This window comes from Serratia grimesii NBRC 13537 (assembly GCF_001590905.1).
GTDB lineage: Bacteria > Pseudomonadota > Gammaproteobacteria > Enterobacterales > Enterobacteriaceae > Serratia > Serratia grimesii.
Genome location: NZ_BCTT01000010.1, coordinates 228498 through 286168, shown reverse-complemented (window position 1 = coordinate 286168; position 57671 = coordinate 228498). Strand labels below are relative to the sequence as shown.

The following is a 57671-nucleotide window of genomic DNA, read 5'->3' as shown; positions in this document are numbered from 1 at the left end:
GGCTGGGGCGCGAACCGGCAAAGCTTGGTTTTGTGAATCATGATCAACTGAACAAGAAAACCCGTGAATTACTGGCCCGACTGAACATCAAACTCAAGCCGGAAATGCTGGTGGGTGAATTGAGCATTGCTAACCAGCAAATGGTCGAGATTGCCAAGGCAGTTTCCTACAACGCGGATGTGCTGATCATGGACGAACCTACGTCGGCACTGACCGAAGGCGAGGTAGTACATCTGTTTGCCATCATTCGTGAACTGCGTGAGCAGGGCAAAGGCATTATTTATATCAGCCACAAGATGGACGAGATTTTTGCTATCACCGATGAGGTGAGTATCTTCCGCGATGGTACGTTTATCGCCTGCGATAAAACCGAAAACCTGACTAAACAGTCGCTAATCACCATGATGGTTGGGCGCGAACTGACCCAGATGTTCCCCAAATTCAACAACAATATCGGTGAGGAAGTGCTTCGGGTCGAAGGGCTACGTCGTGCCGACTGGTTTCATGATGTCTCGTTCAGCGTTAAGCGCGGCGAAATCCTCGGTGTTGCCGGGTTGGTAGGCGCTGGTCGCAGCGAAGTAATGGAAAGCCTGTTTGGCATGCATCCGGCGGACGGCGGCAGCATTTTCATTGAGGGCAAGGCTACCAAGGTGGATTCCCCTTCACGGGCCATCGAGCTTGGGTTAGCGTTTCTCACCGAAGATCGCAAGAAGTCAGGGTTATTCCTGGTGCTGTCGGTGGTCGAGAACATGAGCATCGTCAATCTGTCGGAATATATTGGCAAAAATGGGTTTGTCAGCCATGTGCAGATGGCCAAAGACTGCATGGAGCAGATCAAAAAGCTCAATATCAAAACCCCGACCATGGACCAAATCATCAATAACCTGAGCGGCGGCAATCAGCAGAAAGTGTTAATTGCCCGTTGGCTGTTGGCTCAACCGAAAATACTGATCCTCGATGAACCTACGCGCGGCATAGATGTGGGCGCGAAGGCAGAAATCTATCGTCTGATCAGCGAGCTGGCGAACCGTGGCGTCGCCATTATTTTGGTGTCATCTGAATTACCGGAGATCCTCGGTATGAGCGATCGGGTGATGGTGATGCACGGCGGCCGTATTACCGGCATTTTGGATAAAGACGACGCGGATCAGGAAAAAATCCTGGCGCTGGCCTCTGAATAACGCAAAGGTGAACCACCATGAGTAATGTAAAAGTTGAGAAGCCGCTTGCGGGTAAAGCGCCACTGTTCTCTGGCCTGAGTGGCAAAATGCCGAAAGACACTGGCATCTTTATCGTGATGATCGGTATTGCGTTGGTGTTTGAAATTCTCGGTTGGTACATCCGTGACCAATCATTTCTGATGAACCCTAACCGCCTGCTGCTGATTGTGTTGCAGGTGGCAATTATCGGCATCATTGCCGTGGGGGTTACTCAGGTCATTATCACTACCGGTATCGATCTGTCCTCTGGCTCGTTGATTGCCTTGACCGCCGTGGTAGCCGCCAGTCTGGCGCAAACGTCCGACAGTATTTCACCGATGTACCCGGCACTGCTTGATCTGCCTGCGGCAATCCCGATTGGTGCGGGGATCGGCGTGGGCATTATTTGCGGCTTTATTAACGGATTCCTGATTACCCGCACCGGTATTCCGCCGTTCATCGCGACGTTAGGCATGATGGTGTCGGCACGCGGTTTGGCACAGTACTACACCCAGGGTAACCCGGTCAGCTTCCTGTCAGATGGGTTTACGTCCATTGGTCAGGGTGCGATGCCGGTGATTATCTTCCTGGTGATTGCGGTGATCTTCCATATCGCTCTGAAACATACCCGCTACGGTAAATACATCTACGCTATTGGCGGCAACATGACATCTGCCAGAGTGTCCGGTATTAACGTCAATAAATACCTGGTGATGGTCTATACCATTGCCGGGGGGTTAGCGGGCTTGGCGGGTGTGGTGTTGGCGGCACGCGTCAGCAGTGGCCAGTCGAGCATGGGGATGTCTTATGAACTGGACGCTATCGCCGCAGCGGTGATTGGCGGCAGTAGTCTCATGGGGGGCGTCGGACGTATTACCGGCACACTGATCGGTGCGGTAATCCTCGGGTTGATTAAAAGTGGTTTCACCTTTGTCGGTGTGGACTCCTATATCCAGGACATTATCAAAGGCGTGATTATCGTCGCTGCCGTCTCTATCGACATGCGGCGCAACCGTAAAAAACACTGATTGCCGTGAATTTCCGCCGGAGCATTTTGCCCGGCGGTTTTTTTTACCCTGGGGAATCATCATGAAATATTTAAAAAGAATCGTGTTGGTCGCTGCGCTCAGTTGTTCCACGTCTGTGTTGGCGGAAACTATTGGCGTATCGATGGCCTACTTTGACCAAAACTTTCTGACCATCATTCGCCATTCGATCGACAAAGAAGCCAAGGTACGCGGTATCAAGGTGCAATTTGAAGATGCACGCGGTGACGTTGGTCGCCAGGCCGATCAGGTACAGAACTTTATCAGCGCCGGGGTAGACGCCATTATTGTCGATCCGGTTAACTCGGCGGGCACGCCTGCGATTACCAAAATGGTGACGAAAGCCGGTATACCCCTGGTGTATGTGAATCGCACGCCGGGCGACAGCAAACTGCCTTCCGGCGTGGTGTTTGTTGGTTCCGACGAGAAGCAGTCCGGCACATTGCAGATGGAAGAACTGGCACGGCTGGCCAACTATCAGGGTAACGTAGCGGTGATGATCGGTAACCTGACCGACGCCGGTGCACTGCAACGTACCAAGGATGTGGAACAGGTGGTGGCGAAGTATCCAAAAATGAAGGTCGTGCAAAAGCAGAGTGCCAATTACTCGCGCAGCGAAGGGATGGATCTGATGCTGAATTGGATCACCAACGGTGAGTCTATCGATATTATCGCCGCCAATAACGATGAGATGGCGATTGGCGCGATCATGGCGTTGCAGCAAGCCGGTAAGCATGACAGCAAAGTGCTGATTGGCGGCATTGATGCGACACCCGATGGTCTGAAGGCACTATCTTCTGGCAAGATGCAGGTAACGGTCTTTCAGGATGCTGTCGGGCAAGGCAAGGCCTCGGTTGATGTAGCGCAACGTATGATTAAAGGTGAAAAGCTGGATCCTTACTATTGGATCCCGTTTGAGCTGGTGACCCCGGCCAATATGCAAAAGTACGCGGCGAAGTAACCAAGATTTCCCAAACGCAAAAAGGGCGCTGCATGCAGCGCCCTTTTTGCTGCGCCAATTAGATGTCCGCTTACAGCGAGCATCACATGACCTATTCCCCCACAATGTGGCTTCCTGATTTGATGAGGATGATAAATGAACACATTGGGCGGTAAGGTGGCGATTATTAGTGGCGCCAGTTCAGGCATCGGTAGAGCCGCAGCGTTGCTTTTCGCCCGAATGGGCGCCTCGGTGGTATTGGGGGCTCGGCGCGAGCAACAGCTTGAACAACTGGCGACAGAGATTCGACACGAGGGCGGCCGGGCGGAGTGGGTGGCAGGGGATGTAAAGGATGAAGCCTTTGCTAAAACGTTGGTCGATGCGGCGGTTGGCAATTTTGGTGGTTTAGACATTGCTTTTAACAATGCCGGTACGCTTGGCCCAATGCGACCATCGTTGACGTTGAATGCGGATGAATGGCGTGAGGTACTCGAGACCAATTTGTCCGGCTCTTACTATGGGGCCAAATATCAAATTCCCGCCATGCTGGTCCGTGGCGCGGGGTCGGTGATCTTCACCTCCACTTTTGTCGGTTATACTGCGGCTTTTCCCGGTACTGCGGCTTATGCCGCCAGCAAATCAGGTCTGATTGGTTTGACGCAGGCGCTGGCGGTTGAGTTCGGCGGTCAGGGGATCCGGGTTAACGCATTGCTGCCTGGCGGCACGGATACCGCAATGGGCAGACAAATGAGCAGCACACCTGAGGCATTGAAGCACGTCGTCAACTTGCATGCGTTGAAACGGTTGGCGACCCCCGAAGAGATCGCCAGGTCAGCGCTTTATCTGGCATCCGACGCGTCGTCGTTCGTCACGGGTACCGCCATGCTGGTCGACGGTGGCGTATCCATAAAGCGCGGTTAACATCACAGCGCAGACAGGTGTTGCCGCACGATCTCTCTCCCAATCTCCAGTGAGGCAGTTGCTGCTGGGGAGGGGGCATTGCAGACATGCAGTGAGCGGCGACCCTTTACAAAATGGAAGTCATCCACCAGTTTCCCGTCGGCGGTCAGTGCTTGGGCACGAACTCCTGCGGGGCCGGGTTGAATGTCTTCCGGTTGCAGTGCGGGAATCAACTGCCGTGCATTTTCGGTAAAGCGCCGTCGCGATAGGGAACGGCGGACTTCTGCCAAACCTTCCCCCAAATAGTTGCCGGCAATTTTCCAAAAACCACGATAGCTGAGTACTTCGCCCAGATCTCGCAGGTTGAAATCACATTTGCGGTAACCTTCGCGTTTGAATGCCAGTACAGCATTTGGGCCCACGTCGCGTTTACCGTTATACATGCGGGTAAAGTGTACGCCGAGGAACGGAAAGTCGGGATTAGGCACCGGATAGATCAGGTGATTCACCAGGTAGTTTTTTTCGTTGTTCAGCACGTAATATTCACCGCGGAAGGGTACGATTTTCATGCCTGTCTGGTAGCCCGCCAGGGCGGCGATGCGATCACTGAACAAACCGGCGCAGTTCACTAACCATTTGGCCTGATACTGCGTGTGCTGCGTGCGTATGCTTACGCCGTCGCTGTTTTCGCTGATGTCCTCGACCTGTTGTCCATAATGGATTACACCACCACGTTGCTGAATAATTTCTGCCAGTTTTGCCGCCACCTCGCTGTAATTGACGATACCGGCGTCTGGCACCAGCAGCGCCTCGATCCCATTGACGTGTGGTTCACGTTCCTTGAGCTGTGCCTGCGACAGGCGGCTGACTGCCAGACCGTTCTCCAGCCCACGTTGGTAGATGTTCTCCAGCAAATCCAGTTCCTTCAACTGGGTCGCCACGATCACCTTACCGCATTGGTCGTGATAGAGGTCGTGTTCCCGGCAGAAGGCAAACATGCTTTGGTTCCCCTGTTTTGCCAGTCGCGCTTTCAGGCTGCCGGGAGCATAGTAAATCCCCGAGTGCACCACGTTACTGTTATGGCCGCTTTGATGCGCTGCCGGGCCGCTCTCTTTTTCCAGTATCAGGATGCGTTGCGTGGGGTTAGCCTCTTGCAGTGCATTGGCGACACCAAGACCCACCAGGCCAGCACCGATAATGATCACGTCATACATGGTTACCCTAACTCCTCATTGTCCAGGCGGCGTAATTTGCCGCGTACGTTACTGAGATGGTTTTGCATGGCGGCTGTGGCCGCTGCCGGGTCACGGGCCTTGATCGCCAAAAACACCCGTTCATGTTCGTCGGTCACCCGTTGACGCTCGGCCTGTCGGCCCAAATTCTTGCTGAGTGAATACACCAACACACCCAAATACAGTTCGTGCATGTTATCGAGAATCTGCACGAAAAATGGGTTGTGCGAAGCCTGCATAATGGCACGATGGAACAAATAATCCTGCCGGTGCCCAATGAGACCGTCGTCGAGGGTGCAGCGTTTGAAGTCATTGAGTGCCCGTTCAATGGCCAGAAGATCTTCCGCGGTATGGCGTTCGGCAGCCATACAGGCTGCCTGTTGCTCAATCACTTCACGCATTTCCAACAGTGCTTCAACCTCATTGGGATCGGCAATTTCCATCACCAACGGTTGGTACTTGCTTAGTAACGAGTGTTGTTCAACCCGATGACCACCGCCCTGGCGTGAGGAGATAATGCCGCTGACCTCCAGTATGCCGAGTGCCTCGCGTACGGGTACCCGGCTGACGCCGAATGCTTCCGCCAGCGTGTTTTCTGACGGCAGTTTTTCCCCAACCGGGAAGGTGCCGTCGTTGATGCCGTCTTTTAACTGTGCCAGCACCTGATGAGACGCTTTCTGACGCGTGACTTTATTAACCATTCAGCGCCCCCTGCGCGTTGCTTCGCCTGAAACGTAACAGATGCGCGGAAGCTGCGGTGACAATCAACGCAGCACCGCCCAAATCGGTCAGCAGACCCGGTTTGATGAGCAGAATAGCGGCCAGAGTGAAGAGGACACGCTCCAGCCAGTGGGTTTTCATCATCCAGAAATTGGCGCTGGCAATCGACAGCGCATAAATCCCGACCAGTGCGCTGATGACCATATGGATCACCGACAGCGTGTTGAGATCGTCACCCTGCATCAGCAGCATCGGGTTGTAGACCAGAATAAACGGGATGATAAAGCCCGGTAGTGCCAACCGTACTGCGTCCCAGGACGTTTGCATCGGATCGGCCCGGGCGATACTGGCGGCGGTGTAGCTGGCCAGTGCAACCGGTGGGGTAATGTTGGATAAGGCACCAAACCAGAATACAAAGAAATGTGCTGCCAGTGGCATCACACCGGCCTTGATCAGTATCGGAGAGACCGTGACCGCAACCACGATATACAGTGCCGTGGACGGCAGACCCATGCTCAGTACGATACACACCAGCATCACCACCAGCAGGATCATCCACAGGGTATTGTTGGTCATGGCGACAATGTTGAAGGCCAGCGTCGAGCCAATACCGGTCATGGTCACCACACAGATGATTACCCCGATGGCGGCACAGGCAACCGTTACTTGAATCGACCCACGTGCTGCTTCGTTCAGGGCGGCGGCGATTTTCTTTGGGGTCATACGCACTGATGTATCAGGCGTAATCCAACTGGCGACGATGATTGAAATAATGCCGAGAAAACCTGCGTAAATCGGTGTTTTACCCCATAACAGGGTACCGATAACAATGATCAGCGGCAGTAACAGCAACCCGCGTGCTTTCAATACTGCCTTCACTTTGGGAATGTTTTCTTTGCTGATGCCTTTCAGACCCTGTTTTTTTGCCTCCAGATCGATGGCGATGATCAGCGCCGCGTAGTACAGCAATGCAGGGATAATGGCAGCAATCACAATAGTGGTGTACGAGATGCCGAGGAAGCCGGCCATGATAAAGGCTGCCGCGCCCATAATCGGTGGCATGATCATCCCGCCGGTGGAGGCGGTGGCTTCGACTGCGCCAGCGAAGCGGGCCGATAGCCCGATGCTTTTCATCAATGGAATGGTGAACGTGCCGGTGGTGGCGACGTTGGCGACGGCACTGCCGCTCAGAGAGCCTGTCAGCGCGGAAGAGATCACCGCGACCTGCGCCGGGCCGCCGCGACGACGACCAGCAATCGCCAGTGCCAAATCGTTAAACAGCGCCGTGGCACCGCTGACGCTGAGAAATGCGCCAAACAGAATAAACACGACGATCGCGGTGGAAGCGGTGGACAAGGTGATGCCGAATATCCCTTCGCTGGTCATAAACAGCCGATACAGCAAACGTTCAAGTGAAAAACCGCCATGGCCAAAGATGCCCATAAAGTATTGGCCGAACAGCGCATACACAATGGCGAAGGTTGCCAGACCGGGGATGAAATAGCCGGTGGTACGACGCGCAGCCTCAAACAACACACCGATACCGATCACCGCCATCACGTAGTCAGTGGTATTGGGGATGCTTTTGCGTACTACGTGCAAATCCAGATAGCTGGCATAGAAATAGCCGTAACTGACCAACGTCAGAATAATAAACAGGTAATCCCAACGGTTGAACTTGCTGGTGGCGTAGCGGCGAGAGACCGGGAACAAAATGAAACCCAGAATCAAAATGCCGCTGAGGAAGGTCGTATTGCGGTAAAACTCCTGGGTATTCGACAGCGCATTCGCATAGATAGCATACAGCGAAATCGCGATGGCCAGCACCGTGGCCAACTGCAAATAGATGCCGCTCAACGGTCGGCTACCGGCACCGGCTTCTTTATCCAGATCGACGGCATCTTGCGGCGTTAGATTATTCATGCTCATACGGCCTCCTTATCGATTGGCAGCCAGTGTTGCCGCTTCCGGTGGGATCAGATAGTCGGGCACAGTGACCCCGGCTTCCAGATAATATTTATAGGCACCAATGTGCAGCGGAACCGAGACGCCTTTCAGTGCGTTTTCCAGTGAAATGTACTTGGCGGCACTGTGTACCTGATGAACTTCCGGCAGGTTTTCAAACAGCGTTTTGGTCAGGTCATACACCAGCTTTTCGTCGAGGCTGTTCAGGGCCACCAGAATATTAGGCTGGGCGATAGTGGCTACCGCTTTACTCTGGCGCGGATAGGTATCGGCTTTGATATCAAAGCGGAACCAGGAATTGGCGATAGCATTAATATTGGCCAGTTGTTCATCGGTGACGTCGAGAATGCGTGAAGGTACACCGCTGGCATACATGTCGGTCACCGCTGCGGCTGGTACGCCAGCGGGTAATGCCCCCCCGTCGAGTCGGCCGTCGCGCATGGCTGACACGGTATCGCCATAGCCCAGGTATTCTGGCGTCAGCGATTTTTTGCTCAGGTTAACGCCTTGCAGAATGATCAGCGTCGACTGCTCGGTTCCACTGGCTTGTGGGCCCACGGAGAAACGGGTCCCGGCGATATCGTTAAGCGTGCCGTCCTTCACCTTGTTTTCCAGCATCACAAAATGCTCGACGTTTGGCCACAGCATGGAGATGGAACGCAAATGTCCGTAAGCGCGGCCTTCAAAATTACGCACACCCTCATAGGCTTCTACGGCGATCAGACTTTGCAGGATCGCCAGTTGAGCCTCGTTTTTCTGCAGCAGGTCGATATTTTCAATCGATCCAGCGGAGGACTGACCGCTGACCTGAATACCGTCTTGTTTCAGCCGGTTGCTCCAGACGTTAGCCAGCCCGACGCCCATCGGATAATAGGTACCGCCAGTGGAGGCCGTCGCAACCGAAAGAAAAGTCTTGTCGGCGTTTTCTACCTTCCCGGCAACGGCCAGTGCCACGACGCCAACCATTGCACCAGCTATCAGTAACAGTTTGATTTTTCTATTTTTCATTATTTTCACCAGAGATTTTTGAAACAAATAGAAAACATTTACACAAACTTGTATACAACATTGCAGCTTTTTTTACCTAGCAGGAATTGTTTGATTTGTGATCTTGATGGGTGAAAAGTGAACAAAAAACCGGGGGGAGACAGAAAGAACCCCATGACGATCGCCATGGGGTGATGTGTAAATTACCAGCCTTTAACCGCGTCGCCCTTATAGATTTCGACCGCGCTGGCGGCAACTTCATCGGTCTGATAGGCCTTGACCAGGTTTTTCACGTTTTCGTTATTTTGGTTATCCACCCGGCTGGCGAAGATATTGACGTAGGGTGAGTTCTTATCTTCGACAAACAACCCATCTTTGGCCGGTGACAGGCCGATTTGGCTGGAGTAGTTGGTGTTGATAATTGCCAGCGCAATCTTTTTGTCATCCAATGCTCGTGGCAACTGAGGTGCCTCGATCTCGACGATGTTCAGTTTCTTCGGATTGCTGACAATATCCAGCGCGGTAGGCAGTAGTCCAACACCCTCTTTCAGCACGATCAGCCCCTGTTTTTGCAACAGCAGCAGAGAACGCCCAAGGTTAGTTGGATCATTGGGTACGGCGACTTGTGCGCCGTCTGGCAATTGGTTGAGCGCGGTGATTTTTTTCGAGTAACCGGCAATGGGGAAAACAAAGGTATTGCCCACCGCTACCAGCTTATAGCCGCGCTCCTGGCTCTGCTTTTCCAGATAAGGTTTATGTTGGAAGGCGTTGATATCAAGATCGCCATTATTCAGCGCTTCGTTGGGCAACACGTAATCATTGAATGTCACCACCTCAACATCCAAATCGTACTTCTGCTTTGCGACTTTTTGCACCACTGCCCACAATGACTGATCGATGCCGGCACTGATGCCGACTTTGATATGGTGATCGTCTTGCGCCGTAGGCCCACAGGCAGTCAGCAGAAGGGTACTGGTTATAGCCAGCGCCGCAGTGAGTTTTTTCAGTGTAAATGTCATTTCCCAGAGTCCTTGTCAAAATAGCCTGCTGGTTATCGCAGGCTGAATAGTGGTAGTGACTCTAGATAATCGCCTGGTTAAAATAAAATACTGATTCACTATGATTAATAACGATTTGCTATGAATCGTACTAAGCTCCGCGGTTGCGCCAGAACAACGCAAACAGTTCGGACTGCGTGTTGATGCTCAGTTTTGAATACAGGTGCTTTTTATGCGCTCGCACGGTTTCGATTGAAATCTGTAAGCGGCGGGCAATCTCCTTTGTGGAACAGCCAGCCAGCATCAGTTGGCTTACCTGATTTTCTCGCTCCGTTAGCTGTACACCGACAGGTAACGATGACAGTGAGAAATTGCCGTCGCCGTCATCGTTAGTGTTTTCAAAGCGGATTCGCTGGCGCATTAACGGCAGCAACCAACTTTTGACCAGCTCCAGTACGCCGATGTGGTGATCGCTATAACGTTGTGATGCGCCCAGCGACAGGCACAGCATACGCTGCGGCTCGACCAACAGGTTGAACTGCACCTCATCACCGCCAACGTTATAGTTAAAGTAGCGTTGGTAGTATTCCGTTGCCGTAAAATTGGCCGGGGCAACGTCATCCAGACGCAACAACCCACTGCGCTGTCGTGCCCAGGCGTCGAGATAGAAAGGATCGAGCAGGTACAACCCTTTTTGATAATCATCGAACAGTGCTTCATCACAACCATCACTTTCGTCACTGGCGGCAAGGATCTGCGGCGGATGCTGTGGAGAAAACAGTAACGCCACCCAGTTTTCGAACGGCAGATGGCCGCGCAGCAGGCGTGTGCAGTTGAGCCAGAAGTCAGGCCCGTCGAGGTTATCGACCAGTTGGCCAAAAGCCCGGTGCCAGGCCAATGTCTCGGTTGAAATAGGGCTGCTGTTACCCACTGATGTTACCCCTGTTATGGAATAGCCAGAACGGCTGTTTCGGGCATACTAGCATTAAAATTACTGTGTTCCCGTGTGGAGGATGATATGGAAATAACCTTGGCTCAGCTACCCAGCCGGGAAGGATGTGTTGCTGACAATTTGGCTCAGGCCTTGGCATTTATTGAACGCTACGGTCAAATGAGCGGGGTGATCCTGTTTCCTGAAACTCACCTGACCGGCTTTGCCGCTGCGCAGGGTGACACTGATTATGCCTTGCAGAGGGACGGTGATGAGTTGGCACAACTGGTGCAGGCCAGCCGTCAATATGACGTTGCATTGGTGACAGGCTTTCTTGAGCGAACCCCCGAAGGGGTGTTTAACAGCACGGTGTTGATCACGCCCGAGCAGGGTATCTATCTGCATTACCGCAAAACACACTTGTGGCCAGATGAACGCACCAGTGTGCTCCCTGGCGATGCCTTGGTCTGTGGTGATTGGCGTGGTACACGTATTGGGTTACTGATTTGCTACGATCTGGAGTTCCCCGAAAACGCGCGAGCTTTAGCCATGATGGGCTGCCAGCTATTACTGATAACGAACGGCAATATGGATCCTTATGGTCCGGTGCATCGCCATGCGGCTATCGCCCGTGCGCAGGATAACCAGATATTTGTCGCGATGACCAATCGTTGTGGTGAAGGCGACGGACTGCAATTTGCCGGTGAAAGCCTGATTGTCGATCCGCTAGGGCGCGACGTTGCCGGACTGGGCCGAGACGCTGGGGCGCTGTCGGTTGAACTGGATTTCACCCTGTTGGAGCAGGCCCGTCGTCACTACCGTTATCTTGATGATCGGCGCTGGCGGTTAAGCGGTGAGGCGCTGTGGACTGAGGATAAAGCGGGACGTTGTCGGTGGCCGTTGAGTAAATAAGGGCATATTTACCTTGTTTGTGCTCTGGTATTCAGTTTGTTTTGACGGAGGTTCCACCGGCTCATTATGATGACGGAAAGCCCTCCAGGGGCGCGAATAGCCAAAGGAAAATAAAAATGCAATTTAACATGTGGCGTAAGGCGCTGCTGCCGTTGGTGGTTTTGACTTGCGTATCAGCGATTCAGGTACAGGCGGCGGAGACCGTGGCGGAACCCATCCCTAAAACGTTGTTGGGCAACTGGCATGTCAGCAAGATCTTGCCGACGCAAACGGTGGGGTGCTGGGATGAACAACAGGCGAAAAGCCTGATCGGCGGTAAAATCAGCTATAAGACCGATGGTTTCAATTGGAATGGTACCGCGCTGAAAAGTGATGGTGCCACCGTCAGCACGGTAGAGGCGCAGGAGTTTGTCGAGGACAACTCCGGCAGCAGCTCTTATATTGACTTCCCAATGCTGGGGATCAGTACACCTGCGGTAGAGCGAGTCGTTATCCAGCATGCGGATACTCAGATCAAAGGTATCACCGATCAGGGCACTGACGGCGTGCCGGGGGATAATGTGTTGGTCAAAGACGCCAACACACTGATCCTATCGGTATGCAATGTGTGGTTTGAAGCACAACGCGTACGTTGAACCTGCCTGGCCCCGGTAACGGGGCCATTCCACCGTAATATCCCCGTTCATCCCACACGATTCTGAACTAAAATTATCTATAACGGGACAACATAAATGTTGCCGCGCAAGTTGGGGTCTCTATGAATCAATGACAGGAGGCGCTATGTGTTACCAACATATTGTGATTGCCACCGACCTGAGTGATGACGGCAAACGGCTGGTGGAAAAAGGCGCGAGGTTGGCCGACGCGTTGCAGGCAAAACTTTCCCTGATCTACGTCGATGTTCATTACGATACCTACCACGCGGCAATTGGCTTTTCAGAGAGAAGCTATGATGGCGTGTCGTTTGAAGACAAGATCAAAAAAGAGCTGGAACCGTTGACCCAAAACGTGAACCACCCCATTAACGAGGTGATTATTGGGCGCGGCGATTTCATTGAAGAATTGAAAAATGCCATTGTGGATAAAAACATCGATCTGGTGATCTTCGGCCATCATCACGACCTATGGAATAAGCTGTTTTCCTCCACCCAGCATGCCATTAACCAGCTGAACGTCGATGTATTGGTGATTCCGATCAAATCATAGCCATACCCCTGCCAGTAGCCTATTCTGGCAGGGAAACGGTGAGTTTACTGAGTGAAAAAGTCGTTATACAGCATGTAGAGGTGCGCCGCGCTCCAGGAGAAATTTGGTGCCCCCTGTTGCATACCCGTCAACGGATTGTAGTTTTCGCGGATGGGGCCGTCAGTGACCAGTCCGTCGGCGTGGTTGAAAAAGGCCTGTGCCATGGCAACGGCATCTGCGCGATAGCCATAGCTTTCCATTCCTTTAAGCCCGAAATAGAGCTGATCTACCCACACTCGTCCACGCCAGTAAATATCCGCACCAAACGCCGGATTGGTCAATGCTGCTGTGCCGAGTGGAACGTAGGTGTTGAACTCAGCGGGATCCTTCATTACTTTCACTACAGCATCGGCGTGTTGCTGGCTGGCGGCACCATTAAACAGAGGGGACCAACCTTCCGGTCCTTTACCGCGTTCGACGATGGGCTTACCGGCACAGCCATTGGGTAGCGGATTATCTTCTATGCGAATGTCATAGAAGAAGCCGCTGGGCTTATCGAACATGCAGGTATTGATGTAGTCGGCCAGTTTGTCGGCTTTGCTGCGGAAGGTCGCTGCATCGGTGGTGTAGCCTAAAATATCAGCCATCTTGGCCAGATACTTATTGTCGCTGTACATGTAACTGGCTTGATCTACCGACTCTTGCAGCAATGAATAACCAAGCAGAGTTCCGTCTGCGGTGCGGTTTTCAGCAAACTTCACCTGCCAGTCCTGTCGTTTGCCACCCTTTGCCAGATAGCGGGCCAGTTGGTCTGGATCGATAAAACCAAAAGCGGCGGCGTCGTCGCGGCCCGATTCCCACGAGGCTGCAACCTGGGCGGGAATGTCGATACTGTCATAACGACCGGAACGCACGACCCGATCATAATTCTTCAGACCCGCCAGCGTTTCTTCATGTTGGCCGCGTTTTACAGTGAACAGCATTCGGCCATCCGGCGTATTGTGTGCCTTATCCCGTGTGGCGCCGTATTCCGGTACGCCATTACCGTTATGATCCCGGTTAAGCAACCACCAGTCGTGGTAAGCGACCAGCTTGGGATACATTTCGGCCAGCCATTGCTTATCGCCGGTGGTGTTGTATACCTCCATGACCGCCCATGCCGCCAGGCTGGGTTTAGTATTGCGTTCATTCCAGTTACTGCCGTCACCCCCGCGTTCCGGGCCAGGGTTGTAAGCGATCAGATCAGGGATAAAGCCGGCATCCCAGGGCCGCAGCGGATCGTCTGGCTGGATCTGGAAGGCAAATACAGCACGGATATTATCTTTTGCCACGTTGGGATTAAAATGCGCCATGGCGTAAGCCTGCTTCCAGGTATCCCAAGGCCAGGTCTGATTCCCTGAGAACCAGCGTCCGGTCACTGAGGGGGTCACCGAATCAAACTTCATTGCCCCGGCCGTGCCGCGCCAGTTACCGTTTAATGTTTCTATCGCTTTTACCGCTACGCGCTCTTGTGCCTGAGTGGCATGTGGGTTCGACAAACCTTTGTTTAGGTAGTTTTCCCAGCGCTGCTCGGAAGCTGCCATATAGTGCTGTGGATTGGCGAGAATAGCGGCAATCTTGCTTTGTTCCTGTTGCACTTCGGCGGCGGTGAGCAGGTGAGAGTAAGTGGTATACAGCGTGGTAGATCCTGCGATTTTAGCGCTAGACGTGAACTGATGCCCATTTACTGTCGTTTGCTGTGGCAGAGATTTGTGAATTTGGTACTCGGATTCGCCGGAGGTCATCAGTTGCGAAGCTGCTCGTACCTTACCGAAGGTGACTCGCAGACCGTCAGCCGTCGGTAGAATATGCCGCGTATAGCCCGGGAAGGCTTGCTCGATGGTTTGAGGAGACTGCGGTTTCTGCTCTTTGGCGTAGTATTTCTCCAGCAGTGCGCCGTCCCACACCAGTTCAAGTGGTGTATCGGTGGTGATTTGGGTTTCAAGCAGTGAGGTGCGTGCTGTCGCAAAACGCAGCGTCAGGGTCACCTTGATACCGGGCGCACTAAGCTGTTGAATAAGCGCGCCGGGAATGCTGTAGGCCGTCATGCTTAATGTGACTTTTTCACCGTTCTTATACAGGCTCAGACGATCGAAATTGTTGGCCATAAAATTGATATATTCTTCGGTGAGCAGAGCCGGGCCGGGGAAGCCGCCGGCCCCTTCGGGGCTATCCGGCAGTAGGTGGCCGTGCCAGGCACCAAGATCAAAGAAGGGATTAAAGCGTTGGTGTTCGTCAAAATCGTAGTCGAGCATGTAGTGAGGTGCACCGCTACGATTAATCACATTTTTGTAGTTGTCTGCTCGCAGAGCACTTTCGCCCTTAGGGTGAGAAGCGCAGCCCGAGATTGCCAGAGCGACAGAGAGTGCGACGGCCAGAGGCGGCAGTTTATTCATCATATTCATTATGTTTGCCTTATGCGTTACCAATAAAAATACTGCATCAAAAACACCGAATTGCTGGCATTGGTGCTGTCGTTGGTCATATAAAACTTACTGTCCAGTGCGGTGGCGAATTTGCCGCCGGCATACTCGTACCAAATACCGACTTGCGCGTAAGAGGTGGCGGTATCCGGTGCATTGTCCAGGCGATGGCGGGCATAACTGTAGGCCGTTGAGAAATACAACCCCTTGGTGGCCTCAACCATGGCACTTAGCATCAAGCCAGACTCTGTACCCGGGTGGCTGCCATCTCCTTTGCCGGTGTGATGCCAGATGCGGCCGGCCAGGTTGTTACCTTTCAACCCCAGCAGATACAGTTGCCCCATGCCATCAGTTATTTCCAGGCCGTTTAGCAAGGTCAGGCCTTCTTGTAGATCGTATTGCGTATAACCGTTGATCATTGCGCGGTAGGTGTATTTGTCCGAATAGCGGTCATATTTGCCAAAGTGCAGCAGTGCCTTGCTCTCATCTATGCGACTTTCCGGCGCTGCGGTTACGCTGTAGCGGAATTTTCCAGTTAGGTTTTGTAGTTTTGCCGCGTAGGCGAGATCCCGGGTATTAGGGATCACATAGCCATATTCCGGGGTAAAGTCTGCCCACCATTGCAAATCATCCAGTGAGGAGTCATTGCGTATGCTAAGCATCATTTCGGTGCCGTCGTCGGTGCGGTAGCCACCGTAGAAACGGTTGATGCCGCCTTCAAAACCACCCCAGCTGTGGCCCGGTGTCCAGGCATTGCCCTGGTGGTCTGCTTGCACAGTCCAACCTTCGCCGTAGATCAGACCGAACCACTGACCGTGTTTGATTTCCAGTCCACCTTCGATGTAGGTACCGTCACTGTATTTATGTTGGTGTTCACCGTTCAAATAGACGCTGCCGCCAATACCCAGTTCGCCGTAAAAACGCAGGGCGGTAGGGCCAGAGTGTGTTAGCTCGGGTGGGGGGAGGACGTTATGTTCCGCGGGCACTACGGTTTCCTGAGCCGATAATTTCAACGGAAGAATCATCAGTAAAGCGGGTAATATTTTATTATTGAGTATTATTTTCATGTGGACACGCATCTGGTTTGGTTATTGGAAGGTGCAGCAGGCAGGGCCTGCCAATGCAATCCGCTAACGCAATGTGGGTCGGCCCCATTTCCCTGGGAGAGATAAAATACCGCCTGAATCAGAACGGTAAACGGAGGGTATATTAGTAAAATATTTAGTAAAAAATATCGTTAAATCAGTAAATCGTTAACTTGATCACAAAGGGTGAAATCGGTATCTTCGCGAGTAGCATCACGACACACTGACCGCCAGGCAGGGTGCTATAAGGACGTTTATGGCGGGATATACCTGACGAATGGCTACGCAGGCTGTCTGGATGCAGCGTAAAATTCATTGGGTGAAAAGGGGGGAAGGATCATCTGGGCGTATACCTGGTTGCGCTGTCCCGGTAAGCTAGCGTTTTTGTCTATCCATTGAGACTTTATGGCCACACTGAAGGAAATCGCAGAAGCTGCGAACGTGTCCGTTGCAACCGTTTCGCGGGTGCTGAATGACGATCCCACTCTAAGCGTGAAGGCGCAAACCCGGCAAAAAATCCTGGAAGCCGCAGAGCGTCTTGAATACAAAGTTCAACCTTCAAAGCGTCACAATGGACATCGGCTGACGTTCGCTGCGTTGTTTACCTATAAACAGGGCATTGAGATTAACGATCCCTACTATCTGGCGATGCGTTATGGCATAGAAACTCAATGTGAAAAACTCGGCGTTTCGCTGGTGGCTTGCTATGACTTCAACGGTGAGAAATCGTTGCCCGTGGCGGATGGCCTGCTGGTAATTGGCCGACCACAGCCTGCGTTGTATGAGCAGTTAAGCCAACAAAAATTGCCGGTGGTATTCGTTGACGGCGTGGTTGAAGATCCGCAGTTCGATTGCGTCAACGTTGATTTGTTCAAGATCAGCCAAAAGGTGATCGACTACTTCATTGGACGGGGTTACTCGCGCATTGGGTTTATCGGTGGGCGTGACGATCCGGCCTTTGCCGATCAACGCGAGCAGGCGTTTGTGGAGTATGGTCGCCTGAAAAGTGTGGTACAGCCCAAGGATATTTACACCGGTGATTTTAGCAGCCAAGCGGGTTACCAGTGTGCCAAGAAGATGCTGGGCGGTAACGCCGATTATCCTCCGGCGCTGTTTGTAGCAACCGACTCTATCGCCATCGGCGTATTACGTGCTTTGCACGAACATTCGATTCAGGTACCTGGGCAGATTGCGCTGATCAGCGTGAACGATATCCCGACCGCGCGCTTTATTTTCCCTGCCTTATCAACGGTTCGCATTCCGTCAGAAACCATGGGTGCTCAGGCCGTCAATTTGTTGACGGAGCGCATTCGTGATGAGCGGACCGTCCCTTTATCTATCTTTGTTCCCAGTTCGCTTCAGCTACGCGACACCACCGTTGTGTAATCAACCCCTGTGTTACTGGCCGTTAGCCGTAGCGCAGGGGCGCCCGCCAGAGTAAAAATTAACATCATGATTAAAAAAGATATTTAAAATTTAGTGTGATCCCGTCGGCATTGGGTAAATATGATCTGTAATTTTTACTAAATATTTACTATCGTTCTCCCATTGAAAGATGTCGGGAGACGTGACGTGAATAATTGGGAAAACATAGAAAAGCAGTCAGAGAATCGCTTACCACCACGAGCGAGTTTCTTCAGCTATCAGGATGTCGAACAGGCATTGCGTTTTGACCGCAACGCAAGTTTGGGTTTCCAACTGCTGAGTGGGCGTTGGCAGTTCCGTTACTTCGAGCACCCAGATTTGGTACCGGCTGCGTTCTACAGCCAGCCAATGGCAGAATGGGGTGACATTGCCGTGCCGGGCATGTGGCAAATGGAAGGGCACGGTCAGCTGCAATATACCGACGAAGGGTATCCCTTCCCGATCGATGTACCTTATGTCCCAACGAATAACCCGACTGGCGCCTATCAACGTCATTTCACGCTGGATGCTGAGTGGGAAAATCAGCAGGTCATCATCAAGTTTGACGGTGTGGAAACCTATTTTGAGGTCTATCTCAATGGCCACTACATTGGGTTCAGCAAAGGTAGCCGGCTGTCCGCCGAGTTTGATCTCAGCGACCATGTGAAGCCAGGCGACAACCTGCTGTCTGTCCGTGTGATGCAGTGGGCCGACTCCACCTATATTGAAGATCAGGATATGTGGTGGATGGCCGGCATTTTTCGCGATGTTTACCTGATCGGCCAGAGGCAGACGCACATCCATGATCTCCGGATAATCACGACCTTCGATGAGCAGTATTGCGATGCGATTCTGGCGGTAGACGTTGGGCTGCACACGCTTGGGCAGAAAGTGGCGGCGGGTTACCGTCTGACCGCGCAGCTTTTTGATGGTGAAACGTGTATTGCCGAACAGGGTGTGAACAACCTCAATATTGAAGGGCACAGCGATTGCCGATTTGAGATCCCGGTCCGTCAGCCGAAGCAGTGGAATGCGGAAGAACCCTACCTGTACCAATTACTGCTTAGCCTGTATGACAACAGCGGAAATCTGTTGTCAGTAGTGCCGCAGCGGGTGGGATTCCGTGAGATCAGCGTGCGTGACGGATTATTCTACGTCAACGGACGTTATCTAAAACTACATGGTGTTAACCGCCATGATCACGATCACCGCAAGGGACGTGCCGTGGATATGGCAAGGGTTGAACGTGACATTGTGTTGATGAAACAGCACAACATTAACTCAGTGCGAACCGCGCATTACCCGAACGATCCCCGTTTTTACGAGTTGTGCGACATCTACGGCCTCTTTGTGATGGCCGAAACCGATCTGGAAAGCCACGGTTTCGCCAACGTGGGTGATATTAGCCGTATCACCGACGATCCACGTTGGGAAAATGCCTACGTCGAGCGTATTGAACGCCATGTGATGGCACAGAAAAACCACCCTTCAATCATCATCTGGTCATTGGGTAATGAATCGGGTTATGGCTGCAACATCCGCGCTATGGCCAAACGTTGTAAGGCACTCGATGCCACCCGATTGGTGCATTACGAAGAAGACCGGGATGCGGAAGTGGTCGACGTGATCAGCACCATGTATTCCCGCGTGGCGATGATGAATGCGTTTGGTGAATATCCTCATGCCAAACCACGCATTCTGTGTGAATACGCTCATGCGATGGGGAACGGACCGGGCGGCTTGTTCGAGTATCAGTCAGTGTTTAACCGCCATGCCAGTCTTCAGGGGCATTACATCTGGGAGTGGTGCGATCACGGATTACTGAGCCATGACGAACAAGGGCGTGAACGTTATCAGTACGGCGGTGATTACGGCGATTATCCGAATAACTACAACTTCTGCATGGATGGACTGATCTACCCAGACCAGCGTCCCGGCCCTGGCTTACGTGAATACAAGCAGGTTCTATGCCCGGTAGAGGTGAGTGGCGTGGGTGAAATGAAGCCGGTACTGCGGGTTAAAAACCGCTATTGGTTCAGTTCGCTTGCGGATATTACGCTGAAGGTCAGCATTAAGGCCGGTGGTCAACAACTGGCCAGTCACGAGATTAAACTGCCTCATTTACAACCAGGTGAATCCGAAGAGGTTCATCTTCCTGACGTGGTACTGGGCAGACAAGAAACCTTCATTGATATCGCCGTTTATAAAGACAGCGCAACCCGTTACAGCGAAAGTGGGGAATTGTTGGGGCAATATCAGCATTTGTTGCAACCTACCACTGCGTCACTCAACCTACCACCGGCGGGCGATCGTGCTTCTGCGTTGCAATGCAAAGATGAAAACCACCAAGTTGTTATCACTGGCGAAAACTTCAGTCTGACATTCTCGCGCTTGAACGGTGAACTCCAGTCGTGGCGTGTCGCCGGGGACGAAGTGGTGGGACGTGCACCGCACCTGTCTTTCTTCAAGCCGGTCATCGACAACCACAAACAGGAATACGAAGGCATCTGGTTGCCGAACCATTTGCAGATCATGCAGCACCATTTCCGAAGCCTGCATTGGGAACAGCAGGGCAATGACATTGTGATCGACGTTCAAACGTTGATTGCACCACCGGTATTTGATTTTGGCATGCGCTGCCGTTACCGCTGGCAGATCTCGCCACAAGGTCATGTCAGTCTGGATCTGTCAGGGACGCCTTATGGCGATTTCCAGCAGGTCATTCCAAAAATCGGCTTGGACTTTGGTCTTAGCCGCCGCTTTGAACAGGTGGTGTATTACGGTCGCGGTCCAGGTGAAAACTACGCGGATAGCTGTAAGGCCAATCTTATCGGCCATTACCAACAACAGGTTGGCGAGCTGTTTGAGCACTATCCATTCCCGCAGGATAACGGCAATCGTCAAGAGGTACGTTGGCTAAGCCTACAGGATGGCAACGGCAACGGGATCTTTATCCAGCCACGACGACCAATCAATTTCAGCCTGTGGCCCTACAGCGCCGAGATGCTGCATCAGGCTCAGCATATTAACGAACTGCAAGAAAGCGACTACCTGACGTTAAACCTCGACGATCAAATTTTGGGGCTGGGTTCCAATTCCTGGGGTTCAGAGGTGCTGGATTCGTATCGAGTTTACCTGTCGCCATTCAGCTACGGCTTTACGCTGGTGCCCTTTAACCAACAAGAAACCGATGGTGCAACGCTTGCCGAATATCATTTCGCGCCAGTCAGTAATAACGCTCAGTCAGAAAAGGTGAACTCATGATTATTATCGAATCATTAGCCGAGTTTCAGCTTATTTATCGTGCAGGGAAAAAATGGCAGCGCTGTATGGAGGCCATTAACAATATCGAACGTATCGAGCCGAATGTTTTTTATTCGGTTGGCGATTCACTGGTTTATCGGCTGGCGTCTGGCCCAGGCCAGCAGCATGGCTGGTTGGAGGGGAATCGTCGTTATTTTGATCTGCACTATTACCTTGCCGGACAGGAAACGATCGAAGTTGCTGATAAAAGCGTGCTGACTTCGGTGGTGGCCTATCAGGATGAAACCGATCGTGAGTTTTTCAGTGGGCAGGGTGAAACACATCGCGTAGGGCAAGGCAACGTCGTTATCTTTGATAACCATCAGGCTCACCGATTTAAAGAAAGTAACCAGGTAAAAAAAGTCATTTTAAAAGTGACTATAGAAGACAGCTATTTCGTTAACAAATAGTTGAATAAAAATAAACCCCATAGCTTTCAAGCTGCTGGCAATAATGCTGCAGCTTGAAAGACGACGGGTATAAGTACCCTACATATTTCGGAGAGTGTCTATGGCTGTGTCGAATAGAAATACTATCGGCAAGTTCGGGTTGCTGGCAATGACGTTCGCGGCAGTGTTCAGCTTCAATAACGTAATTAATAATAATATCCAGCTTGGTATTGCGTCGGCACCGGTATTCTTGGTGGCGACCATCATCTATTTTATTCCGTTTTGTTTGATCATTGCGGAGTTCGTTTCTCTGAATAAAAACTCTGAAGCTGGCGTGTATGCGTGGGTAAAAAGCGCCCTGGGCGGGCGTTGGGCGTTTATGACGGCCTATACCTATTGGTTTGTGAATCTGTTTTTCTTTACCGCGTTGCTGCCGAGGGTAATCGCTTATGCGTCTTACGCGTTCCTCGGCTATGACTATGTCTTTACGCCATTAACGACCTCGATCATCAGTATCTTCCTGTTTGCATTCTCGACCTATATCTCTAACAGCGGTGCCAAACTGTTAGGGCCGATGACGTCTGTGACATCTTCGTTGATGCTGTTGCTGACATTCTCCTACATCATCCTGGCCGGGGCGGCCGTGGTCGGCGGTATCGAGCCGGCGAACCCCATCACGGTTGAAGCCATTACACCAAACTTTAACTGGGCCTTCCTGGGGATTACCGCATGGATTTTCCAGGCGGCGGGTGGGGCAGAGTCCGTTGCGGTGTATGTGAATGACGTGAAGGGCGGCAGCCGCTCCTTTGTGAAAGTGATCATCATTTCCGGGCTGGTTATCGGCGTGCTGTATTCCGTATCATCCTTACTACTTAACGTGTTTGTAAGCCGTGCAGACTTGCACTTTACTGGCGGCACGGTGCAAGTATTTGAAGGGTTGTCGGCGCACTTTGGTCTGCCAGTCGTGCTGATGAACCGCTTTGTTGGCCTGGTTTCCTTTACCGCTATGTTCGGTTCATTGCTGATGTGGACCGCTGCGCCGGTGAAAATCTTCTTTACCGAGATCCCTAAAGGTATCTTCGGTGAGAAAACTATTCGGCTGAATAAGCATGGCGTCCCGACTCGCGCAGCTTGGTTGCAATTCTTTATCGTGATCCCGTTGATGCTGATCCCGACGCTGGGTTCTGACAGCGTGCAGGAATTAATGAATACGTTGATAAATATGACAGCTGCCGCATCGATGTTGCCGCCGCTGTTCATTATGTTGGCTTACCTGAACCTGCGCTTAAAGTACGACCGTGTGCAGCGTGACTTCAAAATGGGGTCACGATTGCAGGGGATTGCGATTGTCAGCACGCTGATCGTTATTTTTGCTGTGGGTTTTGTCGCCTCAACATTCCCTACCGGCGCCAGCATCATGACCATTGTGTTTTATAACGTGGGTGGGCTGGTGATATTCCTCGGTTACGCCTGGTGGAAATATAACCGCTATGCGAAGAGTCTGAGTGCTCAAGCTCGCTATGATGAGGATACGCCGTTAGCGAAGATTGCGCTTGAGTCGCAGGACGGTAAAAAGAACCTCAGTGGGGATCTGGGTTGCAGTACCTTGTCATTGTGATTATCCATGCCCTTCGGCGTTTGCTGAGGGGCAGTAAATAACGACTGAGATTTTAGGCTGCTGTTCTGGTTTCCGTACAAATGTGAAAGCCATCTCTTTTCTGCGGGATGGCTTTTGTTCATGCTGCACCACAAACCGACAAAACTCTTCCAACCAAACAAATGTTAGGTTTAAAAGCTCAAAGAGCTATCCATTTGTTTTTCTAAGATTATTATAAGAATAAAATGCTGTGTTATGGCCAGTGTTTATTTTCGGCTGTTTTTAATCACTGAAACCGCATTTATAATTTGATGTTTATCACAAAATTACTGCTGAAACACTATTCATGCGCCTTACGATCGCCTTCCCAAATCCTCGCTAAAGATATCAATCTCACTTTACTGATTTTCATGGTCGTTATAAAACAAACTCATGTTTAAAAACAAACAAGTGTCCAATATGACCAGCAGAGAAAAACAGATATTGCATCTTCTGAGACGTGATCCTTTGATCCCACAGCAGGAAATTGCCGATGTTTTAGGTATTAGCCGCTCTGGTGTTGCCGGGCACATTATGAATTTAATGAATAAAGGATATATAAAAGGTAAGGGTTATATCTTGTCGGAGCACAGTTATGTGGTGACCGTCGGTTCGACAAATATGGACGTCTGTGGCTATTCCTCATCTAAATTAGTTTATGAAGATTCTAATCCAGGGAAAATAAAATGTACGCCCGGCGGTGTGGGCAGAAATATTGCGCAGAATGTCGCGTTGTTAGGTCAAGAATGCCACCTTATTTCCGTTGTCGGTGACGATTTCTATGGCGAAACCTTATTTGAACAGGCAAAACTGGCGGGTGTACATGTTGACGGCTTCCACAAGTTGCACGGTGAAAATACGTCCACCTATGTCTCTTTGCTCGATAACCGTGGCGAAATGCTGGTAGCCATTAATGACATGCGGATCCTCGAAAAACTCACGCCGGCATTATTAGCCACCTCTAAAGATCTGATCCAGCATGCGGGTGTGTTAGTGGTTGATTGCAATCTTACGGAGGACGCACTGGCTTGGTTATTCGGTCATTCCGGCAGCGTACCGGTATTCGTTGACACCGTGTCGGCATTTAAAGCGCCCAAAATCCGCCGTTGGCTCTCGCATATTCATACGCTCAAACCTAACCGCCTCGAAGCCGAGATGCTCAGCGGCATGGCTATTCACGGTCCTCAGGATGCACCGCCAGTGGCCCAATGGTTCCATCAACAAGGGGTGCAGCGACTGGCACTCAGCATGGGACCCGCTGGCGTTTATTACAGCGAAATTGATGGGCAAAACGGCTGGTCGCAGCCATTGGCCGTCAACATCGTCAATGTGACCGGTGCCGGGGACGCCATGATGGCGGGGCTGGCCCACTGCTGGCTGGAAGATATGACGCTGGCAGACAGTATTCGTTTTGCACAGGGCTGCTCGGCATTAACACTTTCTTGCGAATTCACCAATAACCCTAATCTGTCGAATGGCAGCGTTCAAAAACTGTTGGAGCTACAATCATGAAAAACACCCTTATTTCCCATGACTATCTGGATATTTCACCGGAGGTTGCCGAGGCTTTGGCCCATAAGCGCCCGGTTGTGGCTCTGGAGTCGACCATCATTTCTCACGGTATGCCGTACCCGCAAAACGCGCAGACTGCTCTGGAAGTTGAACAAAAGATCCGTGATAACGGCGCGGTGCCTGCCACTATTGCCATTATCAATGGCCGCATGAAAGCGGGGTTAACCCGAGAGGAGATCGAACTGTTGGGCAAAGAAGGCCATAAGGTGGCGAAAGTGAGCCGTCGTGATCTGCCTTTTATCGTGGCTGCCGGTAAACACGGTGCGACCACGGTGGCCTCCACCATGATTATCGCTGAGATGGCAGGTATCCACGTTTTTGCTACCGGTGGTATTGGCGGGGTGCATCGTGGTGCAGAACATACCTTTGATATCTCAGCGGATCTTCAGGAGTTGGCACGAACCAACGTTGCGGTGATCTGCGCTGGCGCTAAGTCCATTTTAGATTTAGGACTGACGACCGAATACCTTGAAACGCATGGTGTACCGCTGATTGGTTACCAGACATCAACGTTGCCGGCGTTCTTTTGTCGCACCAGTCCTTTCAGCGTGAGTATTCAGTTGGATGCTCCGGCGGAGATTGCCCGGGCTATGGCAACCAAGTGGCAGACGGGCCTGGAGGGGGGCATGGTGATTGCCAACCCGATCCCAGCGCAGTATGCGGTGCCGGAAGATAAAATTAATGCCGCCATTGAGCGGGCCGTGCGTGAATCGGTTGAACAGGGCGTTCAGGGTAAGGACAGCACACCATTTTTACTGGCTCGGGTAGCGGAATTGACCGGTGGTGACAGCCTGACCGCCAATATCCAACTGGTGTTCAACAACGCCAAATTGGCAGCGCAGATCGCTTGCTGTTATCAGGAAGAAGCTGCCTAAAACGACGCGTTACTCCTTAAGTTTTACCCTATAAACAATATTAAATAAAAACGCCTGCCTGAAAGGTGGAGGGGAGTGCTTTTTCATTTTTCACCTTTCAGGTAGGTAAATTTACATACCCACAGGATTTTACGCCACGGCTTGAAATATGACGGGTATAAAGGGATGGATTTATGGACTTATTACGCAGCCTTTTAGGTATCTGTATTCTTCTCCTTATTGCTTTTGTTTTTTCCAACAACCGAAAAAGAATCAGTCTGAGAACCGTAGGCAGTGCATTAATCCTGCAAGTGTTACTCGGTGCGATAATGTTATACATCCCCGCCGGTAAGTGGGTGATTAATGCGATTGCCGGTGGGGTCAATAAAGTTATCTCGTACAGCGATGCGGGCAGCGCATTTATTTTTGGCGGCTTGGTTGGGCCGAAAATGAATGTCTTGTTTGATGGCGCCGGTTTTGTTTTTGCTTTCCATGTTCTACCAGCAATTATTTTTATTACTGCGCTGATCGCTATTCTTTATTACCTGGGTGTGATGGGGTGGGTGATTAACCTGCTGGGTTATGTTTTCCAGAAGATGCTACGGATTAGCAAAGTTGAAGCTTTTGCCGCGGTGACCACCATCTTTTTGGGGCAAAATGAGCTGCCCGCAGTACTAAAGCCTTTTATTAACAAGATGAGCCGCAATGAGCTGTTTACCGTGATTTGCAGTGGAATGGCGTCGATCGCCGGATCGATGTTGGTGGGTTACGCTGGCCTGGGCGTACCGATTGAATATTTACTGGCGGCCTCATTGATGGCGATCCCCGGTGGGATTTTGTTCGCGCGGATGCTGAGCCCGGCAACCGAAGTGTCGCAGGTCGAGTTCAGCCAGATGTCATTTAGTGAGAAACGTCCGGCAAGTATTATTGAAGCTGCCGCGAGCGGGGCAATGCTCGGGCTAAAAATTGCGGTGGGTGTTGCCACCGTGGTGATGGCGTTCGTTGCGTTAATTGCGCTGATTAATGGTCTGATCGGCGGTGTGGGGGATTTGCTGGGATGGGAACACATGAGCCTGGAAAGGCTGTTCGGTTATCTGTTCTCGCCGTTGGCTTACATCATGGGGGTTAACTGGGACAGCGCAGGATTGGTTGGCGGTCTGATTGGGCAGAAGCTGGCGATCAATGAATTCGTCGCTTACGTAAATTTTTCAACCTACCTTAAAGACACGGTTGCAGTGCTGGATCCCAAGACTATCGCTGTGATTTCCTTCGCGCTGTGCGGCTTTGCCAATTTTGGTTCGATCGCCGTGGTGGTTGGGGCATTCAGCGCGGTGGCGCCAGAACGAGCTTCGGATATTGCTAGCCTGGGCCTGCGCGCTTTATTGGCGGCGACGTTATCAAACCTGATGAGTGCCACTATCGCCGGGTTGTTTATCGGTCTTGGCGCCTTGACCGTGCCGTTATGAGTCCTCTCAGACTGGGGTTCTGCCTTGCGTTGAGCACCGGGGTGCTATCCGGCTGTTGGGCTTGGCTGGCGGAGACGCTGCAGTTGGCAAGCTGGATCGGCTTTTTGGGTTGCACGACCTATTTTGCCATTCCGCATAAAGGGCTGGGCGGATTGCTGCGTGGGATGGCGGCCAATATCAGCGGCGCATTATGGGCGGCCGGTGCCATTTTGTTAGCGGCACCGGCTGGCAGCATGTTGGGCGGCATTCTGACCGGTTTGATTTCATTTGCCATGTGTGTGCAAGCCCGCTTGCCGCTGTTGGGTTTTATCCCCGGCAGTTTTATGGGGGCCTGTGCAATGTTTGGTTCTTCCGACAATGGGGTGGCGGTGGTTGAGGCCTTGATCCTGGGAGGCATAATGGGCTTTTTGATGCAGACCAGTGGCCAGTGGCTGGCGACCAGTCAGTATCTTGCTTTGAAGCGTCAGTGATTATCTGCCCCTATAAACTTGCACGTTAGATAAGTGAGTACTAATGTGTAGTAATGAATGAAAATGACATCTTTAAGGCGCTGGCGGATCCAACCCGCCGTTCCATATTCGAAAAACTGGCTGCGGGCAGCATGAATGCCAGTGCCTTGCGCGAAGGTATGGTCATCAGCCAATCTGCGATGTCGCAGCACTTGGCGGTGCTGCGACAGGCTGGTTTGGTGGGGGAGGTGCGACAGGGGCGTTTCGTCAATTATCAGGTGGATCCACAGGGCCTGGCACTGATAGCCCAGTGGCTGGATAAATACCGTGCCTTCTGGCCAGCCCGCATCGAAAAGCTAAATATTTTGCTTAAGGATATGGATCAATGAATCCGACTGATACCAAGCTGCAGCCATTGGTGCTGGAATATCAACTCGATGCACCGGCAGAGAAAGTCTGGCGGGCTATTGGCATCCCTGCATTGCGCGAACAATGGTTACCAAGTGCGGTGCTGGCCGATGCTGTGCCTGTCGTGGTGAAGCTGGGCACAGAAATCAGTTACCGGATGCGTGATGACCAGGCACCGTTCTTCGAAAGCACCGTGACCCTACAAATACTTCCCACCGCTGGTGGTGGCAGTCTGTTACGCGTTATTCACCGGTTGGACGACGCCCGGCTAACGGCGGCGAACGATAGTGGGCGGCACCTGATGCGCGCCGCCTGACGCTCAACTCATCATTCCAATCTGAAAACAGGAGTTCACCTATGCGTGAATCGATGCTGCTCGTCCCTATGGTGATCGAACAGACCAGTCAAGGAGAACGCTCCTTCGATATTTATTCGCGGTTGTTGCGTGACCGTATTGTTTTCCTGAACGGCGAGGTTAACGATCAGGTGGCCGAAATGCTCTGCGCCCAGTTGCTGTTTCTGGAAGCCGAAAACCCGGAGAAGCCGATTCACCTTTACATCAATTCGCCTGGTGGGGTGATCACCAGCGGCTTTGCCATCTATGACACCATGAATTACATCAATGCGCCGGTACATACCCTGTGTATGGGCACCGCACGTTCGATGGGGTCCTTCCTGCTGATGGCCGGGGAGGCTGGGCATCGCATGGCGCTGCCCAATGCCAGCCTGCATGTGCATCAGCCGTTGGGTGGTTTCCAGGGGCAAGCGTCGGATATCCTCATTCATGCTGAAGAGATGAAACGCACCAAGCATACCGTGATCCGCCTGTACGCCGAACATTGCGGCCGCAGCTACGAAGAGGTCGAGCGTGCACTTGATCGCGACCGCTTCATGAGTGCCGATGAAGCGGCAGAGTGGGGGCTGGTGGATAAGGTGTTACGGGCGCGATGACAAGCTGGCCAGCAGACGATCAAGGGCCTGCAGATACTGTTCTTGCAGACTCTGCGCCTGTAGGGAGTCTCCCCGCACCGCGACAAGGGCCAAACCACTGCCATGGGCATGATCAATCAAAATATCGCGCCACTGTAGAGGCTCTGTCGTCATTTCAGCCAGCAAGGCCGTAAGGCGATCGGTAATCTGACGGGTGACCCCGGCAAAGGCCTCTGGCGTGGCAAAGATTGCCAGCGTGAGTTGGGGATGGTAGCCAACTGCGCGGTGATAGCGAGTGAGCAATGTTCGAATTTCTGTCCGTGGATCATCCGATTCGCTCAAACCCTCCAGGGCTTCGGCATAAACGCGATCGGACAAAGCTCGCAGCAGCCCGGCCAGATCACCAATATGGTGATACAGGCTCATCGGCGTGACGCCCAGCCGAGTGGCGAGGGCACGCATCGTCAACCCTTGTCCGCTACTTTCATCCAGCAGGCCAAGAGCGCAATCCAGAATATTCTCCCGTGTTACTCCTTTTCCGTTGGTCGGACGCCCGCGTGGACGGGTCATTGGGGCAATATCTGATAGTGGGATTGCACCAGGCCCGAAGGGAAGCTTCGGCTCGACAGTAATTTTAAATCAATGTCATGTTGCAGTGAGCCAAACAGAGGCCTGCCAGAACCAAGCAGTACGGGAACCTTGGTGATCATCATATCGCTAACCAGCCCCTCGCGCAGAAAGGACTGTATTAATTGCCCGCCATCAACATAGACGTGATGCACATTCTGCGTAGCCAACTGCTCAAGAGCATGCTTTGGCGTGAGGTTGGAAAACCGGACTTTTCCTTCCAATGCCAGAGGAACCGGTTCATTGGCCAGTTGTTTGGACAGTACGAGTACCGGGAGGTCATACGGCCAGCTATCGAAGGTGAGTACTTTTTCATACGTCCCTCTCCCCATCAGGATCATGTCTTTGTCAGCGATAAAGGCATTAAAGCCATGGTCTTCGGCAGATGTGTCGCGTTGCAATAACCAGTCGATGTCGCCATCCTGCCGCGCGATAAAACCATCCAGACTGGTGGCGATGAAAACGTGTGCAGTAACCATTGAATGCTCCATATTTATACGCTGTATATTATTGCGTTGACATGGCCCAAAATCAACAGCACCGCATAAAACAAAAAATCCACGCCGGGGCGTGGATTTTAGAGTCTGCTTCAGAAGACGAGGTTTAGACGTTAAACAAGAAGTTCATCACGTCGCCATCTTTAACGATGTAATCTTTACCTTCTGAACGCATCTTGCCGGCTTCTTTAGCACCTTGTTCACCTTTGTAGGTGATGAAGTCTTCAAACGCGATGGTTTGTGCGCGGATGAAGCCTTTCTCGAAGTCGGTGTGGATCTTACCGGCTGCCTGCGGTGCGGTAGCGCCAACAGGGATGGTCCAGGCGCGGACTTCTTTCACACCAGCGGTGAAGTAGGTTTGCAGGTTCAGCAGTTCATAACCAGCGCGGATAACACGGTTCAGACCCGGCTCTTCCAGGCCCAGTTCTGCCATGAATTCTGCACGGTCTTCGTCATCCAGCTCGGCGATATCTGATTCCACAGCAGCACACACGGCAACCACGACAGAACCTTCACCGGCGGCGATTTCACGCACTTTATCCAGGTATGGGTTGTTCTCGAAGCCATCTTCGTTGACGTTGGCGATATACATGGTTGGCTTGAGCGTCAGGAAGCTCAGGTAGCGGATTGCCGCTTTATCTTCTTCGGTCAGGTCCAGCGCACGCAGCATACCGGCGTTTTCCAGCTGTGGCAGGCATTTTTCCAGTGCGGCCAGTTCGGCTTTCGCGTCTTTGTCGCCGCCTTTAGCTTTTTTCTGCACACGGTGAATAGCACGTTCGCACGTGTCGAGATCCGACAGTGCCAGCTCGGTGTTGATGACGTCAATGTCGTCAGCCGGGTCAACTTTGTTGTTAACGTGAATGATGTTGTCATTTTCAAAGCAACGAACCACATGGCCGATCGCTTCTGTTTCGCGGATGTTGGTCAGGAATTGGTTGCCCAGGCCTTCACCTTTGGACGCGCCTTTAACCAGGCCAGCGATGTCAACGAATTCCATGGTGGTTGGCAGGATGCGCTGTGGCTTAACGATCTCGGCCAGTTGGTCCAGACGCGGATCGGGCATCGGTACCACACCGGTGTTAGGTTCAATGGTACAGAACGGGAAGTTGGCTGCTTCGATACCCGCTTTGGTCAACGCGTTGAACAGGGTGGATTTGCCTACGTTAGGCAGGCCGACGATACCGCATTTGAATCCCATGTTGTTATCACCTTAAATATCTTAACTATCAGCCGGTTAGGTTTAACCCACTGCATAAAGGACGAAATAATGGCGCCATTATACACGTAATGGCCGTTTTTCTCGATCTGGCTGTGTATCTAAGGGAAATGTGCTGGCGCAGCCGGTGAGTTATTGATGTTTGAACACGTCGAGCCGGTTTTTTCACCTGGAATCTGGCTGAACAGGGTGCTTGTCACCGGTTTTGTTGGCGGTACCAAGCTTGTTACGCATTGTTGATGGACCTTAATTTACATATATGGGGCTTGCAGAATGTGCTGTTTCCGGCGCATTGAACTATTACCGCGCGCTATTGTATTTATCTTTGGTTCGTTATTTTTAAATTTAATAATTCGACCAGTTGGTTAATAGAACCATTCATATATCATTTATAAAAATAGTTAAAACGTTGTTGTTATTCAATCAAGTAACGCACTGGTTTTTATTGATTATTTATTGTTGTCCGCGTTGTTATTTTGAGTTAGGGTTTTTAATTGTTCTTGATTGATTATTTATAGGTATTCACATAATGAATGGATTCTGTATTTTTATATTGCCACTGTTACTATTATTACTGTCATTCTTTTCTTTTTTTATTCACCGGAGGAATGTAAGGAGGCGAGCGCTATCACCGCGGTCCCGCTATTACATAACGAGAAGGACGCGGATGAAGAATTTGAGGGGATAAAATCCATGGGTTACTTCAACCTACAACGTTGATCCCTCCTGACATTATGAAACCCAGGCTGAAGGTAATCGCGCAGCTTGGGTCGAGAATTCAGTTGATCGTTTTCTGTCGGTACATGCAATTTAATCCACCGCAAAGCAGGAGATATCAGAGCCCATTTTTCTCGCGCTGACGGTGTGGTGGGGATAAATGCAGCAACCCAGCCGGTTTTTTATTGAGATTTGGATCACATTTACACATACTGACACTTCTGATTAACCTACAGGAAACGTGTCGGATGTACTTCTTGCCCAGTCCACCATGAGTTGCCCCCTCCTGAGGTTTGCCGCGCCATGCGGTTCTGCTTCCCGTGCTTCGGGAATGTGTTTTATTTGTCAGAAGTGATTATTCCATGTTTAACCTGAACAATTTCAGGCTGTCAGCCGTCAAGAACGAGATGCTGGCGGGCTTTGTAGTGGCAGTGTCAATGATCCCGGAAGCGGTCGGCTTTTCATTGGTCGCGGGACTTTCTCCCATCGTCGGATTGCACACCGCGTTTATTATCGGTCTGGTGACCGCACTGTTTGGTGGCAAGCCGGGCATGGTGTCGGGCGCGGCTGGTTCGATAGTGGTTGTATTGATGAGTCTGGCTGCACAACAGGGTATGGCATATGTGTTGTGGGCAACGATTTTCGCCGGGGTTATCCAAATTCTGATAGGGGTGTTCCGACTGGGTAAATTTATTCGCCTGGTGCCACTGCCTGCTATCCACGGTTTTGTGAATGGCTTGGCGATCGTCATTATGTTGGCACAATTGCATATGATTGCGGGGCAGGGGCTGCTGATGTACGGGCTGGTGGCCCTGGCGATCCTGGTGGTGGTGTTATTCCCGCGGTTAACGCGGGCTATCCCAGCGTCGTTAGCGGCGCTAATCGTGGTTTCGGCTCTGGCGATTGGGTTTAATCTGCATACTTTACGGGTTGGTGATCTGGCGGATATCTCCGGCGCGTTGCCACATTTCAGCCTGCCGATGGCACCTTTCAACCTGGAAATGCTGAAAGTAGTCTTGCCGTACGCTGTGGTTATCGCACTGGTGGGATTGATTGAGTCGCTGCTGACCATGACAGTGCTTGATGAAATGGGCGGTAAGAAGGGTAATGGCAACCGTGAGAGTATCGCCCAAGGTGCGGGTAATACCCTGTGCGGTTTGTTTGGCTGTTTTGCCGGCTGTGCGATGATTGGTCAGTCGATCATCAACTTCACCTCTGGCGGTCGTGGACGCATTTCTGGTGTCGTCGGTGCGGTACTGCTGATCCTTTTTGTCGTCAGTCTGTCTGGCTATATCGGCCTGCTGCCGGTCGCGGCACTGGCCGGAGTGATGCTGGTGGTGTGCTACAACACCTTTGAATGGAGTTCACTGCGTCGCTTACGCCGAATGCCGAAAGCGGATGCGTTAGTGATGCTATTGGTCACCTTGATTACTATCTTTACCGATCTGGCGATGGCGGTGATCAGTGGGGTAATTATCTCGGCGCTGGTGTTTGCCTGGCAGCAGGCGCGTATACGTGTGCGCCAACATCAGGTAGAAGGTGAGGTCGCCGTATATCAGTTGGACGGCCCACTGTTCTTTGGTTCCACCGCGGCCTTTGCCGACTTGTTCGATCCCAAAAATGATCCGCAAAATGTAGTACTGGATTTTGCCGGCACCCGGGTGATGGATTCCAGTGGGGTAGAAGCCATTGATAAGCTGACGGCACGTTATCTGGCTGCGGGAAAAACCATTCGGTTACGCCACTTGAGCAGTGACTGCGTGCGTTTGTTGAAACAAGCCGGCCCGTTTTGCAGTCATGAATTGGATGATCCGCAATATTATGTGGCGGAGGAGGGTTATCAAACCGACGACGAGAGTGTTGGTGAAGAAACCTTCAAATTGAGAACCTAACACAGTCAGCAGCGGGCGAAATGCCCGCTGCAATCACTTACTATCAGGCTTGTGCCTTGAAACTGTGCAGACGGCGAACGGTTTTCTCCAATCCGTCCGTCAGCAAGAGCTCTGTGCAACGCGCCGCTTCGTCGATTGCTTCATCAATCATTTTCTGCTCGCTGGCCGGTGGTTTGCCGAGTACGAAACCCACCACCTTGTTTTTATCACCCGGATGGCCAATACCGATACGCAGGCGATAGAAGTTCGGGTTATTACCAAACTTATTTTGAATATCTTTGAGCCCGTTGTGGCCGCCGTTGCCACCACCCAGTTTGATTTTTGCGACACCGGGAGGGATATCCAATTCATCATGGGCCACCAGGATTTCGTCCGGCTCAATGCGGTAGAAATTGGCCATGGCCAACACAGCTTTGCCACTGAGGTTCATAAAGGTGGTAGGCACCAGCAGGCGTACGTCATTGCCCGCCAGGTTCAGCCGGGCGGTGTAGCCGAAGAATTTGCTCTCTTCCTTCAACTGCTGGTTGTGGCGCTGGGCCAGTAAATCGACGTACCAGGCACCGGCATTGTGGCGCGTTTGGGCATATTCGGCGCCTGGATTCGCCAGGCCGACTATCAATTTAATACTGCTCACTGGGAAATTCGCTTTGATCGACATAGTGGAAAGGGCATTAGTCTACCTTTCCACGCACCGAATGACAAAATCCTGATGTACCTTCCGCACCGATGTGCCGTTATCGATAGAAGAAAGAATAATTCATTAGCGGAACCATTCAATTTGTTAGCTAATGACTCGAATAAGGTAAAGATTTGTCATGTTTTCTTTACCATTTGTGATCACTTCCTCAATCATCTTGTCGGGCCAGAGGCTATACTCAACTTATCAAAGTGGGTTAACCAGTTACTGAGTTATCCCAGTTGGCAAATGGCACTATGGAGGTGGCATATGAAACGCAGAAACGCGGACAGAATGGGCAACTTTTTTATGGGGCTGGGGCTGATCGTCATGGTCGGCGGCGTCGGATACACCATTGTTGCTGAAGTATCTCAGTTCAATTTACCGCAATTTTTCGCCCATGGCGCAATCATGAGTATTTTCGTGGGGGCGTTGTTATGGCTGGTCGGTGCCCGTATTGGCGGTCGTGAGCAGGTTGCAGATCGCTACTGGTGGGTAAAACACTTTGATAAACGTTGCCGTAACGATAATCATCGTCCGTCACATTGATTAAAAAGATAAAAGGGAGCTAGCACTACGGCAAAGGATATCTGCCGCGCATTAAGGTCTAAGGTCATGTTCGACTACCCGTAGAAAACCCGTTGTTGCTTATGCACCAACGGGTTTTTCTTTTTCTGCTATCGGGCAACTCATCAATACGATGCGGCAGGGCGCCGCACCGAAAAGAGAAGTGATTAATGCTCGAACATCGCAGAAATTGACTCTTCATTGCTGATACGGCGGATGGCTTCAGCCAACATGCCAGACAGCGTCAGAGTACGTACGTTTTTCAGTGCTTTGATTTCTGCTGACAACGGAATGGTGTCGCAGACAATCACTTCATCAATCACCGAGTTCCTGATGTTTTCCACCGCGTTACCGGAGAAGATCGGGTGCGTCGCGTAGGCAAATACGCGTTTGGCACCGCGTTCTTTCAACGCTTCAGCTGCTTTACATAAGGTACCACCGGTGTCGATCATGTCGTCAACCAGCACGCAGTCACGGCCTGCCACGTCACCAATAATGTGCATCACCTGAGAAACGTTCGCACGTGGGCGGCGTTTATCGATGATAGCCATGTCGGTATCGTTAAGCAGTTTGGCGATAGCGCGGGCGCGCACTACGCCGCCGATGTCTGGGGAAACCACGATTGGGTTCTCCAGGTTCTGTTGCAACATGTCTTCCAGCAGGATCGGGCTACCGAACACGTTATCTACCGGAACATCGAAGAAGCCTTGGATCTGTTCAGCGTGCAGATCCACCGTCAAAACGCGGTCAACCCCTACACTGGAGAGGAAATCGGCTACAACTTTGGCCGTGATTGGCACACGAGCAGAACGCACGCGGCGATCTTGGCGGGCATAACCGAAGTAAGGGATAACAGCAGTAATACGACCTGCGGAGGCGCGACGCAGGGCATCTACCATAACAACCAGTTCCATCAGGTTGTCGTTGGTAGGGGCACAGGTGGACTGGATGATGAAAATATCACCGCCGCGTACATTTTCGTTGATTTGCACGCTCACTTCGCCGTCGCTAAAACGACCTACAGCGGCGTCACCAAGGCTGGTGTACAAACGGTTGGCAATACGTTGTGCTAGTTCCGGGGTGGCGTTACCAGCAAAAAGCTTCATATCAGGCACGAGAAGAACCTCAGGCATGCGTCCAGAGAAGATATTATCATTCGGCCTCCGCTAAGGGGCAGTTAGCGACGCCGGCGCAATATCATACGGGTGTGTAAAAAAACAATTTGAACCGCAGCGGCGCAGGGATTACAGGGCCAGGTGTGAACGACTCTGCGCAGCGAAACGAGAACTACGGTTCAATCTGCCCGGAACGAATGCGATGTAGTGGAGAGACGTTAACGCCACGCGCTACAAAACCACGTATCCACTCCGGGGCTTGATTTAACACCTGACGGGCGGCGGTTTCTGTGTCGAATTCAGCAAACACACAAGCACCTGTGCCAGTCAGGCGTGACGGCGCGTATTCTAACAGCCAAGAAACAAGCTGTTCAACCTCGCGAAAACGTTTTCTTGCTATTGGTTCGCAATCATTTGCGTAAGTTGCCTGTAACAGCACATTTAACGGGCGAACCGGGGTATCTCTTTTTAAATCGACATCACCAAAAATGATCGGGGTGGGGATGCTGACGCCTGGATGAGCAACCAAATACCACTTTTCTTGTGGGTTCGCCGGTTGTAACTGCTCACCGATGCCTTCAGCAAAGGCGGCATGACCCCGAACGAAAACCGGTACATCGGCGCCGAGGGTTAGCCCCAGCTCCGCTAATTGGTCATCACTCAAGCCGCAGTGCCACAGTTCATTTAACGCCACCAAGACCGTAGCCGCATTGGAAGAACCCCCTCCGAGGCCGCCACCCATTGGCAGACGCTTATCGATACTGATGTCAGCACCGCGCGGAGCGGTGTTCAGTCCGTGACTGTCGCAATACTGCTGCAATAGCCGAGAAGCACGGACGATCAAGTTTTGCTCGTCCGGCACGCCTGCGACAGGGGTCAGCAGGCGGATATTGTCATCCTGCCGTACGTCGATAGTCAGCGTGTCGCCGTAATCCAAAAATTGGAACAGCGTCTGCAGTAGATGATAACCGTCGGCACGCTGCCCGGTGATGTATAAAAACAGATTGAGTTTAGCTGGCGCTGGCCACTGGCGGATCATTTGAGTGTCCAATTGTCCATTTTCAATTTGATGCGCTGGTCACCCTGTTTCAGCTCGAGGCGGCTTGGTAACTGTGGTGTGAGGCTGTTGTTGTAATCCTGGTAGTCCACGGTCCAGGTCTGGTTGCCTTGTTGGTAACTCAGTGAATTCAAGCGGTACTGGTCATCCAGCTTGAAGTCGCTGGCCTCACCTGGCAGGCCGAGCATCCATTGACGCAGGTTGTCCAGTGGAATGGCCATACCGGTCAGCTTGCGGATCATCTCTTCGGCGTTATCACTGACATAGCGCTTGCCCTGGTTATCGGTCAATTGCACCACGTTTTTCTGTACGTTGAGATCAAGCTCAGTGCTGCCAAGCGGGTTGGTCAGCAGCAGGCGATAACGTTCCGGGGAATACTGTTGCCAGAAGAAACGTGCATAGACTTTTTTCTGGTCTGACAGATAAGCAAAAGAGCCACGGGTCTGATACTGATCCAGCTGTTGCACCGCTTGTTCGTGGGCACGCCACTGTGGTGACGTCGGGCTGGTAGCTGGACCAGTCGGCTTGGTGGTAGTACAGGCAGCCAGCACCAGGCTGGCCAGCGGGATCAGGCGTAGCAAACTAACTTTGCGTATTGGCATAACTTTCTCTTGTCCTTTTGTCCTTACGGGCACGCACAGCGAAACCGTGGTATCACCATTTACGCTAGCGGGACTGCGCAGGCGCGTCAATTTTTTGCAGCATCACGTTGAATCTTCCCGGCTTTGTCACGGCTATGTGGCTCGGGATTATGCGCAGTGTTTGCTGTTAAGATTAACACAATCACTCAACCATGCCGCTGCACGCACAAGAATATCTCTGGGTAAGCCTATTGCTTGCCGTTGGCGTTTAGTTGATGTCGCGAACTGTATGATATGGGTGTTTATCGCCGGGAGGACACTCGAATATGAAGCTTTCAGTACGGATCATTATTTCGTTGTTATGCTTTGCGGGCTCTGCATTTTTCTACCTTCAGGCTAAACATGTTTTTTGCCAACAGGTCTCATTCCTTTTAGATCCTACCTTTCGTTGCGGTACTTTGGGCTGGTAAGCACCGGATGTTTGATAGCTACCGCCATACTCAGGGTGCATGTTTTACCCAATACTGTGCGGAATATCGCATACTGCACTAAAATTCAGTATGTAATGTCGCCAAATTATTATTCATCTCACTGTATTTATTACCGATTAATCAATTGATGCTGACTATTTCAGCGATTGAACGGAAGATGCGGTTGTGACTTTTATTGATCCCGCGCATCAAGTAGAATGCCGTTCAACGAGAACCCGTACCAAAAGAAGTATTACTCGAAGCAATGACCCTGCTGGCGTTAGGTATAAATCACAAAACCGCTCCGGTTTCTCTGCGTGAAAGGGTGACCTTCTCTCCAGAGTCAATCGAACAGGCGCTGACCAGCTTGCTCCAACAACCGTTGGTGCAGGGCGGTGTCGTGTTGTCTACCTGCAACCGTACCGAGCTTTATCTTAGCGTGGAGCAACAGGAACATATTCACGAACAGCTGGTTGCCTGGCTGTGTGAGTACCACCATCTGCGCCCGGAAGAAGTGAGTAAAAGCCTGTATTGGCACCACGGCAATGACGCGGTTAGCCATCTGATGCGTGTGGCCAGTGGGTTGGATTCATTGGTACTGGGCGAGCCGCAGATCCTCGGGCAGGTAAAAAAAGCCTTTGCCGAATCACAACGCGGTCAGTCACTGTCTGGTGAGCTTGAGCGTCTGTTCCAAAAATCCTTCTCTGTTGCCAAACGCGTGCGCACAGAAACCGAAATTGGTGCCAGTGCTGTATCTGTGGCTTTTGCCGCCTGTACTTTGGCTCGACAAATCTTCGAATCGCTTGCTGAACTGAATGTGCTGCTCGTCGGCGCAGGTGAGACGATAGAGCTGGTGGCGCGTCATCTGCGTGAGCACAAAGTACGGCACATGATTATCGCCAACCGTACCCGCGAGCGCGCCCAACTGTTGGCGGATGAAGTCGGGGCAGAAGTCATTACGCTGCCGGAAATCGACGAGCGTTTGGCTGACGCCGACATTATTATCAGCTCAACTGCCAGCCCGCTGCCGATCATCGGTAAAGGGATGGTGGAACGAGCACTGAAAGCGCGCCGTAACCAGCCAATGCTATTGGTGGATATCGCCGTACCTCGCGATATTGAACCTGAAGTGGGCAAGCTGGCTAACGCCTATTTGTACAGCGTGGACGATCTGCACGCCATCATTCAAAGCAATCTGGCGCAGCGCAAGGCCGCGGCAGTGCAGGCGGAGTCGATCGTTCAGCAAGAAAGCACCAACTTTATGGCCTGGCTGCGCTCACAGGGCGCGGTGGAAACTATCCGCGATTATCGTTCGCAGGCCGACCAGATCCGTGCAGAAATGGAAGCCAAAGCGTTGGCTGCCATTGCGCAAGGCGCCGATGTGGAACAGGTTATTCACGAACTGGCCCACCGGCTGACCAACCGCCTTATTCATGCCCCTACCAAATCCCTCCAACAGGCCGCCGGCGATGGCGACGTGGAGCGGTTGCAATTATTACGCGACAGCCTCGGGCTGGATCAGCATTAGTTTTCTCTTTTAACAGGGTTTAATACCACGCATGAAGCCTTCTATTGTTGCCAAACTGGAAGCGTTACAAGAGCGCCATGAAGAAGTGCAGGCGCTGCTCGGCGATGCCGGCGTTATTGCCGACCAAGATCGGTTCCGCGCGTTGTCGCGCGAATATGCACAGCTGACCGACGTTAGCCGCTGTTTCCTGGAATGGCGTCAGGTGCAGGACGACCTGGCAACGGCGGAAATGATGCTGGACGATCCTGAAATGCGCGAAATGGCGCAGGAAGAGCTGAAGCAGGCCAAGGCGGCGACGGAAGAGTTGGAGCAACAGTTGCAGCTGCTACTGTTGCCGAAAGATCCGGATGACGAGCGCGATTGTTTCCTGGAAGTCCGTGCTGGTACCGGCGGTGACGAAGCGGCAATCTTTGCCGGTGATTTGTTCCGTATGTACAGCCGTTATGCCGAAACGCGTCGCTGGCGCGTTGAGATCATGAGCGCCAACGAAGGCGAGCATGGCGGCTATAAAGAAGTGATTGCCAAGGTTTCTGGCGATGGTGTTTTCGGTCAATTGAAATTTGAATCCGGCGGCCACCGCGTACAGCGTGTACCGGAAACCGAGTCGCAGGGGCGTATTCATACCTCGGCCTGCACCGTGGCTGTAATGCCTGCCGTGCCGGAAGCTGAACTGCCGGAGATCAACGCAGGCGATCTGAAAATCGACACTTTCCGCTCTTCTGGTGCCGGTGGTCAGCACGTTAACACCACCGACTCGGCAATTCGTATTACTCACTTGCCGACCGGCATTGTGGTGGAATGCCAAGACGAGCGTTCACAGCACAAAAACAAAGCCAAGGCGATGTCAGTGCTGGGCGCACGTATTCGTGCAGCCGAGATGGCCAAACGCCAGCAGGCGGAGGCATCAACACGCCGCAACCTGTTGGGGAGCGGCGATCGTTCCGATCGCAACCGAACCTACAATTTCCCGCAGGGGCGAGTGACCGACCACCGTATCAACCTGACGCTGTACCGTCTGGATGAAGTAATGGAAGGCAAACTGGACATGTTGATCCAGCCGATTGTGCAGGAATACCAGGCCGACCAGCTTGCTGCGCTGTCCGCTGAGCCTGAGTAATGGATTATCAATCCTGGCTGAAGGCGGCGGTTGCCCGGCTGACGCAAAGTGAAAGTGCCCGGCGTGATGCCGAAATCCTCTTGGGTTTCGTGACTGGCCGGGCCAGAACTTTCCTGATGGCGTTTGGTGAAACATTACTGACGCAACAACAGCAGGAACAGTTGGAAAGGCTGCTGGTGCGCCGCGAACGTGGCGAGCCGGTGGCGTATCTGGTCGGCGAACGTGAGTTTTGGTCGCTGCCGCTGTCAGTCTCGCCGGCCACTTTGATCCCTCGTCCAGACACCGAATGTTTGGTAGAACTGGCGTTGGAGCGTCTACCGCCGTCCCCTTGCACCATCCTCGATCTCGGCACCGGCACTGGCGCCATTGCGCTGGCGCTGGCTAGCGAACGCCCGGACTGCAGCGTGACGGGCGTTGATTTACAGCCTGAAGCCGTGGCGCTGGCACAGCATAATGCGCAGAAGCTGGCGATCGCCAACGTGCAATTTCTTCAGGGTAGTTGGTTTGCGCCACTGACCGGGCAAACTTTCGCTTTGATCGTCAGCAATCCTCCGTACATTGACGCAGCCGATCCACACTTGGCGCAAGGTGACGTACGTTTTGAGCCTAGTAGTGCGCTGGTCGCGCAGCAGCATGGATTGGCGGATTTGTCCGCTATCGTGCAACAGGCACCACAGCATTTGCAGCCACAGGGGTGGCTTTTGCTTGAACACGGTTGGCAGCAAGGTGAGAGCGTACGTGCACTGCTGCAGGCCGCCGGTTTTATTTCGATCGCCACTCGCCGTGACTATGGTGACAACGATCGCGTGACGTTTGGCCAATGGCCGCAGCAGTAACTGAAAACCAACAAGACGCTAGCCTCGGGCTTTCAAGTTGTTACCCGGCAGCAAGTTTGCTCGCCTCCTGATGTTGGCTCAGGTAAGCCACTGGGATGCGTGAGCGTAGGTAATAACGCCGCAACTTGAAAGACGGCGGGTATAAGCACACAGCGAATAAATAAAAGGAAGCAATATGGCAGTCTACTCGGCGTTAAAACATCTGCATTTGTTGACGGTAACCATCAGTATTGTCTTGTTTGTATTGCGTTTCTTCTGGAAGTGGCGTAATTCGGCTATGATGAACAAGCGCTGGGTGAAGATAACACCGCACATAAATGATACGGTGTTGTTCGCCAGTGGCATTGCGTTGGTCGTGATGTTCAAGCTTTATCCGCTGTTGGGTATGGACTCATGGCTGACCGAGAAGCTGTTTGGCGTTATTATCTATATCCTGCTTGGCTACGTCGCATTGGGCAAGAAGACCAAAAGCCAGAACCTACGCACACTGGCGTTTGTGCTGGCGTTGGGCTGTCTGTACCTGATAATTAAACTTGCCACGACGAAAATACCGTTTCTGATGGGATACTTATGAGTAGCATTGCTGATTTTGAATTTAACACCTCGCTGCTGAGCGAGGGCGTGATCCTGGTATCGCAGTCCGTACGGCGTGATTTCCCCGCCGTCGAGGTCGAACGTAAGCTGCAACAGCTGGTCGACGACGCGCGAGCGGCAGTGCCGCAGGATCTCAGCCAGGAACAGCAACTGGACGCGCTCATTGAATTGTTCTTCAAAACCTGGGGTTTTGGTGGTGCCAGCGGTGTGTATCGTCTGTCTGACGCTATCTGGTTGGATAAAGTGCTGGAAGGGCGCCAGGGTACGCCGGTTTCATTGGGCACCATTTTCCTGCATATTGCCGCGCATTTGGATTTACCGCTATTGCCGGTGATTTTCCCCACTCAGCTGATCCTGCGGGCAGACTGGCTGGATGACGAAATGTGGCTGATCAACCCGCTCAACGGCGAGACGCTGAACGAACACCAACTGGAAGTGTGGATCAAGGGCAACCTGGGTCTGGCCTCCGAGTTGGAAGACGATGATCTCGATGAGTCAGAAAACGTCATGGTGGTGCGTAAGATGCTGGATACGCTGAAAGCTGCCTTGATGGAAGAAAAACAGATGGAAATGGCACTACGCGCCAGCGAAACGGTACTGTGCTTCGATCCGGATGATCCTTACGAAATTCGCGATCGCGGGCTGATTTACGCCCAACTGGAATGTAACCATATCGCCATTTCCGATCTCAACTATTTTGTCGAACAGTGCCCTGAAGATCCGGTCAGCGAAGTGATCAAAATACAGATCCACTCGATTGAACCGAAACAGGTCACGCTGCATTAATTCATTTGATTTAACATCAACAAAGGCGAAAGCATGAAACAGAAAGTGGTTAGCATTGGTGACATCAACGTAGCGAACGATCTGCCGTTTGTGCTGTTTGGCGGTATGAACGTGCTGGAATCGCGTGATTTGGCGATGCGCATCTGCGAACACTACGTCACCGTGACGCAAAAACTGGGTATCCCTTACGTTTTCAAAGCCTCTTTTGATAAAGCAAACCGTTCTTCTATCCACTCGTACCGTGGTCCGGGTCTGGAAGAAGGGATGAAAATTTTCGAAGAAATCAAAAAAACCTTCGGCGTGAAAACCATCACTGACGTGCACGAAGCGTCACAAGCGCAGCCCGTGTCCGAAGTGGTTGACGTTATCCAGTTGCCGGCTTTCCTGGCACGCCAGACTGATCTGGTGGAAGCGATGGCGAAGACCGGCGCAGTGATCAACGTCAAGAAGCCTCAGTTCGTTAGCCCAGGCCAAATGGGTAATATCGTCGACAAGTTCAAGGAAGGCGGTAACGACCAGGTAATTTTGTGCGATCGCGGCAGTAACTTTGGTTACGATAACCTGGTCGTCGACATGCTGGGCATCAACGTGATGAAAAACGTCACAGGTGGCCACCCGGTGATCTTTGACGTCACCCATGCGCTGCAAACCCGTGATCCGTTTGGCGCGGCTTCCGGTGGTCGTCGTGCGCAGGTTGCTGAGTTGGCGCGTGCTGGTATGGCGGTTGGCCTGGCTGGGCTGTTTATTGAAGCGCACCCAGAGCCAAATAGCGCCAAGTGTGATGGTCCGTCTGCGTTGCCGCTGGACAAGCTGGAGCCGTTCCTGGTACAGATGAAAGCCATCGACGATCTGGTGAAGAGTTTCCCAGAGCTCGATACCAGCAACTAAGCGAGTTTTCTCGTAGTAAAAAGCCCGACGTGTCGGGCTTTTTTGTTTTTTAGCGTTCTAGCGCTGCCAGCGCCTCGGGTAGCGTTGCGTAGAAATGCAGTTTCCCTTCAATAGGTTGTACCCGTGCCCGCGCCAGCGTTTTCAATGGCTGGAATGGCATGTCGGTGATCGCCAATTGCTTGCCTGGCGGCAGGGCTTCGATAAAACGCTGTAGGGCATCTAAACCACCGGCGTCCAATACGGGTACTGCATCCCACTGCAACACAATCACGTCATAGCTCTCGCTGCGCACCAGCAACTCATTAAAAATGCGCTCAGCGGCGGCGAAGAACAGCGGGCCATTCACACGCAGCACCAGACGGCCGTTTTCGGCGCTCAGTTCGCTTAGGCGGGTCATGCGTGCAATACGTCGCATGAACAGCAATGAAGCCAGCACGATACCCACAGTGATGGCAATCACCATATCAAACAGAACGGTCAGTGACATGCACAGCAGCATCACCAGAATGTCGTCTTTCGGTGCCCGTCGTAGTAGGTAAACGACCTTATGCGCCTCGCTCATGTTCCAGGCGACCATTAGCAACAATGATGCCATTGCGGCCAGTGGCAGCCAGGACAACCAGGGTGCCAGCACCAGTAGTGCCAGTAACACCAGCAGCGCGTGGATAATGGCAGATACCGGCGAAGTAGCCCCTGCGCGCACGTTGGCCGCAGAGCGCGCGATTGCTGCGGTAGCGGTAATGCCGCCAAAGAACGGCGCAATAATATTGCCGGCACCTTGACCAATCAGTTCGGTATTAGAGTTGTGTTTCTTACCGGTCATACCGTCTAACACGACAGCACACAACAGGGATTCTATAGCGCCCAGCATGGCCATGGAAAACGCAGCAGGCAGCAAAGCGGAGATAGTTTGCCAGTTCAGGGCCATTGGTTTGCCATCGCCGGCGGGCAGATCCCACGGGAGCATCAATTGCGGCAGGATAGGCGGGATACCTTGGCCCTGAGTGCCGTCAGCCAATAGATAACTGAAACGTGAGCCGATAGTTGCTACGGGGTGATCAAACATCGCCAGAACGCCCATGACCGCTGTACCTGCCAACAACGCCGGCAAATGACCGGGCACCCGTAGACCGAGTTTCGGCCAGAATATCAGAATTAGCAGGGTCACTGCGCCGATCAGCGTATCGCCTATATCTAACGTAGGCAACGCTTGTACCAGCGCGTAAACCTTACCTACATAGTGTTCCGGCACCACTGCCAAGTGCAGGCCGAAGAAATCCTTCACCTGCATAGTTGCAATAGTAATGGCGATGCCGGAAGTAAAACCCAGCGTCACAGACAGAGGAATATATTCAATAAGCCGACCAAAGCGGGCTAATCCCATAAGCACTAAAAACAACCCGGAAAGCAGGGTGGCGATTAGCAACCCAGAGAGCCCGAACTGCTGGGAGACGGGGTACAGGATCACCACGAAGGCAGCAGTAGGACCGGACACGCTGTAGCGTGAACCACCACTGATGGCGATCACAATCCCGGCGACGGCCGACGTATAAAGTCCATATTGTGGGGGGACGCCGCTGGCAATCGCCAGTGCCATCGCCAAAGGGATGGCGATAATGCCGACAGTAACGCCGGCAATGGCGTCTTTAAGCAGGCGTTGCAGAGAGTAAGGTTCCCGCCAGCAGGCATCTATCAGCGCGCTGAACGGCCGGATGCCGTTAATTTCATGCGTTTTCATCTAAGGTGTAAACCAAGTCTATAAAAGAGAACGGAATGGCGGGCCGGAAAAGGTCCGTCTCGAATAGCTGATAGACACCATACGCCTGTTAGGGCAACGATTCATAGATGTACATCAATGCGGTGCTGAAAATCGGAGTTATACTCTTTCAGATTGAAGAATTGACACCAGATATTAGGCTGGCCGTGGTTTAAACGGTCAGCCTAAATAGAATAAGGCTACTTTCATCCCTTAATGGACTACTGGCAGGGATAACCCGAGAAAGTGGGCTAAGGTACCAACCAGCAGATTATGGTCTTCCCGTTGTGGCGCGCCAGAAATGCTGATGGTGCCGATGCAACCGAGACCCGTTAAATTGACAGGAAAGGCACCGCCATGAACCGAATAGTCTCGAACGCTCAGACCGTATCGTTCTTCCAGAGTTGATTGCCGCTGCTGCAGGCGCAGACCAATTGCATAAGAGCTTTTGTGGAAGTGGTTTACCACGTTGCGTTTACGTCGTACCCAGTCAGCAATATCGGGCGTGGTGCCTGGCATGGCATAGTAAAAGAGAGTCTGCCCTGCAAGCTGTATCTCTATGGCGATCGACAGGCGGCGTTGTTCCGCGGCAGATTTCAGTGCGGCCCCCAGTTCCCAGGCAGTATTATGATCAAAATGGTTAAAGGTTAACGCCGTTTCCTGTTCAGTAAGCGCGTGCAATTCATCATCAATGTTCATGGTTGTCACCCCTCATATTGGTCGCTAACAGACTATCCTGAACCGGACATATGGGATAGATACCTTGGAAATAACATAGAACTGCTAATCTATTATTAATCTGGGTAATATCTCCGATGCTGAGCTGGATGAGACAGGGATTGGTTCTCAACATTTATTGTTTAATCACCCTGTTATTCTCGTGGAGCATAGCGAATATTTATGACTTACGTTGCGTCAATTCCCACCTTGTATAGTGACGCCTGCATTACCTATGCCACACTGTCCATCAGCTATTTTGCTCTCAGCAAGAACGCCCCTTTTTCCTATGATTCCGAGCTGTGGAAACGTCTGCTCTTTGGCGCACTGGCAGGCCTGGCGGTTCTTTTTCTAAATCAGGATAGATTAGAGTTGGTCGGTGACGTGCATTACAGCTTCGTGATGATCCCAATGATATTGGTGACGTTTTATGGTGGTGCCGTCAGTGGGTTCGCCTGTTATCTGATGTCGCTGATTTTCAGCGGGGGCTTTACTGTCGATAACCTGTTTATCGGCTCGATCATCATTCCATTATTGCTGTCGCGAGTTTGGCGGAGAAAATCGAATCGGGTGTTCTATCTCACCATTTGCCTCATTGCGCTGTATCGCATCGCGGTAGTCTGGTTTTTTGTGGATATGCGGGTGCTGTGGCCAGATGTGTTGCTGTACCAGGCTATTTCCGCCCTGTGTCTGGCCATTTGCTACCATGCGATCAACTTCAAAGAGCGGCACATTCATGCCTATTTCTCTATGCGTGATAAAGCCACCATCGACAGCCTTACCCATCTCAGTAACCGCGCCAGTGTGGACTACCGACTGATGCTGCAACAGGTAGAGCGTCGACCTTGTGGGTTGATGATTCTCGATTTGGATGATTTCAAACATATCAACGATACCTATGGCCATTTGGTTGGGGACGTGCTGTTGGCGCGAGTGGGTACGTTGTTAAAAAGCAGCGTACGCAGCGAAGATTTCGTCGGCCGCTATGGCGGTGAGGAGTTTATTGTTATTACGGCCAATTACGATCCAGCGACGATTGATGGCGTCGCAGAACGTATTCGCCGCAGCGTGGAAGCCACCACGTTTCTACTGGATGACGGCGGTGAGGCACACATCACGGTTTCTATCGGTGCGTCGCTGTATCTGCCCGGTATGGCGGTCGATAAGGCGATAGAGGTCACGGATGAAGCGCTATATGACGCCAAACGCAAAGGGAAAAATCAGGTGGTGTGCAGCCGGTTGATGCAGTTTTCACCGCTTGGTGCAGGCTTCCGCCGCGAATGATCCCCTCCTGATATTCACAGGAGGGGAAAGGGTCAGGCTGTCAACGTATGCTCGCGGAATGCAGTCAGTAACTCTTCTGTAAACTTCAGGCGTTTCTGGCGGTCGGTCAAATCCAGCATAAATTTCAGCTTGGTTGGCCCATCCAGACGATAGATTTGTGGATTACTCTGTAGCAGACCAATCAAATAACCTGGGTCAACCAGGTTCTTCTCGCCAAACTCAATAAACCCGCCGCGTTCATTGCCTTCTATGCGTTTTATGCCCAGTTTTTGGGCATGTTGACGCAGAGCCGCACATTGCAGCAGGTTACGTGCTGGATCGGGCAGCAGACCGAAGCGGTCAATCAGCTCCACTTTCAGTTCTTCCAATTCACCGTCGTTTTTCGCACTGGCAATACGTTTATAGAACGACAGACGGGTGTTAACGTCGGGAATGAAATCATCCGGCAGCAGGGCAGGCATACGCAGCTCCACTTCCGTTTGGTTGCTGGTGAGGTCTTCGAGCGAAGGCTCACGTCCGTGCTTAAGCGCATCAACTGCACTTTCCAACAGTTCCATATACAGTGAAAAACCAACGGTGGTCATCTGGCCACTCTGATCTTCACCCAGCAGTTCGCCCGCGCCACGAATCTCCAGATCGTGAGTGGCTAACGCAAAGCCGGCACCCAAATCTTCCAGCGACGCGATGGCCTCCAGACGTTTATGGGCGTCGGTGCTCATGGCTTTCGGATTCGGCGTCAGCAAATAGGCGTAGGCTTGATGGTGTGAACGCCCGACGCGGCCGCGTAGCTGATGCAACTGCGCGAGACCAAAGCGATCCGCCCGCTCAATGATAATGGTATTGGCGCTGGGGATATCGATGCCGGTTTCGATAATGGTGGTACAGACCAACACGTTGAAACGCTGGTGGTGGAAGTCGTTCATCACCCGTTCCAGATCGCGTTCACGCATCTGGCCGTGACCGATAGCGATACGCGCTTCTGGTACCAACTCGGCCAGTTTTTCTGCTGCTTTTTCGATGTTTTCTACATCGTTGTACAGGTAGTAAACCTGACCCCCACGCAATACTTCGCGCAGGATTGCTTCGCGAACGACCAAACTGTCATACTCGCGGACAAAGGTTTTTACTGCCAGGCGACGGGCAGGTGGGGTAGCGATAATTGACAGGTCACGCATGCCACTCATGGCCATGTTCAGCGTACGCGGGATAGGTGTGGCAGTCAGCGTCAGAATATCTACGTCGGCGCGCATTGCTTTAATACGCTCTTTATGGCGAACACCGAAGCGGTGCTCTTCGTCGACGATCAACAGCCCCAGATCTTTCCAGCGTAGTTCGCTTTGCAGCAATTTGTGGGTACCAATGATGATGTCAACTTTACCATCGACGGCATCGTCCATCACTTGCTGCTGCTCTTTAGCGCTGCGGAAGCGTGACATCATCTCAATGCGGATTGGCCAGGTTGCGAAGCGATCGCGGAAGTTGTCAAAATGCTGCTGCGCCAGCAGGGTTGTCGGCACCAATACCGCAACTTGTTTGCCGTTTTCAACAGCCAGAAACGCGGCGCGCATTGCCACTTCAGTTTTGCCGAAGCCGACATCCCCACACACCAACCTGTCCATGGCCAAGGGTTGGCACATGTCGCTCAGTACGGCGTTGATCGCCTGTTCCTGATCGGGGGTGGTTTCAAATGGGAAGCTTTGACAGAACAACTGATATTGCTCACGGTTATGTTTAAACGCGAAGCCGGTTTTGGCAGCGCGTTGGGCATAGATATCCAGCAGCTCTGCCGCTACGTCCCGTACCCGCTCGGCCGCTTTCTGTCGTGCGCGTGACCAGGCATCACCACCCAGTTTATGCAGCGGGGCATTTTCGTCTGCGCCTCCCGCATAACGGCTGATAAGGTGTAATGAAGAAACTGGCACATACAGCTTGTCTTCACCGGCATAGGACAGGATCAAGTATTCGGCCTTGATGCCACCGGCTTCCAGCGTGGTTAAACCCACATAGCGCCCGACGCCATGCTCCAGATGCACCACCGGCTGGCCAGGGTGCAGTTCTGCCAGGTTGCGGATCAGGACATCGGTATTAATGGTGCGGCGGTTGTCTTGTCGACGGCGGCTGACGCGTTCGCCGAGCAGATCGCTTTCGCAGATCAGGGCCCGGTTGCGCATACCATCGAGGAAACCGCGCTCGGAGGCACCGACCATCATGTAACGGCCTGCTGGCTCGGCCTGATCGAGATGTTGGATCAACGAGGTGCCGAGCTTGATACGGCCTAGCAGGTCTTGCAACGTTTCACGGCGGCCTTCACTTTCGACCGAGAAAATAACGCTGCCGTCAAAGCTTTCAATAAAGCGGCGCAGATTATCCAGCGGTGCTTTTTGCTGCGCCTGCACGGCCAGATCGGGCAATGCGCGGTAATCCAGATTGGTGTTACCGGCTTTGGCTGGCAGCTCTTCGGTTTTTAGCGCCATGCGCGGCCAGGCTTTCAATTCGCTAAACAGCGTATCGACCCGAAGCCACAGACTGTCAGGTGACAGCAGTGGCCGCATTGGATCGACGCGGCGGCTCTCGTAACGTTGGTTAACGTCCAGCCAGAAACGTTCGGCGGCGCTTTCCAGATTGCCGGTATTGACGATCAGCGTATTGCCTGGCAGATAGCTGAACAGCGATGGCAGCGGTTGATTGAAAAACAGGGGTTGCCAATATTCGATACCGGCTGGCCAGGTCCCTTTACTCACCTGTTGATAAATATGTTCGGCGTCGCGGCGGACTTCAAACTGTTCACGCCATTGACTGCGGAACAGTTCGATAGCGTTTTTATCGGTCGGGAATTCATGCGCTGGCAGCAGGTTGATGGCGTCGACTTCACTCAGCGTACGTTGGTTGTCGACATCAAAGGTGCGCAGACTGTCGATTTCATCGTCGAAGAAATCGATGCGGTAGGGTTCTTCGCTACCCATTGGAAACAGATCAAGCAATGCGCCGCGGGTGGCGAACTCACCGTGCTCCATCACTTGATCGACACTGCGGTAGCCCGCTTGCTCGAGTTGGGCACGTAGTTTGTCGCGCGACAGGCGCTGGCCTTTTTTCATTACCAGCGCATGGCCGTGCAGGAACTCGTGTGGGCAAACACGCTGCATCAGGGTATTGACCGGCAGGATAATGACGCCGCGCACCATGGTCGGCAGGTGGTACAGGCTCGACAGACGCGCGGAGATAATTTCCTGATGTGGCGAGAAGCTGTCGTAGGGGAGGGTTTCCCAGTCTGACAGTGTCGTCACCATTTGATCGGTAAACTGCTGGATTTCGTCGCGCAGCCGCAGCGCATTTTGCATGTCCGGGGCGATCAACATCACCGGCCCGTTATGTCGTTCGATGATCTCGGCGCACTCTACGGCGCAGGCCGAGCCGGTCAGTTGCCCCAACTGGCGCAAATCGCCTGCACGCTCAGGCAAAGAATAACGGGAGGTTGTTGAGGATGCAGAACGCTTAGGATTATCGGAGATGCTCATTAAGGTATCTTTAATCAATGTGTTAAATTTCGCCCCGGCACAAATAACACCGCGCCTTTACCCGGTAATACTAGCCCACTGGGCACTAAACTGACATAGGTAAAAGCGCAATGCGGCGGTCTATTGGCGTATGTTTAACCACCTGATGGCATTATTCTTGCGCCGCTATGGCGAGGTAGTCGGCGATTTTGTCGACGTCAACGTTACCGCCACTGACGATCACACCGACCTTTTTGCCGCGCAAATCGAGCAGCGAATTCATTGCTGCCGCTGCGGCCAGGCAACCTGTCGGCTCGACCACCATTTTCATCCGTTCCATGAAGAAGCGCATCTGCCGACATAACTGCGGGTCGCTGACCGTCAGGATATCCTCGACGTACTGCTTAATGATTGGGAAGGTCAGCGCACCCACCTGTTGAGTCTGTGCGCCGTCGGCGATGGTTTTCGGTACCGGGATGTGTACCGGTTGGCCGCTACGAAATGCCTGTTGCACATCGTTGCCCGCCTGTGGCTCAACCCCGAACACCCGACAGTTTGGTGACCAATGTTTTGCTGCAACCGCGCTACCGGCCAACAGGCCGCCGCCACCGGTACACACCAACAGCACATCCAGTGGCCCGACTTCCTCAATCAGTTCTTTGGTGGCGGTACCCTGGCCGGCGATCACGTGCGGGTAATCATAGGGTGGTACTACCGTCAGGCCGTGTTCGGCAGCCAGCCGCTGGGTAATGGCTTCGCGGTCTTCACTGTGGCGCTGGTAAATCACCACGTTGGCACCGTAACCGCGGGTTGCTGCCAGTTTGGTTGCTGGTGCGTCGTGTGGCATCACAATGGTCACATTGACCCCAAGTTCTCGCGCTGCCAGTGCCATTGCCTGAGCGTGATTACCTGAGGAAAACGCAATCACGCCCGCTTTGCGTTGCGCAGCGCTCAATTGGGCAATGGCGTTGTAAGCCCCACGAAACTTGAAGGCACCCACGCGTTGGAAATTCTCGCACTTGAAGAACAGTTGAGCACCGGTGAGATGGTCAGCTTGCTGAGAGGTCATCACGGGTGTTCGGATGGCATGTCCAGCCAGGATTTCTGCAGCGGTAGAAATATCGGCGGCGGTGATACAGTGTGGGGTTGAACTCATTGTGGCCTCGCGCAGGTGAAAGGTTGATTGATTACCCGAAGATTTTAATTTACTCTTTGTAAAGTTATTGTCAAATGGTTAAGTTGATGAGCGATATCAAGCAGGAAAACGCATTGTTACTGCGTGAAGCGGAAAAAATAGTCCAGGCATTGGGGGCCATGTTTGCACCGAGTTGCGAAGTGGTGCTGCACGATCTAACGCAACCAGGACGCGCCATTGTCGCTATCGCCAATAACCTGTCTAACCGTAGTATTGGCGATGCAGCTAGCGAAATGGGGTTGGAACGTATTGCCTCGCCGGATTTCCCTGATGTGGTACAGAACTATGCCAATGCTTTCCCGGATGGACGTCCGGCTAAGAGCACGTCAATCGGTTTGCGTAACAGCCAAGGGGTTTATGTGGCCGCAATCTGCCTCAACCTGGATGTCTCTATCTTCAACAGTGCGACCGCCATCCTGCAACAGTTAACGGCAGTGGTGCAAAGTGCGCCGCAGCCGGTGGCTGAAGGGGCGCGCTCGCTGTCGGACATCGCCTCAGTGATCAACAATTTTGCCGCCTCCTGTGCGACTGCGCCACGGGCGCTCTCTTCCGAACAGCGTTTTCAGGTGATCCAATTGCTAAAGCAACAGGGGTATCTACAACTGCGCGGCGCAGCCACCATGGTAGCTGAAGCATTGGGTATTTCGCGGGTCTCGGTTTACAACCTGTTAAAGCGAGATGCCGGGTGACCTGCTGCTGTTAGCGCGATCGGCGGAATAAAAGGCGTCAGGGTGGTTCCCTAAACGGGGTATAGCCTTTATTATCCTTGATCACTTTGCTTAAGCTACGGCCACAAAACGGATTTCATGTATCAACCTGTCGCGTTATTCATTGGCTTGCGCTACATGCGCGGGCGGGCCTCAGACCGCTTCGGGCGGTTTGTTTCCTGGCTTTCCACCATCGGCATTACGCTGGGGGTGATGGCGTTGGTTACCGTATTGTCGGTGATGAACGGTTTTGAAAAGGATCTGGAGAACAATATTCTCGGTCTGATGCCGCAGGCGTTGATCACCAGCCCTCAGGGGTCGATCAATCCTCAGCAAATTCCCGCCTCGGTGGCGCAGGGTCTGCAGGGCGTCAGCCGCGTTGCGCCGTTAACCACCGGTGACGTGGTACTGCAAAGCGCTCGCAGTGTTGCGGTCGGCGTTATGTTGGGGGTAAACCCGGACGAAGCTGATCCATTGACGCCGTTTCTGGTGAACGTCAAACAGCAACTATTGCAGCCGGGCCAGTACAACATCATCCTTGGTGAACAGCTCGCTGGGCAGCTTGGCGTCAAACGTGGCGATCCGCTGCGGGTGATGGTGCCGAGCGCCAGCCAGTTTACGCCTATGGGGCGCATTCCGATTCAACGCCTGTTTACTGTTGTCGGCACTTTCCATGCGAATAGTGAAGTTGACGGTACCCAGATGCTGGTCAATCAGCAGGATGCCTCACGCCTCTTACGTTATCCGGCAGGCAATATCACAGGATGGCGTTTGTTCCTGCAGCAGCCGCTGACGGTTGACACTCTTAGCCAACAAAAATTGCCTCAGGGCACCGAATGGAAAGACTGGCGCGAACGTAAAGGCGAGTTGTTCCAGGCTGTGCGTATGGAGAAAAACATGATGGGGCTGTTGCTCAGCTTGATCGTGGCAGTGGCGGCGTTCAACATCATTACGTCGCTCGGTCTGCTGGTGATGGAGAAGCAGGGCGAGGTCGCCATTTTGCAAACACAGGGCCTGACACGTCGACAGATCATGTCGGTGTTTATGGTACAGGGCGCGAGTGCGGGCATTATCGGTTCGTTGCTTGGCACGCTGTTGGGTGTGCTACTTGCGACCAATCTGAATAATCTGATGCCGATTCTCGGCGCATTGATTGACGGCGCATCGCTGCCGGTGGCGGTTGATCCGCTACAGGTGACGATCATTGCCGTGGCGGCGATGGCGGTTTCTCTGTTGTCCACGCTTTACCCTTCATGGCGCGCTGCCGCCGTACAACCCGCTGAGGCTTTACGTTATGAGTAACCATCTTTTGTTGCAGTGTGACAACCTGTGCAAGACCTATCAGGAAGGCAACCTGCATACCGACGTACTGCGCAATGTCAGTTTTGCTATGCAGCCGGGCGAGATGATGGCGATTGTCGGTAGCTCAGGCTCCGGCAAAAGTACCTTACTGCACCTGCTAGGGGGCCTGGATTCTCCAACGTCCGGTGAGGTGATCTACAAAGGTCAGTCACTAAATACCTTGTCTTCGGCGGCCAAGGCCGAGCTGCGCAACCGCCAGCTTGGTTTTATCTATCAGTTCCACCACTTGTTGCCGGACTTTACTGCACTGGAAAACGCCGCTATGCCACTGTTGATCGGTGGCATGAAGCCGGCACAGGCGCAGGAAAAAGCGTTAGAGATGCTGACGGCGGTCGGCTTGGCAAAACGCAGCAAGCATCGGCCTTCAGAATTGTCCGGCGGTGAGCGTCAGCGCGTGGCCATTGCGCGTGCGTTGGTGAATAACCCGTCGCTGGTTTTAGCGGATGAACCGACCGGTAACCTGGATAAACGTACGGCTGACAGCATCTTTGATCTGCTCGGTGAGCTGAATGTACGCCAGGGTACGGCGTTCCTGGTGGTGACCCATGACCTGCAATTGGCGAAACGGCTTAGCCGCCAATTGGAAATGGCCGACGGCCATCTGCAGGCCCAGTTGACCCTGTTGGGGGCTGAGTAATGGCAGGTGCGTCACTTTCCTTCCTGACGGCTCTGCGTTTCAGCCGTGGGCGCAAGCGCGGTGGCATGGTGTCGTTGATCTCGGTGATCTCCACCATAGGTATCGCACTGGGCGTTGCCGTGTTGATTGTTGGCCTGAGCGCGATGAACGGTTTTGAGCGCGAACTGAAAAACCGTATTTTGGCCGTGGTGCCACACGGTGAAATTGAACCGGTGAAACAACCTTTCAAAGACTGGCCATCGATTCTACAGCGAGTGGAAAAGGTGCCAGGCATAGCGGCTGCGGCCCCTTATATCAACTTTACCGGCCTGATGGAAAATGGCGCGCAACTGCGTGCGGTCGGGGTTAAAGGGGTTGATCCGCAGCAGGAAATACAACTTAGTGCGTTGCCGAAATACGTTCAAGGTGACGCCTGGGCTAATTTTAAAAGCGGTGAGCAGCAGGTGATCCTGGGCAAGGGCGTTGCTGATGCATTGGGCGTCAAGCAAGGCAGTTATGTGACGGTGATGATCCCCAACAGCGACCCGCAAATGAAGCTGCTGCAACCGAAGCGTATCCGTTTACATGTCACGGGTATTTTGCAGCTCAGCGGCCAGCTTGATCACAGCCTGGCGATGGTGCCACTGGCTGACGCCCAGCAGTATCTGGATATGGGCGACAGCGTGACGGGCATTGCCATCAAGGTTAACGATGTGTTTGCCGCCAACAAGCTGGTGCGCGATGCCGGTGAAGTCACCAACTCTTATGTTTATATCAAGAGCTGGATTGGTACCTATGGCTACATGTACCGTGATATTCAGATGATTCGCGCCATCATGTATCTGGCAATGGTGCTGGTGATCGGCGTTGCCTGCTTTAATATCGTTTCTACGCTGGTGATGGCGGTGAAAGACAAGAGCGGTGATATCGCGGTGCTGCGTACTCTGGGTGCCAAAGACGGCTTTATTCGCGCCATCTTTATCTGGTACGGCCTGCTGGCTGGACTGGTGGGCAGCGTCAGCGGTGTCGTCGTTGGGGTTATCGCTTCATTGCAACTGACCAACATCATTAAAGGGCTGGAAAAACTGATGGGGCATTCATTCCTGTCGGGTGATATCTATTTCATCGACTTCCTGCCTTCGGAGCTGCACTGGCTGGACGTGTTGATTGTACTGGTGACGGCGTTGGTGCTCAGCCTATTGGCTAGCTGGTATCCGGCCAGGCGTGCCAGCCGTATCGATCCGGCACGCGTATTGAGCGGACAATAATCAAAATCAGGGGAGGCAGCGATGCCGCCCTATTTTTTTAGCCTAAGGGTGGGTTATGTACTACGGTTTCGATATGGGCGGCACCAAGATTGAGCTGGGCGTGTTCGATGCAGACCTACAACGCATTTGGCAAAAAAGGGTGCCGACACCGCGTGACGATTATCAGCAATTGCTGACTACGTTACGCGATCTGACCTTTGAAGCCGATGCGTTCTGTGGCCAAAAAGGTAAGGTAGGCATCGGTATTCCGGGGCTACCCAACGATGATGATGGCACGGTGTTCACCGCTAACGTACCCGCGGCTATGGGACAACGACTGCCACACGATCTGGCTGAACTGATTGACCGTGAAGTGCGTATTGATAACGACGCCAACTGTTTTGCACTGTCAGAGGCCTGGGATGACGAATTCCGCCACTATCCGACGGTACTGGGTATTATCCTTGGTACTGGGGTTGGTGGTGGGTTGATCGTCGATGGCAAAGTGGTCTCCGGCCGTAACTATATCGCCGGCGAATTTGGCCATTTCCGCCTGCCGGTGGATGCGCTTGAAGTGCTGGGGCATGATATACCTCGCGTCCCTTGTGGTTGCGGCCATCAGGGTTGCATTGAAAATTACATTTCTGGCCGCGGTTTTGAGTGGATGTACGCTCACTTTTATCAGCAGCACTTGCCTGCACAGCAGATCATTGCGCATTATCAGTCGGGTGAGCCGCAGGCAGTGGCTCATGTCGAACGTTTTATGGATGTTCTGGCGATATGCCTGGGCAATTTACTGACCATTATTGATCCACATCTGGTGGTGATCGGTGGCGGGTTATCGAATTTTGAAGCCATCTACCAGGCGTTACCACAGCGTTTACCTGCGCATCTGTTGCGGGTGGCCAAGTTGCCACGCATTGAAAAAGCGCGCTATGGGGACGCGGGTGGCGTACGTGGGGCTGCGTTCCTCAATTTGGTTCACAGGGAAAAGTAAGGAGAGAGTTAATGCACACTCGCCATCGGCTGTGTCAGTTTCGTAAGAGTAAGCATGTGCTGCATCAGCGCTTTCGTTCGCGGATTTTTCATCGCGATACCATGGCGGCGGCCGAGCTGAAAAAGCCGTTTGTCGTGGTGTTAACCGGGGCCGGGATCT

General features: G+C 52.5%; 52 protein-coding genes (2 of these 52 cut by a window edge). 33 read left to right on the top strand and 19 right to left on the bottom strand.

Annotated elements, in window-relative coordinates; genetic code table 11:
- The 4 genes from SGR01S_RS13105 to SGR01S_RS13090 form a co-directional block, all read left to right on the top strand.
- Positions 1-1181, top strand: the 3' portion of a protein-coding gene (locus SGR01S_RS13105) for a sugar ABC transporter ATP-binding protein (protein WP_061807647.1). Its footprint begins 304 nt before the window's first position; only the last 1181 of its 1485 coding nucleotides appear in the window; the start codon falls outside the window, past its left edge; its stop codon occupies positions 1179-1181.
- A 17-nt stretch (positions 1182-1198) separates the two neighbouring features.
- Positions 1199-2227 carry an ABC transporter permease gene (locus tag SGR01S_RS13100; RefSeq protein ID WP_037420359.1) on the top strand — a complete coding sequence of 343 codons (1029 nt, stop codon included), beginning with the start codon at positions 1199-1201 and terminating at the stop codon, positions 2225-2227.
- Between the two features lie 61 nt (positions 2228-2288).
- Positions 2289-3206 (top strand): sugar ABC transporter substrate-binding protein, encoded by a 918-nt coding sequence (locus SGR01S_RS13095; RefSeq protein WP_037420362.1) that lies wholly within the window; start codon positions 2289-2291, stop codon positions 3204-3206.
- Positions 3207-3341: 135 nt separating this feature from the next.
- Complete coding sequence (locus tag SGR01S_RS13090) at positions 3342-4106, top strand: SDR family oxidoreductase (protein WP_037420365.1); 765 nt, start codon at positions 3342-3344, stop codon at positions 4104-4106.
- A 2-nt stretch (positions 4107-4108) separates the two neighbouring features.
- Here SGR01S_RS13090 and lhgD read toward each other — a convergent pair whose 3' ends face one another.
- The 6 genes from lhgD to SGR01S_RS13060 form a co-directional block, all read right to left on the bottom strand.
- Positions 4109-5299: an L-2-hydroxyglutarate dehydrogenase gene (gene lhgD, locus SGR01S_RS13085; RefSeq protein WP_037420369.1), complete on the bottom strand. Its 1191-nt coding sequence runs from the start codon at positions 5297-5299 to the stop codon at positions 4109-4111.
- Positions 5300-5301: 2 nt separating this feature from the next.
- Positions 5302-6018, bottom strand: a complete 717-nt coding sequence (locus tag SGR01S_RS13080; protein ID WP_037420372.1) for a FadR/GntR family transcriptional regulator — start codon at positions 6016-6018, stop codon at positions 5302-5304.
- The gene (locus SGR01S_RS13075) at positions 6011-7966 is read right to left on the bottom strand and encodes a TRAP transporter permease (RefSeq protein ID WP_061807646.1); all 1956 of its coding nucleotides are present in this window, start codon (positions 7964-7966) and stop codon (positions 6011-6013) included. Before SGR01S_RS13075 ends, SGR01S_RS13080 begins: the two co-directional genes overlap by 8 nt.
- Before the next feature lie 9 nt (positions 7967-7975).
- Entirely contained in the window at positions 7976-9010 is a 1035-nt protein-coding gene (locus SGR01S_RS13070; protein WP_037420377.1) for a TAXI family TRAP transporter solute-binding subunit, read from the bottom strand.
- Between the two features lie 182 nt (positions 9011-9192).
- Positions 9193-10008 (bottom strand): methionine ABC transporter substrate-binding lipoprotein MetQ, encoded by an 816-nt coding sequence (metQ, locus tag SGR01S_RS13065; protein ID WP_061807645.1) that lies wholly within the window; start codon positions 10006-10008, stop codon positions 9193-9195.
- 130 nt (positions 10009-10138) lie between these two features.
- Positions 10139-10918, bottom strand: coding sequence for a helix-turn-helix transcriptional regulator (locus tag SGR01S_RS13060; RefSeq protein WP_218000719.1), 780 nt, complete (start codon positions 10916-10918; stop codon positions 10139-10141).
- An 87-nt stretch (positions 10919-11005) separates the two neighbouring features.
- Between SGR01S_RS13060 and SGR01S_RS13055 the strand changes: the two genes are divergently transcribed.
- The 3 genes from SGR01S_RS13055 to SGR01S_RS13045 all read left to right on the top strand — a co-directional run bounded on the left by SGR01S_RS13055 (position 11006) and on the right by SGR01S_RS13045 (position 13036).
- Positions 11006-11830, top strand: coding sequence for a carbon-nitrogen hydrolase family protein (locus SGR01S_RS13055; protein WP_061807644.1), 825 nt, complete (start codon positions 11006-11008; stop codon positions 11828-11830).
- Between the two features lie 116 nt (positions 11831-11946).
- Positions 11947-12465, top strand: a complete 519-nt coding sequence (locus SGR01S_RS13050; RefSeq protein ID WP_037420385.1) for a hypothetical protein — start codon at positions 11947-11949, stop codon at positions 12463-12465.
- A 145-nt stretch (positions 12466-12610) separates the two neighbouring features.
- Entirely contained in the window at positions 12611-13036 is a 426-nt protein-coding gene (locus SGR01S_RS13045; protein WP_037420387.1) for a universal stress protein, read from the top strand.
- Between the two features lie 44 nt (positions 13037-13080).
- Here the strand turns inward: SGR01S_RS13045 and ygjK are convergent, their stop codons facing one another.
- Positions 13081-15450 carry an alpha-glucosidase gene (ygjK, locus tag SGR01S_RS13040; protein WP_370452809.1) on the bottom strand — a complete coding sequence of 790 codons (2370 nt, stop codon included), beginning with the start codon at positions 15448-15450 and terminating at the stop codon, positions 13081-13083.
- A 26-nt stretch (positions 15451-15476) separates the two neighbouring features.
- The gene (gene ygjJ, locus SGR01S_RS13035) at positions 15477-16502 is read right to left on the bottom strand and encodes a protein YgjJ (protein WP_255212232.1); all 1026 of its coding nucleotides are present in this window, start codon (positions 16500-16502) and stop codon (positions 15477-15479) included.
- A 465-nt stretch (positions 16503-16967) separates the two neighbouring features.
- On the opposite strand from ygjJ, the gene ebgR reads away from it, so the two are divergent.
- The 11 genes from ebgR (at position 16968) to SGR01S_RS12980 (ending at position 28994) form a co-directional block, all read left to right on the top strand.
- Complete coding sequence (gene ebgR / locus SGR01S_RS13030; RefSeq protein ID WP_061807641.1) at positions 16968-17948, top strand: transcriptional regulator EbgR; 981 nt, start codon at positions 16968-16970, stop codon at positions 17946-17948.
- Between the two features lie 186 nt (positions 17949-18134).
- On the top strand, positions 18135-21230 hold the full coding sequence (ebgA, locus tag SGR01S_RS13025; RefSeq protein ID WP_061807640.1) for a beta-galactosidase subunit alpha: 3096 nt from the start codon (positions 18135-18137) through the stop codon (positions 21228-21230).
- Positions 21227-21679 (top strand): beta-galactosidase subunit beta, encoded by a 453-nt coding sequence (locus tag SGR01S_RS13020; protein ID WP_037420399.1) that lies wholly within the window; start codon positions 21227-21229, stop codon positions 21677-21679. Before ebgA ends, SGR01S_RS13020 begins: the two co-directional genes overlap by 4 nt.
- A gap of 100 nt (positions 21680-21779) precedes the next feature.
- Positions 21780-23276 carry an amino acid permease gene (locus tag SGR01S_RS13015; RefSeq protein ID WP_061807639.1) on the top strand — a complete coding sequence of 499 codons (1497 nt, stop codon included), beginning with the start codon at positions 21780-21782 and terminating at the stop codon, positions 23274-23276.
- Positions 23277-23714: 438 nt separating this feature from the next.
- Positions 23715-24806 (top strand): PfkB family carbohydrate kinase, encoded by a 1092-nt coding sequence (locus SGR01S_RS13010; RefSeq protein ID WP_255212225.1) that lies wholly within the window; start codon positions 23715-23717, stop codon positions 24804-24806.
- Complete coding sequence (locus SGR01S_RS13005; protein ID WP_037420408.1) at positions 24803-25741, top strand: pseudouridine-5'-phosphate glycosidase; 939 nt, start codon at positions 24803-24805, stop codon at positions 25739-25741. The genes SGR01S_RS13010 and SGR01S_RS13005 overlap by 4 nt, the downstream gene beginning before the upstream one ends.
- A 173-nt stretch (positions 25742-25914) precedes the next feature.
- Entirely contained in the window at positions 25915-27186 is a 1272-nt protein-coding gene (locus SGR01S_RS13000) for a NupC/NupG family nucleoside CNT transporter (RefSeq protein ID WP_037420411.1), read from the top strand.
- On the top strand, positions 27183-27656 hold the full coding sequence (locus SGR01S_RS12995) for a DUF1097 domain-containing protein (RefSeq protein WP_061807637.1): 474 nt from the start codon (positions 27183-27185) through the stop codon (positions 27654-27656). The genes SGR01S_RS13000 and SGR01S_RS12995 overlap by 4 nt, the downstream gene beginning before the upstream one ends.
- A 53-nt stretch (positions 27657-27709) precedes the next feature.
- Positions 27710-28024: an ArsR/SmtB family transcription factor gene (locus SGR01S_RS12990; protein ID WP_037420417.1), complete on the top strand. Its 315-nt coding sequence runs from the start codon at positions 27710-27712 to the stop codon at positions 28022-28024.
- A complete protein-coding gene (locus SGR01S_RS12985; protein ID WP_061807636.1) occupies positions 28021-28359 on the top strand; it encodes an SRPBCC family protein in 339 nt (112 codons plus the stop codon). Before SGR01S_RS12990 ends, SGR01S_RS12985 begins: the two co-directional genes overlap by 4 nt.
- Before the next feature lie 41 nt (positions 28360-28400).
- Positions 28401-28994, top strand: a complete 594-nt coding sequence (locus tag SGR01S_RS12980) for an ATP-dependent Clp protease proteolytic subunit (protein ID WP_037420423.1) — start codon at positions 28401-28403, stop codon at positions 28992-28994.
- On the opposite strand, the gene SGR01S_RS12975 is transcribed toward SGR01S_RS12980, so the two are convergent.
- The 3 genes from SGR01S_RS12975 to ychF form a co-directional block, all read right to left on the bottom strand.
- Complete coding sequence (locus SGR01S_RS12975; protein WP_037420426.1) at positions 28980-29543, bottom strand: TetR/AcrR family transcriptional regulator; 564 nt, start codon at positions 29541-29543, stop codon at positions 28980-28982. The two genes, SGR01S_RS12980 and SGR01S_RS12975, sit on opposite strands and share 15 nt — an antisense overlap.
- On the bottom strand, positions 29540-30079 hold the full coding sequence (locus SGR01S_RS12970) for a dihydrofolate reductase family protein (RefSeq protein ID WP_037420428.1): 540 nt from the start codon (positions 30077-30079) through the stop codon (positions 29540-29542). Before SGR01S_RS12970 ends, SGR01S_RS12975 begins: the two co-directional genes overlap by 4 nt.
- Before the next feature lie 124 nt (positions 30080-30203).
- The gene (gene ychF / locus SGR01S_RS12965; RefSeq protein WP_037420446.1) at positions 30204-31295 is read right to left on the bottom strand and encodes a redox-regulated ATPase YchF; all 1092 of its coding nucleotides are present in this window, start codon (positions 31293-31295) and stop codon (positions 30204-30206) included.
- 1097 nt (positions 31296-32392) lie between these two features.
- Between ychF and SGR01S_RS12960 the strand changes: the two genes are divergently transcribed.
- Positions 32393-33922: a SulP family inorganic anion transporter gene (locus SGR01S_RS12960; RefSeq protein ID WP_037420449.1), complete on the top strand. Its 1530-nt coding sequence runs from the start codon at positions 32393-32395 to the stop codon at positions 33920-33922.
- A gap of 43 nt (positions 33923-33965) precedes the next feature.
- Here the strand turns inward: SGR01S_RS12960 and pth are convergent, their stop codons facing one another.
- On the bottom strand, positions 33966-34556 hold the full coding sequence (pth, locus tag SGR01S_RS12955; protein ID WP_061807756.1) for an aminoacyl-tRNA hydrolase: 591 nt from the start codon (positions 34554-34556) through the stop codon (positions 33966-33968).
- 312 nt (positions 34557-34868) lie between these two features.
- On the opposite strand from pth, the gene ychH reads away from it, so the two are divergent.
- The gene (ychH, locus tag SGR01S_RS12950) at positions 34869-35147 is read left to right on the top strand and encodes a stress-induced protein YchH (protein WP_037420452.1); all 279 of its coding nucleotides are present in this window, start codon (positions 34869-34871) and stop codon (positions 35145-35147) included.
- 185 nt (positions 35148-35332) lie between these two features.
- Here ychH and prs read toward each other — a convergent pair whose 3' ends face one another.
- The 3 genes from prs to lolB all read right to left on the bottom strand — a co-directional run bounded on the left by prs (position 35333) and on the right by lolB (position 37939).
- The gene (gene prs, locus SGR01S_RS12945) at positions 35333-36280 is read right to left on the bottom strand and encodes a ribose-phosphate diphosphokinase (RefSeq protein ID WP_012006410.1); all 948 of its coding nucleotides are present in this window, start codon (positions 36278-36280) and stop codon (positions 35333-35335) included.
- 172 nt (positions 36281-36452) lie between these two features.
- Positions 36453-37319 (bottom strand): 4-(cytidine 5'-diphospho)-2-C-methyl-D-erythritol kinase, encoded by an 867-nt coding sequence (ispE, locus tag SGR01S_RS12940; protein ID WP_061807635.1) that lies wholly within the window; start codon positions 37317-37319, stop codon positions 36453-36455.
- Positions 37316-37939 (bottom strand): lipoprotein insertase outer membrane protein LolB, encoded by a 624-nt coding sequence (gene lolB / locus SGR01S_RS12935; protein ID WP_037420458.1) that lies wholly within the window; start codon positions 37937-37939, stop codon positions 37316-37318. The genes ispE and lolB overlap by 4 nt, the downstream gene beginning before the upstream one ends.
- A gap of 714 nt (positions 37940-38653) precedes the next feature.
- On the opposite strand from lolB, the gene hemA reads away from it, so the two are divergent.
- From hemA to kdsA, 6 genes are all read left to right on the top strand, one after another.
- Positions 38654-39916: a glutamyl-tRNA reductase gene (gene hemA, locus SGR01S_RS12930; protein ID WP_037420462.1), complete on the top strand. Its 1263-nt coding sequence runs from the start codon at positions 38654-38656 to the stop codon at positions 39914-39916.
- Between the two features lie 31 nt (positions 39917-39947).
- Positions 39948-41033 carry a peptide chain release factor 1 gene (prfA, locus tag SGR01S_RS12925; protein WP_037420465.1) on the top strand — a complete coding sequence of 362 codons (1086 nt, stop codon included), beginning with the start codon at positions 39948-39950 and terminating at the stop codon, positions 41031-41033.
- Complete coding sequence (gene prmC / locus SGR01S_RS12920; protein WP_061807634.1) at positions 41033-41869, top strand: peptide chain release factor N(5)-glutamine methyltransferase; 837 nt, start codon at positions 41033-41035, stop codon at positions 41867-41869. The genes prfA and prmC overlap by 1 nt, the downstream gene beginning before the upstream one ends.
- A gap of 175 nt (positions 41870-42044) precedes the next feature.
- Positions 42045-42443: a SirB2 family protein gene (locus SGR01S_RS12915; protein ID WP_061807633.1), complete on the top strand. Its 399-nt coding sequence runs from the start codon at positions 42045-42047 to the stop codon at positions 42441-42443.
- On the top strand, positions 42440-43249 hold the full coding sequence (gene sirB1, locus SGR01S_RS12910) for an invasion regulator SirB1 (RefSeq protein ID WP_037420474.1): 810 nt from the start codon (positions 42440-42442) through the stop codon (positions 43247-43249). Before SGR01S_RS12915 ends, sirB1 begins: the two co-directional genes overlap by 4 nt.
- 33 nt (positions 43250-43282) lie before the next feature.
- A complete protein-coding gene (gene kdsA, locus SGR01S_RS12905; RefSeq protein ID WP_037420478.1) occupies positions 43283-44137 on the top strand; it encodes a 3-deoxy-8-phosphooctulonate synthase in 855 nt (284 codons plus the stop codon).
- 49 nt (positions 44138-44186) lie between these two features.
- Here kdsA and dauA read toward each other — a convergent pair whose 3' ends face one another.
- Both dauA and SGR01S_RS12895 read right to left on the bottom strand, forming a co-directional pair.
- Positions 44187-45875 (bottom strand): C4-dicarboxylic acid transporter DauA, encoded by a 1689-nt coding sequence (dauA, locus tag SGR01S_RS12900; protein WP_061807632.1) that lies wholly within the window; start codon positions 45873-45875, stop codon positions 44187-44189.
- A 231-nt stretch (positions 45876-46106) separates the two neighbouring features.
- Entirely contained in the window at positions 46107-46592 is a 486-nt protein-coding gene (locus SGR01S_RS12895) for a heme-degrading domain-containing protein (protein WP_061807631.1), read from the bottom strand.
- A 201-nt stretch (positions 46593-46793) separates the two neighbouring features.
- On the opposite strand from SGR01S_RS12895, the gene SGR01S_RS12890 reads away from it, so the two are divergent.
- On the top strand, positions 46794-47894 hold the full coding sequence (locus SGR01S_RS12890) for a GGDEF domain-containing protein (protein ID WP_061807630.1): 1101 nt from the start codon (positions 46794-46796) through the stop codon (positions 47892-47894).
- Positions 47895-47926: 32 nt separating this feature from the next.
- Here SGR01S_RS12890 and mfd read toward each other — a convergent pair whose 3' ends face one another.
- Both mfd and SGR01S_RS12880 read right to left on the bottom strand, forming a co-directional pair.
- Positions 47927-51409, bottom strand: a complete 3483-nt coding sequence (gene mfd, locus SGR01S_RS12885) for a transcription-repair coupling factor (RefSeq protein WP_061807629.1) — start codon at positions 51407-51409, stop codon at positions 47927-47929.
- A gap of 151 nt (positions 51410-51560) precedes the next feature.
- A complete protein-coding gene (locus SGR01S_RS12880) occupies positions 51561-52544 on the bottom strand; it encodes a threo-3-hydroxy-L-aspartate ammonia-lyase (RefSeq protein ID WP_061807628.1) in 984 nt (327 codons plus the stop codon).
- 86 nt (positions 52545-52630) lie between these two features.
- Between SGR01S_RS12880 and SGR01S_RS12875 the strand changes: the two genes are divergently transcribed.
- The 6 genes from SGR01S_RS12875 to cobB form a co-directional block, all read left to right on the top strand.
- Positions 52631-53272 carry a helix-turn-helix transcriptional regulator gene (locus tag SGR01S_RS12875; RefSeq protein WP_037420493.1) on the top strand — a complete coding sequence of 214 codons (642 nt, stop codon included), beginning with the start codon at positions 52631-52633 and terminating at the stop codon, positions 53270-53272.
- 117 nt (positions 53273-53389) lie between these two features.
- On the top strand, positions 53390-54592 hold the full coding sequence (lolC, locus tag SGR01S_RS12870) for a lipoprotein-releasing ABC transporter permease subunit LolC (RefSeq protein WP_061807627.1): 1203 nt from the start codon (positions 53390-53392) through the stop codon (positions 54590-54592).
- Complete coding sequence (gene lolD / locus SGR01S_RS12865) at positions 54585-55289, top strand: lipoprotein-releasing ABC transporter ATP-binding protein LolD (RefSeq protein ID WP_020826458.1); 705 nt, start codon at positions 54585-54587, stop codon at positions 55287-55289. Before lolC ends, lolD begins: the two co-directional genes overlap by 8 nt.
- On the top strand, positions 55289-56536 hold the full coding sequence (lolE, locus tag SGR01S_RS12860; protein WP_061807626.1) for a lipoprotein-releasing ABC transporter permease subunit LolE: 1248 nt from the start codon (positions 55289-55291) through the stop codon (positions 56534-56536). Before lolD ends, lolE begins: the two co-directional genes overlap by 1 nt.
- A gap of 55 nt (positions 56537-56591) precedes the next feature.
- Positions 56592-57512, top strand: coding sequence for an N-acetylglucosamine kinase (nagK, locus tag SGR01S_RS12855; RefSeq protein ID WP_061807625.1), 921 nt, complete (start codon positions 56592-56594; stop codon positions 57510-57512).
- 11 nt (positions 57513-57523) lie between these two features.
- Positions 57524-57671 carry the start of a Sir2 family NAD+-dependent deacetylase gene (gene cobB / locus SGR01S_RS12850; RefSeq protein WP_061807624.1) on the top strand. It continues 689 nt past the right edge of the window, so the window shows 148 of its 837 coding nt (coding positions 1-148); its start codon is at positions 57524-57526; its stop codon lies beyond the right edge, outside the window.

Coding starts and splice junctions, on each gene's coding strand:
- SGR01S_RS13100 (WP_037420359.1), top strand. CDS start 1,199: ATGAGTAATGTAAAAGTTGAGAAGCCGCTTGCGGGTAAAGCGCCACTG.
- SGR01S_RS13095 (WP_037420362.1), top strand. CDS start 2,289: ATGAAATATTTAAAAAGAATCGTGTTGGTCGCTGCGCTCAGTTGTTCC.
- SGR01S_RS13090 (WP_037420365.1), top strand. CDS start 3,342: ATGAACACATTGGGCGGTAAGGTGGCGATTATTAGTGGCGCCAGTTCA.
- lhgD (WP_037420369.1), bottom strand. CDS start 5,299: ATGTATGACGTGATCATTATCGGTGCTGGCCTGGTGGGTCTTGGTGTC.
- SGR01S_RS13080 (WP_037420372.1), bottom strand. CDS start 6,018: ATGGTTAATAAAGTCACGCGTCAGAAAGCGTCTCATCAGGTGCTGGCA.
- SGR01S_RS13075 (WP_061807646.1), bottom strand. CDS start 7,966: ATGAGCATGAATAATCTAACGCCGCAAGATGCCGTCGATCTGGATAAA.
- SGR01S_RS13070 (WP_037420377.1), bottom strand. CDS start 9,010: ATGAAAAATAGAAAAATCAAACTGTTACTGATAGCTGGTGCAATGGTT.
- metQ (WP_061807645.1), bottom strand. CDS start 10,008: ATGACATTTACACTGAAAAAACTCACTGCGGCGCTGGCTATAACCAGT.
- SGR01S_RS13055 (WP_061807644.1), top strand. CDS start 11,006: ATGGAAATAACCTTGGCTCAGCTACCCAGCCGGGAAGGATGTGTTGCT.
- SGR01S_RS13050 (WP_037420385.1), top strand. CDS start 11,947: ATGCAATTTAACATGTGGCGTAAGGCGCTGCTGCCGTTGGTGGTTTTG.
- SGR01S_RS13045 (WP_037420387.1), top strand. CDS start 12,611: ATGTGTTACCAACATATTGTGATTGCCACCGACCTGAGTGATGACGGC.
- ygjK (WP_370452809.1), bottom strand. CDS start 15,450: ATGAATAAACTGCCGCCTCTGGCCGTCGCACTCTCTGTCGCTCTGGCA.
- ygjJ (WP_255212232.1), bottom strand. CDS start 16,502: ATGATTCTTCCGTTGAAATTATCGGCTCAGGAAACCGTAGTGCCCGCG.
- ebgR (WP_061807641.1), top strand. CDS start 16,968: ATGGCCACACTGAAGGAAATCGCAGAAGCTGCGAACGTGTCCGTTGCA.
- SGR01S_RS13020 (WP_037420399.1), top strand. CDS start 21,227: ATGATTATTATCGAATCATTAGCCGAGTTTCAGCTTATTTATCGTGCA.
- SGR01S_RS13015 (WP_061807639.1), top strand. CDS start 21,780: ATGGCTGTGTCGAATAGAAATACTATCGGCAAGTTCGGGTTGCTGGCA.
- SGR01S_RS13010 (WP_255212225.1), top strand. CDS start 23,715: ATGACCAGCAGAGAAAAACAGATATTGCATCTTCTGAGACGTGATCCT.
- SGR01S_RS13005 (WP_037420408.1), top strand. CDS start 24,803: ATGAAAAACACCCTTATTTCCCATGACTATCTGGATATTTCACCGGAG.
- SGR01S_RS13000 (WP_037420411.1), top strand. CDS start 25,915: ATGGACTTATTACGCAGCCTTTTAGGTATCTGTATTCTTCTCCTTATT.
- SGR01S_RS12995 (WP_061807637.1), top strand. CDS start 27,183: ATGAGTCCTCTCAGACTGGGGTTCTGCCTTGCGTTGAGCACCGGGGTG.
- SGR01S_RS12990 (WP_037420417.1), top strand. CDS start 27,710: ATGAATGAAAATGACATCTTTAAGGCGCTGGCGGATCCAACCCGCCGT.
- SGR01S_RS12985 (WP_061807636.1), top strand. CDS start 28,021: ATGAATCCGACTGATACCAAGCTGCAGCCATTGGTGCTGGAATATCAA.
- SGR01S_RS12980 (WP_037420423.1), top strand. CDS start 28,401: ATGCGTGAATCGATGCTGCTCGTCCCTATGGTGATCGAACAGACCAGT.
- SGR01S_RS12975 (WP_037420426.1), bottom strand. CDS start 29,543: ATGACCCGTCCACGCGGGCGTCCGACCAACGGAAAAGGAGTAACACGG.
- SGR01S_RS12970 (WP_037420428.1), bottom strand. CDS start 30,079: ATGGTTACTGCACACGTTTTCATCGCCACCAGTCTGGATGGTTTTATC.
- ychF (WP_037420446.1), bottom strand. CDS start 31,295: ATGGGATTCAAATGCGGTATCGTCGGCCTGCCTAACGTAGGCAAATCC.
- SGR01S_RS12960 (WP_037420449.1), top strand. CDS start 32,393: ATGTTTAACCTGAACAATTTCAGGCTGTCAGCCGTCAAGAACGAGATG.
- ychH (WP_037420452.1), top strand. CDS start 34,869: ATGAAACGCAGAAACGCGGACAGAATGGGCAACTTTTTTATGGGGCTG.
- ispE (WP_061807635.1), bottom strand. CDS start 37,319: ATGATCCGCCAGTGGCCAGCGCCAGCTAAACTCAATCTGTTTTTATAC.
- lolB (WP_037420458.1), bottom strand. CDS start 37,939: ATGCCAATACGCAAAGTTAGTTTGCTACGCCTGATCCCGCTGGCCAGC.
- hemA (WP_037420462.1), top strand. CDS start 38,654: ATGACCCTGCTGGCGTTAGGTATAAATCACAAAACCGCTCCGGTTTCT.
- prfA (WP_037420465.1), top strand. CDS start 39,948: ATGAAGCCTTCTATTGTTGCCAAACTGGAAGCGTTACAAGAGCGCCAT.
- prmC (WP_061807634.1), top strand. CDS start 41,033: ATGGATTATCAATCCTGGCTGAAGGCGGCGGTTGCCCGGCTGACGCAA.
- SGR01S_RS12915 (WP_061807633.1), top strand. CDS start 42,045: ATGGCAGTCTACTCGGCGTTAAAACATCTGCATTTGTTGACGGTAACC.
- sirB1 (WP_037420474.1), top strand. CDS start 42,440: ATGAGTAGCATTGCTGATTTTGAATTTAACACCTCGCTGCTGAGCGAG.
- kdsA (WP_037420478.1), top strand. CDS start 43,283: ATGAAACAGAAAGTGGTTAGCATTGGTGACATCAACGTAGCGAACGAT.
- dauA (WP_061807632.1), bottom strand. CDS start 45,875: ATGAAAACGCATGAAATTAACGGCATCCGGCCGTTCAGCGCGCTGATA.
- SGR01S_RS12895 (WP_061807631.1), bottom strand. CDS start 46,592: ATGAACATTGATGATGAATTGCACGCGCTTACTGAACAGGAAACGGCG.
- SGR01S_RS12890 (WP_061807630.1), top strand. CDS start 46,794: ATGACTTACGTTGCGTCAATTCCCACCTTGTATAGTGACGCCTGCATT.
- mfd (WP_061807629.1), bottom strand. CDS start 51,409: ATGAGCATCTCCGATAATCCTAAGCGTTCTGCATCCTCAACAACCTCC.
- SGR01S_RS12880 (WP_061807628.1), bottom strand. CDS start 52,544: ATGAGTTCAACCCCACACTGTATCACCGCCGCCGATATTTCTACCGCT.
- SGR01S_RS12875 (WP_037420493.1), top strand. CDS start 52,631: ATGAGCGATATCAAGCAGGAAAACGCATTGTTACTGCGTGAAGCGGAA.
- lolC (WP_061807627.1), top strand. CDS start 53,390: ATGTATCAACCTGTCGCGTTATTCATTGGCTTGCGCTACATGCGCGGG.
- lolD (WP_020826458.1), top strand. CDS start 54,585: ATGAGTAACCATCTTTTGTTGCAGTGTGACAACCTGTGCAAGACCTAT.
- lolE (WP_061807626.1), top strand. CDS start 55,289: ATGGCAGGTGCGTCACTTTCCTTCCTGACGGCTCTGCGTTTCAGCCGT.
- nagK (WP_061807625.1), top strand. CDS start 56,592: ATGTACTACGGTTTCGATATGGGCGGCACCAAGATTGAGCTGGGCGTG.